General features: G+C 63.6%; 54 protein-coding genes and 1 pseudogene (1 of these 55 running past the window's edge). 22 read left to right on the top strand and 33 right to left on the bottom strand.

The window, feature by feature from the left end; genetic code table 11:
• Positions 1–184: 184 nt before the first annotated feature.
• Positions 185–1,012, top strand: coding sequence for an alpha/beta fold hydrolase (locus tag NCT32_RS22750; RefSeq protein ID WP_061117157.1), 828 nt, complete (start codon positions 185–187; stop codon positions 1,010–1,012).
• Between the two features lies 1 nt (position 1,013).
• On the opposite strand, the gene NCT32_RS22755 is transcribed toward NCT32_RS22750, so the two are convergent.
• Both NCT32_RS22755 and NCT32_RS22760 read right to left on the bottom strand, forming a co-directional pair.
• Positions 1,014–1,868, bottom strand: coding sequence for a polysaccharide deacetylase family protein (locus NCT32_RS22755; RefSeq protein ID WP_061117158.1), 855 nt, complete (start codon positions 1,866–1,868; stop codon positions 1,014–1,016).
• Complete coding sequence (locus NCT32_RS22760) at positions 1,865–2,950, bottom strand: glycosyltransferase (RefSeq protein ID WP_061117159.1); 1,086 nt, start codon at positions 2,948–2,950, stop codon at positions 1,865–1,867. The genes NCT32_RS22755 and NCT32_RS22760 overlap by 4 nt, the downstream gene beginning before the upstream one ends.
• Here NCT32_RS22760 and NCT32_RS22765 point away from each other — a divergent pair, their 5' ends adjacent.
• Positions 2,951–3,208 (top strand): hypothetical protein, encoded by a 258-nt coding sequence (locus NCT32_RS22765; protein WP_143756297.1) that lies wholly within the window; start codon positions 2,951–2,953, stop codon positions 3,206–3,208. It abuts the gene before it with no gap.
• Positions 3,209–3,590: 382 nt separating this feature from the next.
• Here the strand turns inward: NCT32_RS22765 and NCT32_RS22770 are convergent, their stop codons facing one another.
• Positions 3,591–4,346, bottom strand: a complete 756-nt coding sequence (locus NCT32_RS22770; RefSeq protein ID WP_061117160.1) for a FadR/GntR family transcriptional regulator — start codon at positions 4,344–4,346, stop codon at positions 3,591–3,593.
• Positions 4,347–4,924: 578 nt separating this feature from the next.
• Here NCT32_RS22770 and NCT32_RS22775 point away from each other — a divergent pair.
• Entirely contained in the window at positions 4,925–5,347 is a 423-nt protein-coding gene (locus NCT32_RS22775) for a hypothetical protein (protein WP_061117278.1), read from the top strand.
• A gap of 30 nt (positions 5,348–5,377) precedes the next feature.
• On the opposite strand, the gene NCT32_RS22780 is transcribed toward NCT32_RS22775, so the two are convergent.
• Positions 5,378–5,629 carry a hypothetical protein gene (locus NCT32_RS22780; RefSeq protein WP_061117279.1) on the bottom strand — a complete coding sequence of 84 codons (252 nt, stop codon included), beginning with the start codon at positions 5,627–5,629 and terminating at the stop codon, positions 5,378–5,380.
• 146 nt (positions 5,630–5,775) lie between these two features.
• Here NCT32_RS22780 and NCT32_RS22785 point away from each other — a divergent pair, with 146 nt between their 5' ends.
• Positions 5,776–8,460: an excinuclease ABC subunit UvrA gene (locus NCT32_RS22785; RefSeq protein WP_061117161.1), complete on the top strand. Its 2,685-nt coding sequence runs from the start codon at positions 5,776–5,778 to the stop codon at positions 8,458–8,460.
• Here the strand turns inward: NCT32_RS22785 and NCT32_RS22790 are convergent.
• Both NCT32_RS22790 and NCT32_RS22795 read right to left on the bottom strand, forming a co-directional pair.
• Positions 8,440–8,979, bottom strand: a complete 540-nt coding sequence (locus NCT32_RS22790; protein WP_061117162.1) for an HD domain-containing protein — start codon at positions 8,977–8,979, stop codon at positions 8,440–8,442. The genes NCT32_RS22785 and NCT32_RS22790 overlap by 21 nt on opposite strands.
• 59 nt (positions 8,980–9,038) lie before the next feature.
• Positions 9,039–9,740 (bottom strand): YdcF family protein, encoded by a 702-nt coding sequence (locus NCT32_RS22795; protein WP_250477692.1) that lies wholly within the window; start codon positions 9,738–9,740, stop codon positions 9,039–9,041.
• Between the two features lie 420 nt (positions 9,741–10,160).
• Between NCT32_RS22795 and NCT32_RS22800 the strand changes: the two genes are divergently transcribed.
• The 5 genes from NCT32_RS22800 to NCT32_RS22820 all read left to right on the top strand — a co-directional run bounded on the left by NCT32_RS22800 (position 10,161) and on the right by NCT32_RS22820 (position 16,283).
• Positions 10,161–10,412 (top strand): acyl carrier protein, encoded by a 252-nt coding sequence (locus NCT32_RS22800; RefSeq protein ID WP_061117164.1) that lies wholly within the window; start codon positions 10,161–10,163, stop codon positions 10,410–10,412.
• Positions 10,409–11,662, top strand: coding sequence for an acyl-CoA dehydrogenase family protein (locus NCT32_RS22805; RefSeq protein WP_061117165.1), 1,254 nt, complete (start codon positions 10,409–10,411; stop codon positions 11,660–11,662). The genes NCT32_RS22800 and NCT32_RS22805 overlap by 4 nt, the downstream gene beginning before the upstream one ends.
• Before the next feature lie 4 nt (positions 11,663–11,666).
• Complete coding sequence (locus tag NCT32_RS22810; protein ID WP_061117166.1) at positions 11,667–12,734, top strand: amino acid--[acyl-carrier-protein] ligase; 1,068 nt, start codon at positions 11,667–11,669, stop codon at positions 12,732–12,734.
• Positions 12,731–13,735, top strand: coding sequence for a DUF1839 family protein (locus tag NCT32_RS22815; RefSeq protein WP_061117167.1), 1,005 nt, complete (start codon positions 12,731–12,733; stop codon positions 13,733–13,735). Before NCT32_RS22810 ends, NCT32_RS22815 begins: the two co-directional genes overlap by 4 nt.
• A 67-nt stretch (positions 13,736–13,802) precedes the next feature.
• On the top strand, positions 13,803–16,283 hold the full coding sequence (locus NCT32_RS22820; protein WP_061117168.1) for a glycosyl hydrolase 2 galactose-binding domain-containing protein: 2,481 nt from the start codon (positions 13,803–13,805) through the stop codon (positions 16,281–16,283).
• Here the strand turns inward: NCT32_RS22820 and NCT32_RS22825 are convergent.
• Both NCT32_RS22825 and NCT32_RS22830 read right to left on the bottom strand, forming a co-directional pair.
• Positions 16,280–17,215, bottom strand: coding sequence for a Gfo/Idh/MocA family protein (locus NCT32_RS22825; protein WP_061117169.1), 936 nt, complete (start codon positions 17,213–17,215; stop codon positions 16,280–16,282). The genes NCT32_RS22820 and NCT32_RS22825 overlap by 4 nt on opposite strands.
• Before the next feature lie 57 nt (positions 17,216–17,272).
• Complete coding sequence (locus NCT32_RS22830; RefSeq protein ID WP_250477693.1) at positions 17,273–20,809, bottom strand: indolepyruvate ferredoxin oxidoreductase family protein; 3,537 nt, start codon at positions 20,807–20,809, stop codon at positions 17,273–17,275.
• 104 nt (positions 20,810–20,913) lie between these two features.
• On the opposite strand from NCT32_RS22830, the gene NCT32_RS22835 reads away from it, so the two are divergent.
• The gene (locus tag NCT32_RS22835; RefSeq protein WP_061117171.1) at positions 20,914–21,819 is read left to right on the top strand and encodes a LysR family transcriptional regulator; all 906 of its coding nucleotides are present in this window, start codon (positions 20,914–20,916) and stop codon (positions 21,817–21,819) included.
• 20 nt (positions 21,820–21,839) lie between these two features.
• Here NCT32_RS22835 and ampC read toward each other — a convergent pair whose 3' ends face one another.
• Positions 21,840–23,009, bottom strand: coding sequence for a class C beta-lactamase (gene ampC, locus NCT32_RS22840; protein ID WP_061117172.1), 1,170 nt, complete (start codon positions 23,007–23,009; stop codon positions 21,840–21,842).
• Positions 23,010–23,117: 108 nt separating this feature from the next.
• Here ampC and NCT32_RS22845 point away from each other — a divergent pair, with 108 nt between their 5' ends.
• Complete coding sequence (locus NCT32_RS22845) at positions 23,118–23,999, top strand: LysR family transcriptional regulator (protein ID WP_061117173.1); 882 nt, start codon at positions 23,118–23,120, stop codon at positions 23,997–23,999.
• A 16-nt stretch (positions 24,000–24,015) separates the two neighbouring features.
• On the opposite strand, the gene NCT32_RS22850 is transcribed toward NCT32_RS22845, so the two are convergent.
• Positions 24,016–24,777 (bottom strand): YoaK family protein, encoded by a 762-nt coding sequence (locus NCT32_RS22850; protein WP_061117174.1) that lies wholly within the window; start codon positions 24,775–24,777, stop codon positions 24,016–24,018.
• A gap of 142 nt (positions 24,778–24,919) precedes the next feature.
• On the opposite strand from NCT32_RS22850, the gene NCT32_RS22855 reads away from it, so the two are divergent.
• The 6 genes from NCT32_RS22855 to NCT32_RS22880 are packed head-to-tail and all read left to right on the top strand — an operon-like array spanning position 24,920 to position 30,689.
• Positions 24,920–25,429 carry a MarR family winged helix-turn-helix transcriptional regulator gene (locus tag NCT32_RS22855; RefSeq protein ID WP_061117175.1) on the top strand — a complete coding sequence of 170 codons (510 nt, stop codon included), beginning with the start codon at positions 24,920–24,922 and terminating at the stop codon, positions 25,427–25,429.
• A gap of 4 nt (positions 25,430–25,433) precedes the next feature.
• Positions 25,434–27,536, top strand: a complete 2,103-nt coding sequence (locus tag NCT32_RS22860) for an FUSC family protein (RefSeq protein WP_061117176.1) — start codon at positions 25,434–25,436, stop codon at positions 27,534–27,536.
• Positions 27,537–27,570: 34 nt separating this feature from the next.
• Positions 27,571–27,780: a DUF1656 domain-containing protein gene (locus NCT32_RS22865; RefSeq protein WP_061117177.1), complete on the top strand. Its 210-nt coding sequence runs from the start codon at positions 27,571–27,573 to the stop codon at positions 27,778–27,780.
• Positions 27,777–28,742: an HlyD family secretion protein gene (locus NCT32_RS22870; protein ID WP_061117178.1), complete on the top strand. Its 966-nt coding sequence runs from the start codon at positions 27,777–27,779 to the stop codon at positions 28,740–28,742. Before NCT32_RS22865 ends, NCT32_RS22870 begins: the two co-directional genes overlap by 4 nt.
• Positions 28,739–30,184 carry an efflux transporter outer membrane subunit gene (locus tag NCT32_RS22875; protein ID WP_061117179.1) on the top strand — a complete coding sequence of 482 codons (1,446 nt, stop codon included), beginning with the start codon at positions 28,739–28,741 and terminating at the stop codon, positions 30,182–30,184. The genes NCT32_RS22870 and NCT32_RS22875 overlap by 4 nt, the downstream gene beginning before the upstream one ends.
• 7 nt (positions 30,185–30,191) lie before the next feature.
• The gene (locus tag NCT32_RS22880) at positions 30,192–30,689 is read left to right on the top strand and encodes an SRPBCC family protein (RefSeq protein WP_250490559.1); all 498 of its coding nucleotides are present in this window, start codon (positions 30,192–30,194) and stop codon (positions 30,687–30,689) included.
• Positions 30,690–31,014: 325 nt separating this feature from the next.
• Here NCT32_RS22880 and NCT32_RS22885 read toward each other — a convergent pair whose 3' ends face one another.
• Positions 31,015–31,392, bottom strand: coding sequence for a DUF3331 domain-containing protein (locus NCT32_RS22885; protein WP_061117182.1), 378 nt, complete (start codon positions 31,390–31,392; stop codon positions 31,015–31,017).
• A 559-nt stretch (positions 31,393–31,951) separates the two neighbouring features.
• On the opposite strand from NCT32_RS22885, the gene NCT32_RS22890 reads away from it, so the two are divergent.
• The 3 genes from NCT32_RS22890 (at position 31,952) to NCT32_RS22900 (ending at position 34,710) form a co-directional block, all read left to right on the top strand.
• Positions 31,952–32,293 carry a DUF4148 domain-containing protein gene (locus NCT32_RS22890; RefSeq protein ID WP_061117183.1) on the top strand — a complete coding sequence of 114 codons (342 nt, stop codon included), beginning with the start codon at positions 31,952–31,954 and terminating at the stop codon, positions 32,291–32,293.
• Positions 32,294–32,342: 49 nt separating this feature from the next.
• Positions 32,343–33,146 carry an alpha/beta hydrolase gene (locus tag NCT32_RS22895; RefSeq protein ID WP_250490560.1) on the top strand — a complete coding sequence of 268 codons (804 nt, stop codon included), beginning with the start codon at positions 32,343–32,345 and terminating at the stop codon, positions 33,144–33,146.
• Between the two features lie 154 nt (positions 33,147–33,300).
• Positions 33,301–34,710, top strand: coding sequence for an HdeD family acid-resistance protein (locus NCT32_RS22900; RefSeq protein ID WP_061117280.1), 1,410 nt, complete (start codon positions 33,301–33,303; stop codon positions 34,708–34,710).
• A gap of 23 nt (positions 34,711–34,733) precedes the next feature.
• On the opposite strand, the gene NCT32_RS22905 is transcribed toward NCT32_RS22900, so the two are convergent.
• The 5 genes from NCT32_RS22905 to NCT32_RS22925 all read right to left on the bottom strand — a co-directional run bounded on the left by NCT32_RS22905 (position 34,734) and on the right by NCT32_RS22925 (position 40,112).
• A complete protein-coding gene (locus NCT32_RS22905) occupies positions 34,734–36,071 on the bottom strand; it encodes an NYN domain-containing protein (RefSeq protein WP_061117185.1) in 1,338 nt (445 codons plus the stop codon).
• A 66-nt stretch (positions 36,072–36,137) separates the two neighbouring features.
• A complete protein-coding gene (locus NCT32_RS22910; protein ID WP_250490561.1) occupies positions 36,138–37,190 on the bottom strand; it encodes a nitronate monooxygenase family protein in 1,053 nt (350 codons plus the stop codon).
• Positions 37,191–37,337: 147 nt separating this feature from the next.
• Positions 37,338–37,733, bottom strand: coding sequence for a hypothetical protein (locus tag NCT32_RS22915; protein WP_061117187.1), 396 nt, complete (start codon positions 37,731–37,733; stop codon positions 37,338–37,340).
• A gap of 13 nt (positions 37,734–37,746) precedes the next feature.
• Positions 37,747–39,531, bottom strand: a complete 1,785-nt coding sequence (locus NCT32_RS22920; RefSeq protein ID WP_061117188.1) for a DNA-binding protein — start codon at positions 39,529–39,531, stop codon at positions 37,747–37,749.
• Between the two features lie 272 nt (positions 39,532–39,803).
• A complete protein-coding gene (locus NCT32_RS22925) occupies positions 39,804–40,112 on the bottom strand; it encodes a DUF4148 domain-containing protein (RefSeq protein WP_061117189.1) in 309 nt (102 codons plus the stop codon).
• Positions 40,113–40,364: 252 nt separating this feature from the next.
• Between NCT32_RS22925 and NCT32_RS22930 the strand changes: the two genes are divergently transcribed.
• Entirely contained in the window at positions 40,365–41,294 is a 930-nt protein-coding gene (locus NCT32_RS22930; protein WP_061117190.1) for a LysR substrate-binding domain-containing protein, read from the top strand.
• A 124-nt stretch (positions 41,295–41,418) separates the two neighbouring features.
• Here the strand turns inward: NCT32_RS22930 and oiaK are convergent, their stop codons facing one another.
• The 9 genes and pseudogenes from oiaK to NCT32_RS22980 form a co-directional block, all read right to left on the bottom strand.
• A complete protein-coding gene (oiaK, locus tag NCT32_RS22935; RefSeq protein WP_061117191.1) occupies positions 41,419–42,801 on the bottom strand; it encodes a 3-oxo-isoapionate kinase OiaK in 1,383 nt (460 codons plus the stop codon).
• Positions 42,798–44,042 (bottom strand): ribulose-bisphosphate carboxylase large subunit family protein, encoded by a 1,245-nt coding sequence (locus NCT32_RS22940; RefSeq protein ID WP_061117192.1) that lies wholly within the window; start codon positions 44,040–44,042, stop codon positions 42,798–42,800. Before NCT32_RS22940 ends, oiaK begins: the two co-directional genes overlap by 4 nt.
• A 55-nt stretch (positions 44,043–44,097) precedes the next feature.
• On the bottom strand, positions 44,098–44,928 hold the full coding sequence (locus NCT32_RS22945) for a phosphogluconate dehydrogenase C-terminal domain-containing protein (RefSeq protein WP_061117193.1): 831 nt from the start codon (positions 44,926–44,928) through the stop codon (positions 44,098–44,100).
• A gap of 28 nt (positions 44,929–44,956) precedes the next feature.
• On the bottom strand, positions 44,957–46,303 hold the full coding sequence (locus NCT32_RS22950) for an MFS transporter (RefSeq protein ID WP_061117194.1): 1,347 nt from the start codon (positions 46,301–46,303) through the stop codon (positions 44,957–44,959).
• A gap of 348 nt (positions 46,304–46,651) precedes the next feature.
• Positions 46,652–47,379: pseudogene (locus tag NCT32_RS22955) on the bottom strand (MFS transporter); the annotation flags it as partial.
• A gap of 207 nt (positions 47,380–47,586) precedes the next feature.
• Entirely contained in the window at positions 47,587–47,967 is a 381-nt protein-coding gene (locus NCT32_RS22965; protein WP_061117281.1) for a VOC family protein, read from the bottom strand.
• 57 nt (positions 47,968–48,024) lie between these two features.
• Positions 48,025–49,302: a patatin-like phospholipase family protein gene (locus tag NCT32_RS22970; protein WP_061117195.1), complete on the bottom strand. Its 1,278-nt coding sequence runs from the start codon at positions 49,300–49,302 to the stop codon at positions 48,025–48,027.
• A gap of 9 nt (positions 49,303–49,311) precedes the next feature.
• Positions 49,312–50,094: a 3-hydroxybutyrate dehydrogenase gene (locus NCT32_RS22975; RefSeq protein ID WP_061117196.1), complete on the bottom strand. Its 783-nt coding sequence runs from the start codon at positions 50,092–50,094 to the stop codon at positions 49,312–49,314.
• 25 nt (positions 50,095–50,119) lie between these two features.
• A complete protein-coding gene (locus tag NCT32_RS22980) occupies positions 50,120–50,899 on the bottom strand; it encodes an acetoacetate decarboxylase (protein WP_311394676.1) in 780 nt (259 codons plus the stop codon).
• A gap of 362 nt (positions 50,900–51,261) precedes the next feature.
• Here NCT32_RS22980 and NCT32_RS22985 point away from each other — a divergent pair, with 362 nt between their 5' ends.
• Entirely contained in the window at positions 51,262–51,438 is a 177-nt protein-coding gene (locus NCT32_RS22985) for a hypothetical protein (protein WP_250477697.1), read from the top strand.
• A 76-nt stretch (positions 51,439–51,514) separates the two neighbouring features.
• Here the strand turns inward: NCT32_RS22985 and NCT32_RS22990 are convergent, their stop codons facing one another.
• From NCT32_RS22990 to NCT32_RS23025, 8 genes are all read right to left on the bottom strand, one after another.
• Positions 51,515–52,015 (bottom strand): PAS domain-containing protein, encoded by a 501-nt coding sequence (locus NCT32_RS22990; protein WP_061117197.1) that lies wholly within the window; start codon positions 52,013–52,015, stop codon positions 51,515–51,517.
• A gap of 30 nt (positions 52,016–52,045) precedes the next feature.
• On the bottom strand, positions 52,046–52,609 hold the full coding sequence (locus NCT32_RS22995; RefSeq protein ID WP_250477698.1) for a M48 family metalloprotease: 564 nt from the start codon (positions 52,607–52,609) through the stop codon (positions 52,046–52,048).
• 2 nt (positions 52,610–52,611) lie between these two features.
• Positions 52,612–53,472: an oxidoreductase gene (locus tag NCT32_RS23000; protein ID WP_061117199.1), complete on the bottom strand. Its 861-nt coding sequence runs from the start codon at positions 53,470–53,472 to the stop codon at positions 52,612–52,614.
• Between the two features lie 91 nt (positions 53,473–53,563).
• Positions 53,564–53,815, bottom strand: a complete 252-nt coding sequence (locus NCT32_RS23005; protein WP_086960869.1) for a hypothetical protein — start codon at positions 53,813–53,815, stop codon at positions 53,564–53,566.
• A 97-nt stretch (positions 53,816–53,912) separates the two neighbouring features.
• A complete protein-coding gene (locus tag NCT32_RS23010; RefSeq protein ID WP_061117201.1) occupies positions 53,913–54,530 on the bottom strand; it encodes a hypothetical protein in 618 nt (205 codons plus the stop codon).
• Between the two features lie 283 nt (positions 54,531–54,813).
• A complete protein-coding gene (locus tag NCT32_RS23015; protein ID WP_061117202.1) occupies positions 54,814–55,326 on the bottom strand; it encodes a ProQ/FinO family protein in 513 nt (170 codons plus the stop codon).
• A gap of 125 nt (positions 55,327–55,451) precedes the next feature.
• Positions 55,452–55,787 (bottom strand): hypothetical protein, encoded by a 336-nt coding sequence (locus tag NCT32_RS23020; RefSeq protein WP_061117203.1) that lies wholly within the window; start codon positions 55,785–55,787, stop codon positions 55,452–55,454.
• A 112-nt stretch (positions 55,788–55,899) separates the two neighbouring features.
• Positions 55,900–55,967 carry the end of a CGNR zinc finger domain-containing protein gene (locus NCT32_RS23025; protein WP_061117204.1) on the bottom strand. It continues 577 nt past the right edge of the window, so 68 of the gene's 645 nt are visible here — the last part of the coding sequence; its start codon lies off the right edge, out of view; it ends in the stop codon at positions 55,900–55,902.

Genomic DNA, 55,967 nt, shown 5'->3' on the forward strand with positions numbered 1-55,967 from the left:
GCGACCCTTGCATCAGCAAGCCAGCCTCACGACTCTAAACACTAAACCCGCTGTTGCACTTCATCCTTGAAACCGCCGACGTTATGCACGCAAATGATGCATGCGGCGGTTGGGTTATCTGCGCCATGGAGCGGCGCGGTTGTCTGATAACCTTGAGCCCTCCAGGTTCAGCTATCGCAAACACATGACCGACCCAGCAGCAAGCATCGACACGACGCGTTTCATCGAATTGAACGGCGGCGCTCATCCGGTGCGCATCGAATATCAGTGGTTGAACCCAGAACGCGCGGATACGCCCATCGCGTTGTTCCTGCACGAAGGCCTGGGCTCCGTCTCGTTATGGAAGGGCTGGCCGCAGATGCTTTGCGATCGTCTGAATTGCCGGGGCCTCGTTTATTCGAGGCCAGGTTATGGGCGCTCGACGCCACGCCAGCCCGGCGAGCGATGGCCGGTCGAGTTTCTTCATCTGCAGGCGCACGAGGTACTGCCTGCATTGCTCGATGCACTCGGCATTGGCGCTGAAGAACGCTCGCGCATGTGGCTGATCGGGCATAGCGACGGCGCCACGATCGCCCTGCTTTATGCGGGCGCGTTTCCCGAAGCCCTTGCCGGCCTTGCCGTCATGGCGCCGCATGTGTTCGTGGAACCAATGACGGCTGATGGCATCGAAAAGGCGCGCATAACCTATGAAACGACGTCGTTCAGAGACAAGCTGCAGGCTTATCACGAAGATGTGGATTCAGCCTTTTACGGCTGGAACGATGCGTGGCTGAATCCGGCGTTTCTGCATTGGGACATCACTGAAGAGATATCGTCGATCAGGCGGCCCTTGCTCGCCATTCAAGGCTATGACGACGAATATGCATCGATGCTGCAGCTCGACAAGATCAAGGCGGCTGTCGATCACGCGCAACTCGTCAAGCTGACGCAATGCCGGCATTCGCCACATCGCGATGCGACCGATGAAGTGAACGATGCGATCGCCGCTTTCGTGCGCGCGCACCGAACTTGAATCAGCGCTTGATCTTCAGATAGGCGCGGCTGATCGCGGGCCGCGTATGCACCCACAAGCGCGACGCGAGCCACGAGGCGGGACGGTCGCGCACTTCCAGCCGTTTGATCGTACGTTCCGCATCGCTGAATGCGTTGCGATCCAGCGGGTTTGCTCCGACATTCGTTCCGGTGTGGCACGTATAGAAGTGCCTGAAGCCCGCGCTCAGCGCCACTTCGCGGTAGTCGTCATCGTAATAGCCCTGCGGCCAGCAGAGATGATCCGACACTTCGCCGAGACGCGCGCGCAACGCGGCACGTGCAGCGCTCAGATCGTTTTGAAGGCGCTCGCGTTTCTCGTCGGGCGATGTCGTAACCCGATCCCAGCGCACATGCGTATGCGTGTGGCTATGAAACTCGAACGTGCCCGCTCCTAGCATCGCTTCGATTTCGGACCAGCGCAAAATCACATCGTCGATGTTTCCGCTCTCGATTGCGCGTTCACCTGCGTGATGATCGAGCAAGCGCGGCAAGGCCGCGGCAGCATTCGATGCATTCGGACGCACGCCGCCTTCGCCGGGCCAACTGCTCACGAGAAAGCATAGTGCTGTGAAGCCGTGGCGTTTCAATACCGGATGCGCATGCACCCAGTTGTCGAGATAGCCATCGTCGAAGGTGATGACAATGGATTTCGCAGGCACGTCGTCGCCATTCAGGAAAGCGGCGAGTTGCGCCGAGCCGATTGTGCGATAACCCGCGCTCGCAAGGTAGTCCATTTGCGCGGCGAAGTTTTCGGGCGCCACGGTGATCATGCCGGGCGACGTGCTGACGTGGTGGTACATCAGCACGGGAACCGCCCGTGCCTGCTTTGCGCTCATCTGCGATGGCCTCGCTCGTGCAATGCGCGTCGATAGAAGTGCGCTGTTTCGTCCGCCATGTGGCCCACCGTGAAGCCGTGTTCGGTGATGCGCGCACCCTCGTCCCTGAGGCGCTGGCGTAAGGCGGGATCGTCGATCATGCGTGCGATCGCACCGCGCAATGCAACCGGATCATGCGGCGGCACCAGCAGTCCATTCACGTTGTCTTCGATGAGTTCGGGCACGCCGTCTACATGTGTGCCGATGACGGGCAAGCCCGCCGCCATCGCCTCGATGAAAGCCTGGCCGAGCGCTTCCTGATGCGTGGGCAGCACGAAGAGATCGGAACCGCGAAAGATGTTCGGTATGTCCGTGCGAAAGCCCAGCAGGTGAATACGATTTGCGAGACCGAGGCTATCGACGATGCTCTTGATGCTGTCGAAGAGTGGACCATCGCCCGCCATTACGACATGCAGGTTCGGACGCGTGTCGATCAGCGGGCGTACCGCGGCGATCAGGTCTTCATGTCCTTTCTTGTCGCGCATGATCGCCACCATGCATGCGACAAACGCGTCCGGTGCGAGACCGAGCTCCTCACGCAAGGTCGAATGTGCGACGGCCTGCGGCTTCACGATGCCGTCGTAGATCGTCTGGACGCGCTTCTCCGCCACACCCGCTGAAATCAGATAGCGGCGCACGTAATGGCTCACCGCGATGACACGATGCGGGATCCAGTTATAAGTCGCGAGCGAGGATATGGGCAGTGCGAGATGCCGCGTGCGCACGATGAGCGGCGTGCCTGCCAGCCTCCCGGCCGTGCCGGCGACGAGACTGTCGTGACCGCTATGCGTGTTGAGCACGTCGAATGCACGGCGGCGCAAGAGCGCCTTGATACGCAGCATCGATTGCATGTCGCCGCCGCTGCGCATGCGTGCGTGATGAACCGCGAACCCGAGTTCAGCGCAGTGCTGCCCGAGACGCGCATCGCCCGGGCAAATCAGTTCGACGGTATGACCGCTTTCCCGTAACGCGACCATTTCCTTCAAAGTGCGAATCTCCTGACCGCCCCATCCCTTTGAGGACTCGCTATGTAAGATCTTCAAATGCTGGTCTCCACAACCCTCGGCTGCCAAGCCGGAATATTTGGTAATAATTGGAATAGCTTTCTGCTTTCGGTAATTCGTAAAGAAAAAGCAAGGGAATTTAAACAAGCCTCGAACGAGGCTTGTCGTAAAGAGATGCATGGCTTGCAAGCCAGATGTAAGCGCGGCGCTGACAGCGCTCTACATGACCAATCGATGCCCCGCCTCAAGGTCGATTGGCATGGCTCGACATGGCGACCTGATGACCTGATGAGCTAACGGATGAGGCAGGCACCTGGTTGACGCGTACCTGGCAGTTCTGTCAGCTTGGGATCCCTGATCTTAGCGTGACTTTGCGGGAAATGACACTTATCCGTTTGCGCTTCGGGCACTTAAGGAAGCCATAAGAAATGCGTTGCGAGGCGCAAACGTTTGTCGGTCTTTCGGGGGAGGATGTTGCTATGGACAGCCTTTCGACAGAGGCAAATTCGGGTACGCGCCATCACCTGTTTGGTCAACGACCGCGTACTGCGGTCGCTGCCTCATGCGCTGAATCTGTTCGTCAGTTGCTTTGAGCGGAGCACGCAACTTATACCGATTGATGACGTTGGCGGATGGGATTTTGCAAGTGAAGTCCCCGCCTGAGAACCAACGACCGCAATCAAGCCCCGTCCTGCGCCTTAGACGACGCTTCCTGCGCCCGCCGCAGCCTTTCGCGGCTGTTCGAAAGATGCATGCGCATGGCCGCGCGCGCTGCCTCGGGATCGCGTCGCTCGATCGCATCGTAGATATCTTCGTGCTCGCGATTCACGCGATCCAGATAGCCGGCGGGATCGTTGTGTGCGAGCGCGGCTGAATTGACACGCGTGCGCGGGATGATGGTGTTGCCGAGCTGGCTCAGGATGCTGTGAAAGTAGCGGTTACCCGTAGCTTTCGCGAGTTCGAGATGAAATGCGACGTCGGCGGCGACCGCGTTGCCCTCGCCGGCTTCGATGAGCCGTTCGAATTCGTCGAGCGCGCGACGCATATGCGCGAGGTTTTCATCGGTGCGGCGCACGGCGGCGAGACCGGCCGCCTCCGCTTCGAGACTGATGCGGAGCTCGAGAATCGCCATCACGTCGCGCACCGTGAGGTCGCCCGCGGCCTCGATCTGAAAACGGTCCTGATCGCCCGCTTCGAGTACGAATGTGCCGATGCCATGCCGCGTCTGCACGAGGCGCGCCGCCTGCAGCCGCGAGATGGACTCGCGAACCACCGTGCGGCTCACGCCGAGCTGCGCCATGATCTCCGATTCCGTCGGCAGTTTGTCGCCAGGTCGGAGCGCGCCGCTGCGAATCCGCTCTGACAACTCGGCGACGACTTCCTCGGTGAGATTGCGGGAGCGGCGAAGCGCGCCGGACGCGAGGGCTTGGGACATTGAAAGACCGATCTTTGTATGCTCGATTGGCCATTATAGGGCGCACCATAGCTTGTACGATGACTATTGACTGCAGTCGGTACTGTCCGCCTTCGCCTCGTGCACATTTAGACGCAATACTCGCTTTAATAGCGCCCAGTGCCATGTCGAACGGCGCGTGCCGGCAGCCGCTAATCGCCATGATGGAAAACCCCATCAAAATCATGCGATTAGGGACAAAACAAAGCGTTGATAAACCGATTGTTGCGGCGTAAAGTTCAAGTACCGCATGAAGTGCAATCGTGCCAGCCCGGTGGCAGCAAACGCACGCCGGGCGGCGTCGTTCATAAAAGAAGGCTCGCGAATCGATTGCCGCATCCGTTGGATTCGCCATCATCTTGCGCAGTCGCGAGCCCGATCACAGCGGTTCACCGGCTCGTCGCCGCGCGTGTCTATGCGATACGCCACGCGCTTTGCGCCTCTCGCGCGTCTCGCTCATCGATCAGGCGAAAAGCCGGTGCCCGCCCTTATTCACATCCGCGAATTTCGCAGCGATACTGAGGCGCGGCATCGAGTTTGGCAGGCAAGGAGACGAGCAAATGATGCGTGAAGTAATCGGAGCGTTCCATGGCTCCCGTAAGCTGGATGAAGCGCTTGAAGATTTGCGCGCGGAGGGCATCGCGGCCGATCGCGTCCGCGTGGCGAGCATGAGCGGCTTCGCCGATTTCCACACATCGCAGATACAGAGCAACAACGCGCAGACGCAATGGATCGCGGCCGAATACGCGGGCCACGGCGAACATCTGGGTGTGGTCGATACGCACGACTACCCGTACGGGCTGGACGCTTCGAACGACGACATCCTCCCTTCGTTCGGCGCTGACGGCGGCGATGCGGACCTGGCGTGCGGCGTCACGCGCGTAATCGTGAGCATTCGCGACGAAGCGGAGATGCGCGCGGTGTGCGACATCTTCTCTCGCCTCGGCACCGACGACATCGACGTGGAAGGCGCCGCGGCCTGACCCGCACCGTCCGCGGCTCACATCGTCGCATTACTGCGTCGTCGTCGCGGGCTTCGCCTTCTTCTTGTGCTTGAAGTGAGAGCCGCCCTGGTGCGCGCTGCCGGGTGTGGACGTGTTGTCACCGCCGACGGTCGGCCCGGCCGTTGCCGCGCCATGTGCGTTGCCGCCGCCCGAGCCGCCATTGCCGTTACCACCGCCGGACTGCGCCATTGCGGCGCCCGTCACGCCCATCGTCGCGCCCGCCAGCAGCGCGACCAGAAACCTCAATCCAGCTTTTCTCATTTCTTCCTCTTCGATCAGGTTGTTTGCCGGTCGGCGTGCACTTCGCATGCAAGATGCGTTACGCAAAATGCCGTTTGGTATCTGGCATGCTGCGTGCTCGCTCTATTAATTCCGTCGTCGCGTTCAGCAGGAAACCGTACCTATTCATGGATGTCCGCAAATCCACCCGCAAGTCGGCCGATCGCGACGATGCCGCGACTGCATCGAGAGCAGGTTTCGTGCGCGTTCGTGGCGCACGCGAGCACAACCTGAAAAACGTCGATGTGGACGTGCCGCGCGATGCGCTCGTCGTCTTCACCGGCGTGTCCGGTTCCGGCAAATCGTCCCTGGCTTTCGGCACGCTTTACGCCGAGGCGCAGCGGCGCTATTTCGAATCGGTGGCGCCGTATGCGCGGCGGCTCATCGAACAGGTTGGCGTGCCGCAGGTGGACTCGATCGAAGGCTTGCCGCCCGCGGTCGCGCTGCAGCAGCAGCGCGGGGCACCGAACGCCCGATCATCGGTGGGAAGTGTGACGACGCTGTCGAGCCTCGTGCGAATGCTGTATTCGCGCACCGGCAGCTATCCGCCCAAACAGCCGATGCTCTACGCGGAAGACTTCTCGCCGAACACGGTCCAGGGCGCGTGCCCCGTTTGTCACGGCCTTGGGCGCGTCTACGAAGTCACGGAAAAGTCGATGGTGCCCGACGACTCGCTCACGATCCGCGAGCGCGCCGTCGCAGCCTGGCCGCCCGCGTGGCACGGCCAGAATCTGCGGGACATTCTCGTCACGCTCGGCTACGACGTCGATACACCGTGGCGCGACTTGCCGAAGAGCGACCGCGACTGGATTCTCTTCACAGAAGAGCAGCCGACCGTCCCGGTGTATGCCGGCCTCACGCCGAAAGAAACGCAAGCCGCATTGAAGCGCGGCGCCGAGCCGAGCTATCAGGGCACCTTCACCGGCGCGCGCCGCTACGTGCTGCATACCTTCGCGCATACGCAAAGCGCGCTCATGAAAAAGCGCGTGTCGCGCTTCATGATCGGCAGCGATTGCCACGCATGCCACGGGAAGCGGCTCAAGAAGGAAGCGCTGTCCGTGACGTTCGCGGGGCTCGACATCGCCGAGTTCGCGCGTCTTCCAATGAGCCGTCTCGCCGATCTGCTTGCGCCCATCGCACGCGGAGAGTGGCCTTCTCACGACGAAGCGCCGGGTCTCGCGCTCGCAAAAAAAGACCGCATCGCGGCAACGGCCAAGCGCGTGGCCGCCGGCGGGTCGGCACACAAGGCCGCGACCGACGTGCGCCGCACGGCCAATCTCTCCGACGAGAAGCGCGCCGCCGCCGAACGCATCGCGGCCGACTTGCTGGAGCGGCTCGCCACGCTGATCGATCTCGGGCTGGGCTACCTGTCGCTCGATCGCGCGACGCCGACGCTTTCCTCCGGCGAGCTGCAACGCCTGCGGCTCGCGACACAACTCGCATCGCAACTCTTCGGCGTCGTGTACGTGCTCGACGAGCCGTCCGCGGGCCTGCATCCCGCCGACAACGAAGCGCTCTTCGCCGCGTTGCAGCGTCTCAAGGCCGCGGGCAATTCGCTCTTCGTCATCGAGCACGATCTGAATACGATGCGGCGCGCGGACTGGCTCGTCGATGTCGGTCCGGCTGCGGGCGAACAAGGCGGACATGTGCTCTATAGCGGACCGCCGGAAGGCCTTGCATCGATCGAGGCATCGCAGACGCGCAAGCATCTCTTCGCGCCGGAACAGACCATCGAACGCATTGCGCGCGAGCCGCGCGGATGGCTGCGGCTCGAGGGCGTCACGCGCAATAACCTGCATGGCATCGACGCCGCGTTCCCGCTCGGCGCCTTCACGACCGTCACCGGTATTTCAGGTTCCGGCAAGTCGAGCCTCGTGAGTCAGGCGCTGCCGGAGCTCATCGCTCAGCGGCTCGGACGCGCACTCGACGACGCGGACGAAGACGAACAGGATCCGCTCTTCGCGCCAGCAGACGCATCGGCTGGCGGACGCATCGCCGAAGGTATGGAGACGATCCGCCGCCTCGTGCGCGTCGATCAGAAACCGATCGGCCGCACGCCGCGCTCGAACCTCGCGACTTACACGGGCCTCTTCGACTACGTGCGCAAGCTGTTCGCGGATACGCCCGCCGCGCGCAAGCGCCGCTATGGCGCGGGGCGCTTCTCGTTCAACGTCGCGCAGGGACGCTGCCCGACATGCGAAGGCGAAGGCTTCGTCAGCGTCGAACTGCTATTTTTGCCGAGCGTCTACACCTCTTGCGCCACGTGCCACGGCTCGCGTTACAACCCGCAGACGCTGGAGATCACTTGGCGCGACAAGAACATCGCGGACGTGCTCGGCATGACTGTCGATACCGCATGCGAGTTCTTCGCCGATGAACCGAACGTAATGCGCGCACTCGCCGTGCTGCGCGACATCGGCCTCGGTTATCTGCGGCTCGGGCAACCCGCGACGGAGCTTTCGGGCGGCGAAGCGCAGCGCATCAAGCTCGCGACCGAATTGCAGCGCGCGCATCGCGGCGACACGCTCTATATCCTCGATGAACCGACGACAGGCCTGCACCCCACCGATGTCGACCGGCTGATGGCGCAACTGCAAGGACTCGTCGATGCGGGCAACACGGTCGTCGTCGTGGAGCACGACATGCGCGTTGCCGCGCTCTCCGACTGGGTCATCGATATCGGTCCCGGCGCAGGCGAAGATGGCGGCCGCGTCGTCGTGACAGGCACGCCGCAACGCATCGCGAAGCATGCCGCGAGCCGCACGGCGCCTTATCTGGCGGAGGCGCTGGGCTCAGGACAGCGCACGCCCTGAAGGCACGCCTTTGCGATACGCCTCGTCGAACGCGGCTTCGAGTCCGGCGTGCGCCCCGCGCAAACCATCGACGACGCGCCTTGCCCACTCGAAGTATTCCCGCTTTCTTTCCTCGCCCCAGTTCGACGGCGGCATGGCGATAATGTCGCGCAAATTGCAGATCTTGTCCGCGAGCTTCACGAGTTGCGCGCCATGACTGATATGCGCCGCGTGTTCGATCTGCAGGCGCTTTCTTTCGGCCTTCGGCAAGGACTTGTCGTCCGTCACTTCAGCGACGATGTCCGCGACTCCCGCGCCGAACCATCGCACGAGCTCGTCGTGCGACGTGGCCGTATCCTCGATCGTGTCGTGCAAAACGGCCGCAAGCAGCACGCGCTCGTCGTCTATGCCGCCTTCGTTGGCGAGCACGTTCGCAAGCGCGATCGGATGATTGATATACGGCGACGCCTCCGCGTCCTTGCGGCGCTGATTGCGATGTTTGTCCGCGGCGAACGCGATGGCCCGGATCAGTTGATTCACTGGATGGTCTCCCTGCGGCGAATAACGAAAGTATATTCGCCGCGCAAGCGCCGCCGGTCTCAATACAGGCCGAGCCATCGCCACACATAAAAACGTGCGATGCCGACCAGCTCATGCAATGCGCTGTTCGAATCGAACCATCCTCGGCGATGCGGCAGCCACCATGTCAACGAAGGACGGATGTAGGCAACCGCGGGCTGCGGATGCAGTTCGAACGCATCGAACGCGAGCATTGCACGACGCATATGCAGCGACGACGTGATCAGCACCGACGTGTCGTATTGCCGCGAACGCAATATTTTTTCGGTGTTGCGCGCGTTCTCGTATGTGTCGAGGCTCTCGTCTTCGAGGATCAGATCCTTGCGCGCTACGCCAGCGTCGAGAAGCAGGCTGCCGTACAACTGCGCTTCGCTTTGCTCGTGATGCTGCGGATTGCCTCCGCTCACGATCACGAAGCACGCCTTTTCCATCTCGATGCAGCGCTTGTAGAGCGAAGCCGCGAGATCGATGCGCGTCATCGCATCGCCCTTGGGCACCAGACGTCCATGGCGATCGTACGACGTCCCGCCACCGAGCACGACGATCGCCATGCGTGAGCCGAAGCTCGGGTCCTTCATCGAGGCATACGTGTCGTTCGCAAGACGCACGAGCGGCCCGGGCAGACAACTGCCGAGCAACCAGAAGGCCGCGCCCGCCGCGAGCAGGATCGTGCCGCGCCGTTTCTTCCAAACGACGAACAGCGCAATGAATATCAATAGCAAAGAGACCAGTATCAATTAGCTTACCCCGATGGTTGTTTTTCAAAAGCCTTTCGAGTGCGGATACTTTTTACAAGGACTTATGGAAACAGGTGCAGGAGTTACCTACCCCCTCGCAGCAATGGCGTCAGTTTGAATGATCGCAACGGATCGAGACATGCTCGATATCGCACATAACAACGATCTGTCATCGAGGCCGACCGTGCGGCATCGCACGGACGCACTGGCCCGCAAATTCGTTAAATACGATCAAACAAAATTCACAAGAAGACAGCGCGTGCGAGGACGCTCGTGGAATGGTCTTCACGAGACAACACAACACCGCTGCCGATTCGCCCCGGAGCTAGCGACACCCGATAACAACTCATCGTCGCGATCCGGTATTACTGCACCGCTGGCCGGGTACAAGGGAAAACACAGACAATGAAAACTGAATTGCGCCGCATCCTCGCCGAGTCCGCTCGTCTCGACGTGCCCATCGACACGCTTGCCGACGGCGACGATCTCTACGCCGCCGGTCTCTCCTCGCTCGCCACGGTTCACGTGATGCTTGCGATCGAAGACGAATTCGGCATCGAGATTCCCGATCACATGCTCACGCGCCGGCTCTTTTCGAGCGTCGATTCGCTCGCATCGGCCGTCAACGAACTGCGCCGTTCGCAGGCGGCAGCATGAACGCGCCCGCTCAAGAGCTTGAAATGGCCGAGCTCGCGCAGAGTGCGACAGCGCGCTGCGAAAGCGAGTTGATCGAGGCCGCGAAGCGGGTGGCCGCCGTCGCGGCAAAGCACGCCGATGCGGTCGATCGCGAAGCGCGCTTTCCCGCCGAAGCGGTCGCGGCGATGCGCGAGGAGCGCCTCTTCTCCGCGATGATCCCGACGATGCATGGCGGCGACGGCCTGTCGCTCACCGGCGTCGCGCGCTTGTGCGAGGCCCTGGCGCAAGGCTGCGCATCCTCCGCGATGATCTACGCGATGCATCAGAGTCAGGTCGTATGCATCGTCGATCATGGCGCAAACGTGCCCTGGCAGCGCGACTTCCTTGCGCGCATGGTCAACGAGCAGTTGCTGCTCGCATCGGCGACCTCGGAAGAGAACATCGGCGGCAACATGCGTACGAGCGCATGCGCGGTCGATCTCGTCGACAATGCGTTTCGCATCGAGAAGCTCGCACCGACGATCTCTTACGGCAAGTATGCCGATTGCATTCTGGTGACGGCCCGCCGCCATCCCGATGCGCCGCCCTCCGACCAGGTGCTGATCGTGGCGCCGCGCGATACGTTCACGCTCGAGCAGCGCGGCACGTGGGACACGCTCGGCATGCGCGGAACCTGCAGCGAAGGACATCGTCTCGTCGCGAGCGGCTTCGCGGAACAGATCCTGCCTGCGCCGTTCTCGCGAATCGCCGACGAAAGCATGCTGCCCGTATCGCACACCTTGTGGTCGTCGGTATGGTGCGGCATCGCAAGCGACGCGGCGAATCGCGCACATCAGTTCTTCCGCAATCAGGCTCGCGGCAAGCCCGCATTGCCGCCTTCGGCCGCGCGGCTTTCACAAGTGCTCACGCTCATCAAGATGATGCAGGCGCGTCTGCGCGAATCGCTCGCCAATGTCGAAGCGGCTCAGGCCGATCGCACCGCGCGCAAGGCGAGCCAGAGCAATGACGACGACGCGCCGCTCACGGCGTCGATCGGCATCAATGCGGACCTGAACATGCTCAAGCTGGCGATTTCGCAATCGGCTGTGCATGTCGTGCAGGAAACACTGATGATCTGCGGCATGGCGGGCTACAAGAACGACACGCCGTTCAGCGTGGGGCGCCATCTGCGCGATCTGCATTCGGCGCCGCTCATGATCAGCAACGATCGCATCGAATTGAACACGGCGAATCTGCTGCTTGCGCAGCGCGCCGCAACGGGGACCCTTTGACGATATGAACATGCCGACGGAACAGGCCGCCATGATGCAGGCCGAAGCACAAGCACAATCACAAGAGACTCAGGCACCGTACGACAAATCGGACTTGACCTTGCGCGATCGCCTGATCGAAGCGGGCATTCTGCTCGATACGGGCGAAGATGGTCTTTACGGCCGCAGCGAAGTATTCGAGGACGTCGTCGAGCGCCTCAATCAGGCGATCACGATGCTCGGCGCGGATCAGCACGCGGAAGTGCTGCGTTTTCCGCCCGCGATGCGCCGCCGCGATTTCGAGGACAGCGAGTATCTGAAGAGCTTCCCGAATCTCGCGGGCACGATTCACTCGTTCCAGGGCAACGACCGCGGGCATCATCGCCTGCTCGAAGCGCTCGACAAGATCGTGCATATCGGCGAGGAAGAAGAACGCTCCGATGAATGGATGGATCAGCAGAAGCCCACGCGCCTCGTGCTCACGCCGGCCGCATGCTATCCGATCTATCCGCTCGTCGCGAAGCGCGGCAAGCTCGCTGAAGACGGCGCGACCTTCGATGCGTTCTCGTACTGCTTCCGTCACGAGCCGTCCATCGATCCCGGCCGCATGCAGATGTTCCGCATGCGCGAGTACATTCGCGTCGGCAGCCCCGAACAGGTGATGGCATTCCGTCAGAAGTGGATCGAGCGCGGTTCGCTGCTCGTGAATCTGCTCGCACTGCCGTTCGAAATCGACCTCGCCAACGACCCGTTCTTCGGGCGCGGCGGCATGATCGTCGCGGATAGCCAGCGCGCGCAGCAACTGAAGTTCGAATTGCTCGTGCCCGTCGCGACACCCGACCGCCCGACCGCGTGCCTGTCGTTCAACTATCACCAGGACCATTTCGGCGAGCTCTGGCACATCAGCCAGGCGGACGATCAGGTCGCGCATACCGCATGCGTCGGTTTCGGCATGGAGCGCACGACGCTCGCGCTCTTCCGTCACCACGGACTCGATGTCAAGGCGTGGCCCGAGAAAGTGCGTCAACTGCTGTGGGGCGACAAGGGGCCGCTCATCGAAGAAGGCCTCGCGAATCTGGGAAGCCAGACATGAACGCACGCTCGCCGGCAGAAGCCGTGATCGACACGTCCACGTCCGCGAACGGCGAGTACCGTCAACACGCGCTGCATCGTGAAGAGCGCGTATGGCTGGAGACGAACTGTTATGTCGACTTGTGGATCGAGCTGCTGCATCACTACGGCTGCGATCCGCATGCGGCGCTCAGCTTCACGGTGACGCAGGCGTTCGAGGGCGATCAGTTCACGTTCCCGAAGTTCTCGCTCGACGATATCTCGCGGCTCTACGGCCTGCAGGCCCAGGAGCTCGCGATCTACGACACGCTGGAAGCGCACGTGCGCGAGCAGACGCGGCGCGGGCACATGGTCGTGGTGGAGATGGACTCGTACTATCTGCCCGATACGCGCGCGACCGCGTATCGGCAGACGCATACGAAGACGACTATCGCCATCGATGCAATCGACACCGACGCGAAGCGCATCACGTACTTCCATAACGCGGGTTATTTCGCGTTGTCGGGCGAGGACTACGATGGCGTGTTCCGGCTCATGCCCGGCCTCGCAAGCGATGTGCACGCGCTCTTTCCGTACGTCGAGTTCGTGAAGCGCGCGCGTGCGCCGCTCGAAGGCGATGCGATGGTGCAACGCTCGGTCGAGCTGCTCGCCTTGCGGCTCGCGGATCGTCCCGCGACGAATCCGGTCGCGCAATGGCGTGCCGCATTCCCCGAGCACTTGCGCGCGTTGCTCGAACGTGATCCCGCGTACTATCACCTCTACACGTTCAACGTGATGCGTCAGCTCGGCTCGAACTTCGAGTTGCTGTCGAAGTATCTCGGCTGGCTGAACCGGCACGGCGTGAAAGTGTCGTGCGACATCCAGACGAGCGCGCAGGCGATTGCCAGCGAAGCGATGGTCATGCAGTTCCGTCTCGCGCGCGCCCGCATGCGCTCGCGCATCGACCCTTGCGAAGATTGCCTCGATTCGATGCAGGCTTCGTACGACAAGGTCATCGAGCCGCTCGCCGCGCGCTTTCTCTGAACGCCAAAGCCGCGCACATCGCGCGGCTTTGGCGTCGTTCTCCGAATCCCGTCAACGAGGTAGGCACATGCACGTCCTGTCCGCGCACGCGCCGCGGCGTCTCTCCGAAGGCTGGCAATGCGTGAGCACGCCTGCGGGTGCGTGCGCGACGCCCGCATCGCTCGATGCGCTCACCACGCAGTGGATCGAAGCGCCCGTACCTGGCACGATCGCGTCCGCCCTGCGCGCGAGCGGCGCCAGCGATGAAGCGCTTGCGCAGCCGTTCGCGTATTCGGATCACTGGTATCGCGTGACCTTGCGCGGGCACGGCAAGCGGCGCCTGCGCTTCAACGGGCTTGCGACCTTCGCCGAGATATGGCTCGATGGTCGCAAGCTGCTCGAATCGGATTCGATGTTCGTCGCGCATGATCTCGATGTCGATCTCGATGGCGAGCACACGCTTCATCTGTGCTTTCGCTCGATCGCGCCCGCGCTGGCCGCAAAACGAGGACGCGCGCGCTGGCGTCCGAAGCTCGCGCAACCCGCCACGTTGCGCAATGTGCGCACGACGCTCTTCGGGCATATGTCCGGCTGGTGCCCGGCCATTCAACCGGCGGGACCGTGGCGGGCGATCGAACTGATCGGCGAGTCGCGTGCGTGCATAGACAACGTGGACATGCGCACGCGTGTCGATGAAAGCACTGGCATTCTCGATGTCACGGTGCGCTACTTTCATGCGCAGGAACAAGCACCGGTTCATATCGAATGCGGCGAAGCGCAAGCCATGATGCAATGGCAGGACCCGTACACGGTCACGGGCCGCGTGCGCGTGCCGGACGTGCGCTTGTGGTATCCGCATACGCACGGCGAGCCGGCGCGCTATGCCGTGAAGCTCGGCGAAATCGAGCTCGGCGAAGTCGGCTTTCGCACCATCGAAGTCGATCGCGGCGTGGACGACAAGGGCTTTCAGCTCGTCGTGAACGGCGTGCCCGTGTTCGCGCGCGGTGCGTGCTGGACATCGGCGGATATCGTCGCGCTCGATGCGTCGCGCGAGAAGCTGGATCACATCTTCGGGTTGATGCGCGACGCGGGACTCAACATCGTTCGCGTGAGCGGCATCACGCTCTACGAATCCGACACGTTCTACGAACTCGCCGACAAGCACGGCGTGCTCGTGTGGCAGGACTTCGCGTTCGCGAACTTCGACTATCCCGACGACGAAGCCTTTCGCGCCAGCGTGCAACGCGAAGCCGAACAGTTCTTGACCCGCACGCGCCGCTTCGCTTCGCTCGCGGTGTTGTGCGGGGGAAGCGAAGTGCATCAGCAGGCGGCGATGCTCGGCCTTCCGTTCGAGGCGTATCAGCAACGCCTCTTCAATGAGCTCTTGCCGAATGCAGTTGCGATGCAACGGCCCGATGTTGCGTATGTCGTGAACTCGCCGAGCGCTGCGCCCGGCGATACCGTGTCGATGCCGTTCGGCACGCACGGCGGCATCACGCATTACTACGGCGTGCCCGCGTATCAGCGTTCTTTCGATGACGTGCGCCGCTCGCAGGTGCGTTTCGCGTCGGAATGCCTCGCGTTCGCCAACGTGCCCGACGATGTCGCGCTGCGCGCCATGCCGAACCCGCGCGCCCATGAGCCGCGCTGGAAAACAGGCGTGCCGCGCGACCCCGGCTCGGCATGGGACTTCGACGACGTGCGCGAGTACTATATGCAAACGCTTTATCGCATGGACGTGCCGCGTTTGCGCTATGAAAACCCCGAGCGCTATCTGGAGCTATCGCGCGCCGTCGTCGCCGATGTGATCGGTGCGGTGTTCTCGGAGTGGCGTCGCGAAGGATCGACCTGTGCGGGCGGCATCGTATGGAATCTGCTCGACGTGCGCCCGGGTGCGGGCTGGGGCGTCATCGACGTGCTCGGTGCGCCGAAGAGTGCGTTGCACGGACTCGCGCGCGTGCTGCGACCGGTGCAGGCGCTGATTATCGATGAAGGACTCGACGGCCTCGACGTGCATCTCGTCAACGAGACCGCGCGCGAGATTCGTGCGCGCGTCGAACTGACTTGCCTGCGTGAAGGCGCGGTCAAGGTCGCGGGCGGTTCATGCGATGTCGTGTTGCAGGCGCGCAGCGTGCAGCGCGTGTCGTCGAATGCGCTGATCGGTGCGTTCTTCGACATCACATATGCATACCGCTTCGGCCCGCGTGCACACGACGCAACGCATGTCGTCTTGCGTGATGCCGATACGGGCGATGTGATGTCGGAAGCGTTCCATTTCCCCGATCCGTCGATTGGCGAGCGCCGCGATATCGGCTTGAATGCGACTGTCGAAAAAGACGACGAGGGCTTTTGTCTCGTCGTCGAAACGGCGCAGCTTGCGCGCTGGGTGCACGTGGTCGATCCGAACTACTTCGCGCGCATCGACTGGTTCCACCTCGCGCCAGGCAGCACGCGGCGCGTTCCGCTCATTGCGCGGCACGCGAACGTGAGCGCCGCGCCCGAGGGCGATGTATGCGCGATCAATGCGATACGGAGCGCCGCCTATCGCGCCGTCTATCGCGCCGTCTAACGCCCGAATGCGTCCGTTTCAACGCGCCGTCCGTTGAGAAACGCATCGGCCACGAGACGCAGCGGGCGCACGTCGACATCGCTCGTCTTCGTTTCGATGAGCGCGTGAAAGTGCTCGTATAGCGCGGGATATTCGCGCTCGCGTCCGATGTCGATGTCCTTGCCCGCGATGGACAAGCGCTTGCCGCCCTCGCGCATCGACAGACGGCCCGCGTCCGTTTCCACGTCGATATCCCATTCCTCGACCGGCCCGTGACGCCAGTCGAACACAGCGCGCACCGGCGCGCCGTTCGTTGCGATGCAATCGAGTTGCGCCGCGATCGGCGTGGACGTATCGCTCGGCATGGTCAGCGTGGCTCCGCGCAACGCGACTTCATGCGGCAAGATGCGCGTGACGATCGACAGCGCGTTGATGCCCGGATCGAACACGCCGAGCCCGCCCGGTTCCCAGATCCATTGCTGTCCCGGATGCCAGCGGCGCACGTCTTCCTTCCAGCGCACTTCGACAGAACGAATCGCGCCTGCGTTCTTCGCAAGCCACTCGCGCGACGGTTCTACGGCGCTCGCCGCGCGCGAGTGCCACGATGCGAACAGCGTGCAGCCATGCGCCCGCGCGACCTCGTCCAGGGCCGCGACTTCGCTCACGCTCGCGCCCGGCGGCTTTTCCAGCATCACGTGCTTGCCCGCTTCGAGCGCGGCCAGCGCCTGCGCGTAGCGAACTTGCGGCGGCGCGCAAAGCGACACGGCATCGATTGCGGGCTCGGCGGCGAGCAGCGCGTCGATATCCGGATAGTTGCGCACGCCATCGACGCTCGCATTGCGGCTCGCGCACGCGACGAGTTCGAATCCTGGCTGCGCCGCGATCGCGGGCAAGTGCTGATCCCGCGCGATCTTGCCGATGCCCACGACGGCGAGCTTATAAACGCCTTTCATGCGATGTCTCCTTTCGCTCCGAGTGTGTTCGAGCGTAAAGATACCCTATCGCATCCATCACGCTGACACAGCCATCTCCACCCGCGCGCGATATCGTTCGATCAAACGCTCGCGCTTCTTCGCGACCGCCGCCATGTTGCGCTCCTTCACATGGCCAAAGCCGCGGATTTCATCAGGCAGCTTCGCGAGTTGCAGCGCCGTGTCGAAGCGGTCTTCATCGAGCGTCGAACAGAATTCGTCGACGAGCGCGAGATAATCCGCGATCATCCGGCGCTCCGTGCGGCGCTCGGCCGTCTTGCCGAATACATCGAGCGACGTGCCGCGCAAGCGTTTCATCTTCGCGAGGACGCGGAATGCGGGCAGCATCCACGCGCCGAAGGTCTGCTTCACGAGATGACCGTGTTCGTCACGCTTTGCGAACAGCGGCGGCGCGAGATGGAACATCAGCTTGTAATCGCGGCCCGGTTCGCCTTCGAACTGCTCGCGCAACTTGTCGAGATACGCGGGATCGGCATAAAGACGCGCGACTTCGTACTCGTCCTTATAGGCCATGAGCTTCGCGAGATTCACCGCGACCGCGCGCGTGAGCGGCAGCTTCGCGTTCAACGCCTTTTCCTTCTCGCGGAGGCGCTCGACCACCGTGCGATACGAGCGCGCATACGCTTCGCTTTGATACGCCGTCAGCAAAGCCTCACGCGTCGCGATCACGTTGTCGAGCGACTCGGGCATCTTCATGACGATCGCATGCTGCGCGGTTTTGAGCAAATCGCCCGCGCCATGTTGCGCGACGTATCGGCCCCAGTCGAATGCGAGCCAGTTCTTCTCGACCGCAACGCCATTCAGTTCGATTGCGCGCTTGAGGCTTTCGAGTTCGAGCGGCAACCAGCCCTTCTGCCATGCGAAGCCGAGCAAGAGCGGATTCGAATAAATGGTATCGCCGAGCAGCTTCAGCGCGAGCGCGTTGGCATCGACGAATGCGCAGCCCGCGCCGATGCTGTCCGATAGCGCCTGCTCCGTTTGCGCGGCGGGAAACGTCCATTGCGCATCGGTGACGAAGGCGGCGGTCGGCGTCGCGCCGCTGTTGATGGCGGCCTGCGTGATGCCATGCCGCGTGCGCGAGAGCACATCGTTCGATGCCGACACGATCGCATCGCAACCGATCACGAGCCGCGCCTCGCCCGTCGCGATGCGCGTCGCATGCAGCGCCTGCGGCTCCGGTGCGATCTGTACGTGGCTCAGCACCGCGCCACCCTTCTGCGCGAGACCGGCCATGTCGAGCACCGTGACGCCCTTGCGCTCGATATGCGCCGCCATGCCGATCAATCCGCCGATCGTCACGACACCCGTTCCGCCGACGCCGGTCACGAGAATGCCGTAAGGCTTCGACAATGCGGGCAATGCCGGCAACGGCAAGGCATCGAAATCGGGCTGCGCGCCCCCGGCCGCTTTCGGCTTGCGAACCTGTGCGCCTTCGGCCGTGACGAAGCTCGGGCAAAAGCCCTTCACGCACGAAAAATCCTTGTTGCACGACGACTGATTGATCTTGCGCTTGGTGCCGAGCGGCGTGTCCATCGGTTCGACGGACAGGCAATTCGATTGCACCGAGCAGTCGCCGCAGCCTTCGCACACGGCGTCGTTGATGAACGCGCGGCGTGCGGGGTCAGGATACGTGCCGCGCTTGCGGCGACGGCGCTTTTCCGTCGCACATGTCTGGTCGTAGATCAAAATGGTCGTGCCTTGCGTATCGCGCAACTCGCGCTGAATGCGATCGAGTTCATCACGATGATGCACGCTCACGCCTTCAGGCAATGCGACTTTCGCATCGTATTTCTGCGGCTCGTCCGTCACGATGACGATGCGCTTCGCGCCTTCCGCGAAGACCTGATGCGCGATCTGCGGCACCGTCAATACGCCGTCGACGGGCTGTCCGCCGGTCATCGCGACCGCGTCGTTATAAAGAATCTTATAGGTGATGTTCGCATTCGCAGCGATCGCCGCGCGCACCGCGAGCAAGCCCGAATGGAAATACGTGCCGTCGCCGAGATTGACGAACACATGCTTGTCGCCCGAGAAATGCATCTGACCGATCCATGCGACGCCCTCGCCGCCCATCTGGCTGAAGGTCTCGGTCTTGCGATCCATCCACATCGACATGTAGTGGCAGCCGATGCCGGCGAGCGCGCGCGAACCCTCGGGCACGCGCGTCGACGTGTTATGCGGACAGCCCGAGCAGAACCACGGCTTTCGTTCGACCTCGACGCGCGGCTTGATCGCCTCGCGCTCTTTTGCTTCGATGGTCTCGACGCGCGCGAGCATGCGCGCGCGCACATCGGCGGGAAGATCGGCGCGCGCAAGACGCCGCGCGATGGCCTTCGCGATCAGCGCGGGCGATAGCTCGTAGTGCGCGGGCAACAGCCAGTCGCCGCGCGGCACGGACCATTCGCCGCCTTCGTTGTCGCGCTCATCGAACTTGCCGTAGATGCGGGGACGCACATCCTCGCGCCAGTTATATAGCTCTTCTTTCAGCGCATATTCCAGGATCTGCCGCTTCTCTTCGACGACGAGAATCTCTTCGAGACCGGTTGCGAATGCGCGTGCGTCCTGCGCATCGAGCGGCCACACGCAGCCCACTTTCAGCACTCGAAGGCCGATCTGCGCGCAGGTTACATCGTCGAGGCCGAGGTCGACGAGCGCCTGACGCACGTCGAGATAGGCCTTGCCCGCGGTGATGATGCCGAAGCGCGGCTTGTCTGAATCGATTACTACGCGATTGAGCTTATTGGCGCGCACATACGCCAGGGCCGCGTACCACTTCTCGTCGAGCAGACGCGCTTCCTGCGCGAGCGGCGAATCGGGCCAGCGGATGTTGAGGCCGCCATCGGGCATTGCGTAGTCGGTCGGCGTGACGATCTCCACGCGGTCCGGATCGAGATCGATCGATGCGGTGGATTCGACCACATCGGTCACGCATTTCATCGCGACCCATAGACCCGAGTAACGGCTCATCGCCCAGCCGTGCAGACCGTAGTCGAGATATTCCTGCACGTTCGACGGATACAGCACCGGAATGCCCGCCGCAATGAACGCATGATCCGATTGATGCGCGACCGACGACGACTTGGCCGCGTGATCGTCGCCCGCGAGCACGAGCACGCCGCCGTGCCTGTCGGTGCCCGCGGAATTCGCGTGCTTGAAGACATCGCCCGTGCGGTCCACGCCCGGGCCCTTGCCGTACCACATGCCGAACACGCCGTCGCGCGTCGCGCCGGGCCACAGGTTGATCTGCTGCGTGCCCCAGATCGAGGTCGCCGCGAGATCCTCGTTCACGCCCGGCTGGAACACGATGTCGTTGTCTTTCAGATGCTGCTTCGCCTTCCACAGCGACTGATCGAGCGCGCCGAGCGGCGAGCCGCGATAGCCTGAAACGAAGCCCGCCGTATTCAGCCCGGCCTTGCGATCGCGCGCCTTTTGCAGCATCGGCAGACGCACGAGCGCCTGTGTGCCGCTGATATAGACGCGGCCTTTCTCCAGCGTGTATTTGTCGTCGAGGGAAATGGTTGCGGCTTCCAGCGCGGCGCGGTCGGGTGCATTCATCGGGGCTCGTCTCCGGGTTCGGGAATTTTGTTTTTTGCCGAGTATAGGAAGCCGATTCGACATCGTAAAATCACGAATAAACAACTCTGGTATCTGAAAATCAGATGGCCTTCGACCTCACGCTCCGGCAATTGCGCTACTTCGTGGCCGCCGCACAAACCGGCCAGTTCTCGATGGCGGCGGCGAACGAGCATGTATCGCAATCGGCGATCACCAATGCGGTGCTCGCGCTCGAGAGCGCGTTGGGCACGAAGCTCTTCGAGCGCCTGCCGCAAGGCGTGGCGCTGACGCCCGATGGTCAGGACTTTCATAATCACGCGCGCCGCGTGCTCGATGCCGCCCGCGACGCCATGCACATGCCGCCGTTCCGTGCGCACGACATGCGCGGCGTCGCGCGCATCGCGGCGTCGTACACGGTGCTCGGGTATTTTTTGCCGGAGTTGCTCGCGCGCTTCCGTGCGACGTATCCGTTCATCGATTTCGATCTGCGCGACATGGAACGGCCGCAGATCGAAGAAGCGGTGGCGAATGGCGATGTCGATATCGGCGTCGTGCTGCTATCGAATCTGCAGCGACCGGACCGCTTCGACAGTCAGGTGCTGATGCGCTCGCGCAGGCAGTTGTGGGTCGCGCCGATGCATCCGCTCGCGCAGCAGCAGGCGGTGTCGCTGAAGGACATCGCCGAGCATCCTTACATTCTCATCACCGTCGATGAAGGCGAGCAATCGACGATGCGTTATTGGCACAAGAAGCGCCTCGAACCGAATATCGCGTTTCGCACGAGTTCGATGGAGGCGTTGCGCGGACTGGTGGCACACGGCTTCGGCGTCACCGTGCTGTCGGACATGGTGTTTCGGCCGTGGTCCCTCGAAGGCAAACGTATCGAGGCGCGGCCCGTGAACGATGCCATTCCTCATATGGAAGCGGGCATGATCTGGCGCAAGGGCGCGACCTTGAGCGCGCCGTCGACGGCCGTGCAGCAGTTCCTGATACACGCGTGCGGGGCCTGACGCACGCGCGATGCGCTCGATTATTGCGCGCCGGCCAGCGACGTGATGATTGCATACGCGGCCTTCACGCGATCCTCGTTCGGTATGTTCCGGTTCGCCAGCATCACGATGCCGATACGCTCCTTCGGCACGAACGCGATATATGTGCCGAAGCCGTTGGTCGAGCCGGTCTTGTTGATCCATACATCATCGCGCGGGGCTTGCGGCGGATCGATCCGCGTGACGGGCGTCGCGTTCAGGATCATCGCCGATGCGTTCCCGTCTAGCAGCGACTGCAATGCGGCCGGATACGGATACTGCTCCCAGATAAGATCCTGCGTCATCGGGCCGGCCTGGAAATAGCCCGTGTGCGTCGCATCGACGGCACGCTGAAATGCAGGGTCGATGCGGACCATCTTCATGTTGATCTGCAAGAAGCGCGTCATGTCGGCGGCCGTCGATCTCACGCCGTAGGCCTCGGACGACAGCACGCCGCCTTTCATGCGGATCGGCGTCTCGTCCTTCGCATAGCCTTGCGCATAGTCGCGCTGCTTCGACGCGGGCACGTCGATATAGCTGTGCTTCAGGCCGAGCGCTGGAAACAGGCGCGTTTGCATCAGCGTATCGAAGTTTTCGTTCATGCTCTTCGCCGCGATCAGCCCGAGCGTGCCGATGCCCGGATTCGCATAGGTGCGGATCGTGCCGGGCGGCCCGGCGGGACGCCACGTCCTGAAGTACTGCATGAGTTGGGCGTCGTTGTGAACCTCGTCGGGCACTTGCAGCGGCAGACCGCCCGGCGTGTGCGTGCCGAGATTCAATAGCGTTACCTTGCCGAACGCCGTGCCGTCGAGCGACGGAAGGTGCCTGCTCACCGCATCGTTCAGGGAAAGATCGCCTTCGATCTGCGCATAGGACGCGAGTGTCGCAGTAAACGTCTTGCTGACCGAGCCGAGTTCGAAAAGCGTATCGTGCGTGACCGGCTGCTTCGTCGCTTTCGACGCGACACCGTAATCGAACACATACGGCCTGCCATCCACGACGACGCCCACCGCCATGCCCGCGATGCCATGCAGTGCCATCAGCGGCCTGATCGTTCGATCGACCGTCTGCCTGATCTTCGCAGTGTCGCGATCGGCGGCGAGCGCGGCGCCGGACATCGCGCCAAAAGAAAATATGGCAGTCGCCAAGAGACTCAGCGCACGAAACTTCATCGTCTTGATCCTTCGTTCTGGTTTGCATGATTGGAACGAAGCGAAATATCCGCTCTTTTTCGTGCTTCGACAATCGAGGATAATTTGCCGCACGCAATAGAAAATCTTATGCGACCCATGCGTCCTCATCTTCCCCTGAACGCACTGCGCGCGTTCGAAGCATCCGCGCGGCATCTGAGCTTCACGCGCGCCGCGCAGGAACTGAACGTGACGCAGGCGGCCGTCAGCCAGCAAGTGCGCGCGCTCGAGGAACGGCTCGGCACACCGCTCTTCCGACGCCTGCCGCGCGGCCTGAACGTCACCGACGAAGGCCGCGCGCTCCTGCCCGTACTGAGCGATGCGTTCGGCCGCATCGAAGCCGTGCTCAAGCAGTTCGAAGGCGGCCATTTTCATGAAGTGCTGACGGTGGGCGTCGTCGGCACATTCGCGGTCGGCTGGCTGATGCCGCGGCTGAAGGCGTTTCGCGAGACGCATCCGTTCGTCGAATTGCGGCTGCTCACGCATAACAATCTCGTCGATCCGGCGTCGGAAGGACTCGACTTCGCGATTCGCTTCGGCACAGGCATCTGGCCGGCGACGTACAACACGCCGCTGCTCGATGCGCCGCTCGCCGTGCTATGCGCGCCGGATATCGCGCGCCGCCTCGGCAAGCCGTCCGATCTCGCGAACGAAGTGCTGCTGCGCTCCTATCGCGCCGACGACTGGACCGACTGGTTCCACGCCGCCGGCCTCGACGCGTGGACGATGAACGGCCCCGTCTTCGATTCGTCGCGTCTGATGGTGGAAGCCGCGGTGCAAGGCGCGGGCGTCGCGCTCGCGCCGCCGCGCATGTTCGTGCGCGAGCTGCAGGCCGGGCTGCTCGTGCAGCCGTTCGACATCGAAGTGAAGACCGGCGGCTACTGGCTCACGTGGCTCAAGTCGCGAAAGCTGTCGCACGGCATGCGGCTCTTTCTCGACTGGATCCTCGCGCAGGCCGCGCAAGCGCCTTGATGGATTTCATGGCGCCTCAACGCCGCGCGCGACGCCTGCCCGCAGCCCAGTCGTCCGCAAGCGGCACTGACGAGAACAGCAAGAGCAACGCGGCGAGCGGCACGGTCGTGGCAAAGCCGAGATGCGCGAAGCCGATCGCGCCCGCGAAGCCGCCGAGAATGAACATCGCGAAGAGCGAGCTCAGCAGCACGAGGCGCGCGTGATTCGCGCGCACATAGCTGGCATCGTGCCGCGCAATGCCGCGGTTCCAGTACAGACTCTTGCCGATTTCTATACCGATGTCGGTGACGAGACCGGTCACGTGCGTCGTCCGGATCTCGGCCTTCGAGATCTTTGTGATCATTGCATTTTGCAGGCCCATCACGAAACACAGCAGCGCGACGGTCAACGGCACGTCCCACACGCGATGCGTCTCGAGATTCGCGCCAAGAATGCCGAAAACGAGCAGGAGCGCGGCTTCGAGCAGAAGCGGCAAGGCGAACACGCTGTGCGCGCGCCGCTGTCGTCCCCAGCTGATCAGCACCGCCGAGGTCGCGGCGCCGCAGAGAAACGCGCCGACTGCGCCGATCGCTGAAAACACGAACGCCACCTGGCCGAGCACGAGGTTATCGGCGATCGAAGACACGAGCCCCGACATGTGCGACGTGTATTGCCCCACCGCGAGAAAGCCGCCCGCGTTCGCCGCACCCGCGACGAATGCGAGCGCGCAGCCCAGGCGCCGGTTGGCGGAATCGGTGCGGCTGGGCGAAGTCAGGCCCCGGAGGTAGGCGATCGGCATGGCGGCGCGGGCATAAGAACTGAGTGGAAAAGATAGCACGACAATTTGCGTGCCCGACCATCCTTTCACCGAACGCGAAGTGAAAAAAAATCATAAGTCGATAGCATGCTAACGAATAGAGTTCTCGTTATAATCCGGCCGCATGACCCATCTCGACATCCTGCGCCGCTCCGTGAGCAGCACGCTCGTGCTTGCCGCGCGACGCTGGCGCCGCACGAGTCACGGCGTGCTCGCCTCGTACGGCGTGTCGGAAGCATGCGCGGTGCCGCTGCTCACGGCCAATCGGCTCGGCGAGGCGGTGCGTCAGGTGACGCTCGCGGAGCATGTCGGCATCGAAGGGCCATCGCTCGTGCGGCTGCTCGATCAGCTTTGCGCGGCAGGCCTCGTGCGACGCGACGAAGACCCGGAAGACAAGCGCGCGAAAACCATCACGCTCACCGATGAAGGCCGCGCGGTCACCGCGCGCATGGAAGAGCGCCTCGTGACGCTGCGCGCGCGGCTGCTGAAGGGCGTGAGCCGCGAGGATCTCGAAACCACGCTGCGCGTGCTCAATGCGTTCAGCGCATCGCCGGATGCAAAACTGCTCGCCGCGCTGGAAGCGCTCGACGACGCCGCAAAGCCCGTCCGCCCAGCCGGCAGGCGCGGAGCATAGCGCCATGTCCTTTCCTTCCGCGCGCGAGTGGCTCTTTTCCGCCAAGACCTTCGCCGCCGCGATGATCGCGCTTTACATCGGCCTCGCGCTCGAACTGCCGCGTCCGTACTGGGCGATGGCGACCGTCTATATCGTGTCGAATCCGTTCGTCGGCGCGACGCGCTCGAAGGCGCTCTATCGCGCGCTCGGCACGATGATCGGCGCGGCGGGCGCGGTGCTGATCGTGCCGCCTTTCGTCGAGTCGCCGTTTCTCTTCAGTGTGATCGTCGCGTTATGGACGGGCACGCTGCTCTATCTCTCCATGTTCGACCGCAGCGCGCGCAGCTATGTCTTTCTGCTCGCGGGCTATACGCTGCCGTTGATCGCCCTGCCCGCCGTCACCAACCCGATCACGGTCTTCGATCTCGCGATCACGCGCACCGAGGAGATTCTGCTCGGCATCGTGGTGGCGAGCATCGTCGGCAGCGCGGTGCTTCCTAGCCGGCTCGCGCCGACGCTCATCGAACGAACGGACGCATGGTTTCGCGATGCCGCGTTCTATGCGTGCGAGACGCTCTCGGGACATATCGCGGGGGCATCGATTTCAGCGGCACGCCAGCGGCTCGCGGCAACGGTCAACGGCCTCGAATTCCTGCTGAGCCAGCTGACTTACGATCACACGCGGCCCGATATCATCCGACGCGCGCGCGCGTTGCAGGGCCGCATGCAAATCTTCCTGCCGCTGATTTCGTCGATGGCCGATCCGCTCATCGAACTGATCGACAAGCACGGCGCGCATCCTCGAGGTCTTGAACAACTGTTGAAGGACGTGGCCGCATGGGTCGGCTCGCCGATGCCGCGCGCGGAGCAGGATGTGGAAGACGAGCGCGAGCCCGATGCGCTGCGCGAACGCATCCAGGCGATGCGTCCCTCCGTCGAAGCGCTGGCGAGCGCCGACGGCGCACTGCTGTCGAATGCGCTGTGGCGTCTCGGTCAGGTCGTCGATGTATGGCAGGACATTCGCGCGCTGCGTGCGGCGATTCTCAACGAGACGAGCGAATGGCGTCCGCACTTCCGTCACTGGCGGCTCGGCGGCACGGCGCGCTTCTTCGATCGCGGCATGATGCTCTTTTCGACGGGCGTCGCGGTCAGCGCGATCATCGTCGCGTGCGCACTCTGGATCGAATCGGGCTGGAACGATGGCGCTGGCGCCGTGACGCTCGCCGCCGTCGCGTGCTGCTTCTTCGCCGCGCTCGACGAGCCCGCGCCGCAAGTGTTCACCTTCTTTCTCGCGACCTGCATGAGCGTCGTGTTGGCCGGCCTCTATGTGTTCGCCGTGCTGCCCCACGTGCACGACTTCCCGATGCTCGTGCTGATCTTCTCCGTGCCCTTTCTCATCATCGGCACGCTCATTCCGCGGCCGCGCTTCACGCTCGTGACGATGCTCACGGCCGTAAACACCGCGACGTTTATCAGCATTCAGAGCGCCTACGAAGCGGACTTCTTCGTGTTCATCAACAGCAATCTCGCGGGCGTCGCGGGCCTGCTCTTCGCGTTCATCTGGACGCGCATGACGCGGCCCTTCGGCGCGGAACTCGCTGCCGCGCGGCTCACGCGTTCGGCCTGGGCGGATATCGTGTTGAGCGCGTCGGCAGCGGAAGTCATTCAGGACCAGCGCGAACTCTATGCACGCATGCTCGACAGGCTGATGCAACTCTTGCCGCGTCATGCCGCAACGGACTCGCATCGTCACCCATCGATCGAAAGCTTTCGCGATTTCCGCGTCGCGTTGAATGCGCTCGATCTGCGCCGCACGCGCCGCAAGCTGCCGATCGAATTGCAGACCTCGGTCGATACCGTGCTCGATGCATTGCGTCATTACTTCGAACTCTGCATCGCGCGCCGCACGCGTCAGCCGGTGCCTGTCGAACTCATTCGCAGCATCGATGCGACGAGCGCGCAGGTCACATCCCGCGCGATCACGCAGTCGCAAGACGTGGTCGCGGAGAAATGGCTGCGGGACACGCTGCACGCGCTCGTCGGCATGCGCCTGTCGCTGCATCCACCCGCGACGCAGACGCAGCCCGGCATCGCGAACGGCGCGCCGCCGCGCGAGGAGCCGGCATGATCTTTAAATTTGCTCTTTCATCGGAACGCCACACATGATCGGCGAAATCGACATTCTCGGCGTGTTCGTGCCTGCGGTGCTCGTGCTGATGTTCATCGCCTATCTCTTGAATCTCGCGATCCGCACCGTGCTCGCGCGCGTCGGCTTCTATCGCTTCGTGTGGCACCGTTCCATTTTCGATCTCGGCATCTATGTTCTGGTGCTGGGCGTTGTCGTCATCGTTTCGCAGCGGCTCATCTCGTGAAAAAAACCTGGTTCTCCCTCGGGCAGATTCTGCTTACGCTCATCGTCGTCGCGATTGCGTGCGTCGTGTTATGGAAGCTCGTCGATTACTACATGTTCGCGCCGTGGACGCGCGACGGTCACGTGCGCGCCGACGTGATCCAGGTCGCGCCCGACGTGTCCGGCCTCATCACCGACGTGAAGGTAATCGACAATCAGCAGGTCAGAAAGGGCGATGTCCTCTTCGTGATCGATCAGGCGCGCTACACGCTCGCGCTGCGCAATGCGCAGGCTACCGCGCAGCAACGCCGCGCGACGCTCGATCAGGCGCGGCGCGAAGATGCGCGCAATCGCGCGCTCGGCAATCTCGTCGCGCGTGAAGTCGTCGAGGAAACGCATTCGCGCGTCGAGCAGGCGACCGCCGCGCTCGCCGATGCCGAAGTCGCCATCGACACGGCGCGTCTCAATCTGCAACGCACCGAGATTCTCAGTCCCGTCGACGGTTATCTCAACGATCGCGCGCCGCGCGTCGGCGAATTCGTGTCGGCGGGACGCGCGGTACTCTCGGTCGTCGACATGCATTCGTTCCGCGTCGATGGCTACTTCGAGGAAACGAAGCTCGGCGGCATCGATATCGGCCAGCCTGTCGATATCAAGGTGATGGGCGAGCCGGGCCTCCTGCGCGGACATGTGCAGAGCATCGTCGCGGCAATCGAGGATCGCGACCGTCAGCAAAGCTCGAGTCTTCTGCCGAACGTGAATCCTGCCTTTAGCTGGGTGCGTCTCGCGCAGCGCATTCCGGTGCGTGTGACGCTCGATGAGATTCCGGCGGACTTTCGCATGATCGCGGGCCGCACCGCGACGGTCTCGGTGCGCGGCATCGGTCCGAAGATCGGCAAGCGCGCGGCGTCGGAGACCTCGCCGGCTTCTGCGCCTGCGCCGACTTCGAGCGTGTCGGCCCCCGCGTCGGGCGCATCGCAATGAAAGCGGTCGCCATCGCTGTTTCGTCTGCCATCGCGCTCTTCGGCTGCACCACGGTCGGCCCGAACTACACGCTGCCCGATCACGCGGCGATCAAAGCGCCCTACGCGAACGCGGCCATCGACGGCGCGGATCGCGCGCCCGTCACGCAAGGCGAAGTGCCCGCCAAATGGTGGCGCCTCTATGACGATCCCGTCGTCGATCAACTCGTGGCCGCGGCGCTCGCGTCGAACACCGACCTGCGCGTGGCCGCCGCGAATCTCGCACGCTCGCGCGCCGAAGTCGAATTTGCGAACCGGCAAGGCGGATTCTCGGGCAAGACATCGGCGGCGTTTCAGCGCGCGCAGGAATCGGCGGAGCAATATCTGTTGACGGAGAAGATTCCTGTCGTCAATGAAGGCGCGCTCGATCTTTCCATTTCATATGAGATCGATCTCTTCGGCAAGCTGAAGCGCGGCGTCGAAGCGGCGAATGCCGACGATGAAGCCGTCGAAGCCGCGCAGGACCTCGCGCGCATCACGGTCGTCGCGGATGTCGTGCGCGCGTATGTCGAAGCGTGCTCGGCGGGCGAAGAGCTGGAGATCGCACAGAAGTCGCTCGATTTGCAGAAGCAGCGCGTGAAGCTCACGCAACGTCTGCGCGACGCGGGCCGCGGCAATCAGTCGGAAGTCACGCGCGGGCAGACTCAGGCCGATACGCTCGCCGCCGACATTCCGCGCTTCATCGCGCGCCGCCGTGTCGCGCAGTATCGGCTTGCGATGCTGCTTGCGCGCGCGCCTTCGGACTTGCCCCGAGCCGCCCTCGCCTGCAAGCGGCTGCCGAAGCTGCGCGCGCCGATTCCTGTCGGCGATGGCGCAGCGCTCCTCAGACGCCGCCCCGACGTGCGTCAGGCGGAGCGGCAGCTCGCGTCATCGACGGCGCGCATCGGTGTGGCCACCGCCGCGTTGTATCCGTCGGTGAGCCTTGGTGCGTCGGTCGGGTCGGTGGGTGTCGTGGAAGATCTTTTCGGCGCGAACACGAACCGCTGGGCGTTCGGGCCGCTCATCAGCTGGAGCTTTCCGATCAACGGTCAACGCGCGCGCGTGCATCAGGCCGAAGCGGCGACGGGCGGCGCGCTTGCACAGTTCGACGGCGTCGTGCTGAAGGCGCTGCAGGAGACGCAGAGCAGCCTCGCCACATACGCATCCGATACCACGCGCGCCGATGCATTGCGCACCGCGTATAAATCGGCGATCGAATCGGCCGATGAAACGAACCGGCTGTATCGCGCGGGCCGCGAGTCGTTCCTCAACGACCTCGACGCGACGCGTACATTGACCGGCGTCGCGGCGCAGGTCGCGGCCGCCGAAGGCCAGGTCGCGATCGATCAGGTGAACCTCTTCCGCGCGCTCGGCGGCGGCTGGGAAACCGACGAAGCAGTCGCGAAGAACTCGAAGCAAAAATGAGGCGATCGTGCGTGCGAGCGAATATCGATTCATTACCGTCTGGAGGATCGCGGCGCCGCTTCAATCCGTGTGGGACGCGATCCACGATCCGTCGGCGTGGCCGCATTGGTGGGCGTGCGTCGAACGTGTGATCGAAGTGGAAACGGGCGCGCGCGATGGCGTCGGCGCGTTGCATCGTTATACATGGAAAGGACGTTTGCCGTATCGCGTGCGCTTCGACATGCGTGTTACGCGCGTCGAGCCGCTGATGTCGCTCGAAGGGGAAGCGAGTGGCGATGTCGAAGGCTCGGGGTGCTGGCACTTTTCATCGCAGAATGACGTGACGATCGTGCGATACGAATGGCGCGTGCGCACCGGACGCGGATGGATGAAGCTGCTTGCGCCGATCGCGCGGCCGCTCTTCAAATGGAAGCACGACTACGTGATGCAGCGCGGCGCCGAAGCGCTTGCAAGGCGGCTCGATGCGCGGCTCGTGGGCGTGGAGCATCGTGAAGCGCAGAGGTGAGGCGGGCTTGGCACCGGATCACCCCCGCACCGCAATCATGTCCTCGTCGCGGATATTCCACGTATTGATCCTCATCCGTTTTAGCCTTATCCCGCCGGCCTTAACGATTACACGGCAAGCGCCGCGCAATCACGCCGCGCCGCGACGATGCGCCCGCCATTGCGCACAGAAACCTCGTGAGGTCCGCGGCGGGCATCGGCCGGCACAGTCCGTCTGCATCCCATTGCGCGATATTGCGGCACACATTGCGCAACACCCAGTCGCCGATCTGAACGATGAGGCACGAGCGCATCGCGAAAGGGCGAGCTCGCGCAACGGGATCGATTCATAGCGACGTCGCCTGATCCAGCACCGATGCCAGAATCATCGCGCCCGCGTTGCCCGGAACCGGCCGCGGATTCGGCCCGTACACACGGTCGCCCGGACGGATCTCGACGCCGCTCATCGCGCACACGCCGGCGGTGCGCGCGCGCATCGCGCGCCACACCTGATCGCCATAGCAGCAGCGCGTCGGATCGCGCCATTCGATCGTCGCCGTGGTGCTCGACGGACGCTCGATCAGCTTCACGGTGACGCGGCGCTCGCCCGTTTGACTGAAGGGACGCCTCGCCGAAGGCGCCTCGAAACTCACGCCATCATTCAGCGACGTCAATCGAAAGATCGTCTGTGCCCACGGATCGAGCGCGATTGCAGCTTCGGCCATAGCCGGCTCCTTATTGAAGAATGGGGTGAACCGATCCGCTCACGCCGCCTCGAGCGGGTTTGTCTGCCAGTGCCTCGCCGTCGCGGCGACGAAGCGCCTGCGAAGGCCGCAGCGAAGCGCGATATCGAGAATGCGCATCGCGACCACTCCAAATTAATCAAACGAAAATCACGCGCCTAGCCGTACATACGGTTGACGAGACCGCCCATTGGTTGAGTCAACCTATATGAAGGTTTGATTCGCGCAGGGCTCGGCGAGGAGCTAACACCTTCGTATGAGCGCGTCAGACGCGCGCATGAGACGGCTCATCCGCACGTCGCATGCGATGCAGCCGGACGGTTCGATCCACGGCGCACGCGCCATGCGAACGTTTAGCCGATGCACCGATGGTTGGTGCGAGCACGCTCCTTCGTAGGTGTAGTCGAGGCGCGCGCCGGGCGATACATTGTCATCAAGGTCGCAACACGAACACAGACCGACGGCCTTGACCAAGGGAAACCGAAGAGAATATTTATTTCGGATACCCGAATACATACGCATCATCCACCAGGAATAGATCATGAAAAAATACCTCGTCAGCTTCACCCTCGTTGCCGCCACGCTCGCCGCGCCCGCTCTGGCATTCGCGCAGTCGAACGGTCCCGTCACACGCGCACAGGTCCGCGCCGATCTCGTCGCGGTCGAAAAGGCAGGTTATAACCCCGCGCTCGCGAGCGATCCGTACTACCCGTCCGACATTCAGGCGGCAGAAGCGAAGGTCGCCGCGCAACATGCCGACGCAGTGCGGACGTACGGGGGCGCGCAAACCGGCACGAGTGCATCGGGTGCACCGAAGCATGTCTCGATGAACAACACGTGCGTCGGCCCGATCGACTTCTGTCAGCCGTTCTTCGGTAGCTGATGCGCGCGTCCGGATCGATGATCTCTCATTCGCACAAGCGGAGTCCTTCATGAAGCGAATCTTGCAAGCAGCCTCGGTGCTGGCGCTGTCGGCCGGTGTGTTCGCATCGGCTGGCGCAATGGCTCAGAATGCCGCCCCGGCCGCCGATGCCCATGCGCCCGTCAGGAACATCGTCCTCGTTCACGGCGCGTGGGTCGATGGCTCGGGATGGAAGCCGGTCTACGACATCCTGACCCGGGACGGCTATCACGTCACGATGGTCCAGGAACCCCTGACCTCGCTCGAAGGCGATGTCGCCGCAACCAGGCGCGTGCTCGACCTGCAAAACGGTCCGACCATTCTCGTCGGCCATAGCTACGGCGGGTCGGTCATCACGGAAGCGGGCGTGCATACGAATGTCGCCGGGCTCGTCTACGTCGCGGCGCATGCGCCGAATGTGGGCGAGGACGAAGGCGCGCTCGGCAAGAAAACGCCCAGCTTCCTCGCGAAGCAGACGGACGCCGTCGAAAAGACAGCGGATGGCTACACGTACCTGAACCCCGCCGTCTTCTCGAAAGACTTCGCCGCGGATCTGCCGCTCAGGCAGGCCACGTTCGAATCGCGCTCGCAGATTCTGACATCGGCGCAAGTCTTCACGACGCCGCTGACGGCTGCAGCATGGACGTCGAAGCCGAGCTGGGGCATCGTCGCGGGCAGCGACAAGATCATCAATCCGGATCTCGAACGCTGGTACTACGAGCGCGCGCATAGTCACATCACGGTCATTCCCGGCGCGAGCCATTCCGTGTATGAATCGAAGCCGCAACAGGTCGCGGCGGTGATCGAAGATGCCGCGAAGCATGCGGTGCAATAGGTGACGCGATCGCGCGGCCGTCGTGCCCTTGCACGGCAGCCGCGCGTATTCGTCTGCGGTTTTCCCTTCTTGCCGCTTTCGCCGTCGATGCCTTATAACGTGTGTGGCCGCGCATGTGCCGCACGAGGTATCGAATGATGAGACGGAGGAAGCGATGGTTCGGCTGGTGATGATTCTTCTCGGCGTGGACTATCTGCGCACGCGATGGCGCTCGGTGATGACGCTCGGGCTGCTCAGCATCGCGCTCGGCGGCGTCATCTTCACCGACGCGCTCGACGGCTCGCTCTACTTTCCCATCATCCCCTTCGCGCTGATGATGCTGCTCGAAGGCCTCGCCACACTCGCCGTCGCGTGGACCGGCATGGGCGGTCAGCGCAAGCTGCGCTACGTGAAAGGCACGACGTTCTGCCTCTCGGCGCTGCTCGTGCTGTTCGGCGGCGAGCACGGCAACTTCGTGCTGTCGCTCATCTTCGGCACGCTCTTTCTCGTCGATGGCGCGTTGCAGATCGTCTCCGCGCGCGTGGTCCGCTATCGCAAATGGCGTCTCGCCACGGCAGGCGGCGTGCTCGAAATCGCAATCGCAATCTTTTTCTATCAGCCTTATCCCGATCACTATGCGGGCACGGTCGCCTATTGCGTCGCGTTCGGCCTCTTCTTCGGCGGCTGGAACATGATCCTGCTCGCGGCGCGCGTGCGGCGCATGGCGGCGAATCCCGCCGTCGAAGGCGAATCGGCTACGGCGGCGCAGGCAGAACCCGCGCGCGCCGCGCCGTCGTTCGCCGGCGCGGTCTTCGACGGCCCGCCCGCACCCGATGAAGCCGCGCTGACCGTGCACGTATGGACGCCGGTCGGCACGGCGAAGTCGCAGCCGAAGCGGCAGTTGCTGGTCGATCGCTATATCGCCGCTGTCGACAGGAACGGCACCATCTCGACGGGCCACGCGGCGCTGGAAACGCCCGAAGGCGTCTACATCAGCCTGTATCCCGCGGTCGAGATCGACCGCTCGCCGAACGAATTCACGCGCACGCTGCGCGCGACACGCGAGAACGACGTGCCCGGCCTCTTTCAGCCCGACTATGAAACCGAGTCGAAGGCGTGGTGTCCGTCGACGCAACAGGTGCGCATCCGCAACTACGATCCGGTGAGGCTCGCGCGCTTTTGGCAGGCGTATCGGCGTGACACGACCTATAACCTCACTTACCGCAATTGCTCGAGTTCCGTGGCGCGGGCGCTGGAAGCGGCGATCGAGGGTGCGTCGGCGCGCGTATGGGGCAAGGGCGGCGGATGGAAGCCGCTCGTGCGCATCATGACGACACCGGAGCTATGGGTCGCGGCGCAAGTGCGAAAGCGTGCCGCGACGATGGCCTGGACGCCGGGCCTCACGCTCGATTACGCGCGCGCGCTCAGCATGCTCGCCGACCCGCGTCACTCCGGCTGGGTGAAGATGGCGCGCATCGCGGTCGCGACGATGTATCGCTCGCGGCAGCGCTGGCGCGCCGAAGAGCATGCGGCGGCGCGCGCGCAAGGAGAAGCGTCGGTGGAAGCGGAACGGCGCACCGGATGAAGCGATGATTCGATGCGCGCGATTTACTGATCGCTCGCCTTGTCGATGGCCTTGCGCGAGCGGCTGCCGCGCGATGACGATTTGCGCGATGGCTTTTCCGCCTTCGATTCGGCAACCGGTCCGGCGGCGATCACCGCGCTTTCGTTCGATACATCGGCGACGCTCTGCTTCGTCGCAGTCTTGCGCGCACGGCTCCGCGCGGCCGGCTTTTTCGGCGCGGATGCGGGCGCGGGTGTAGCTTCCGCTTGCGGTTCGAACGTCTCGCGTTCGACCGGCATCGGTGCCTCTTCCACGAACGCGACCGGTTCGTGCGCGGCTTTCCTTGCGTCTCGTCGCTCTCTGCGGCTGCTTTTCCCCGCGCCTTCGTGTTCTGTCGGAGCGACCGGCGTCGATGCTTCTTCCTCGAACACGACGGGCTCGGGCGCGGCCGCGTGCGCACTCTTCCTTGCGCCGCGGCGCTCTCGGCGTCGGTTGTTCCCAGCGCCTTCGTTTTCTTTCTGGACGACCGGCGCCTCGGGTTGCCTCACATCGACCGCCGCGGCCTGAGCGGACTGAGCGGAGCGAAACACGAATGCGCCGGATTTGTCGTCGCGGCCCACTTCGAGCAGACCGCGCGACTGCGCTTCATCGAGCAGATTGCCGAACGCACGAAAGCCATATTGCGTTTCGCTGAAGCCCGGCTTGCGGCGCTTGATCGCGCTCTTCAACACCGACGCCCAGATCTTGCCGCTCTCGCCGCGCTCCGATGCGAGCGCCTCGAACGTCTCGACGGTGATCGCGATGGCCTGCGACTTGCGCGAGTCCGTCTCCTGCCTGGGATGCCGTTCTTCATCGGGCGCGCGTTTCGATTCGCGCTGTTCGCGCTTGGCGATGGCGCGTTGCTGCTCGCGCACGAGGTCGTCGTAGAAGATGAACTCGTCGCAGTTCGCGACGAGCAGGTCGGACGTCGATTGCTTCACACCTACGCCGATGACCTTCTTCGCGTTCTCGCGCAGCTTCGACACGAGCGGCGAGAAGTCGGAGTCGCCGCTGATGATGACGAACGTATCGACGTGTGATTTCGTGTAGCAAAGATCGAGCGCATCGACGACGAGGCGAATGTCGGCCGAGTTCTTGCCCGACTGGCGCACGTGCGGAATCTCGATCATCTCGAAGCTCGCCTCATGCATCGCCGATTTGAAGCCTTTGTAGCGATCCCAGTCGCAATAGGCTTTCTTGACGACGATGCTTCCCTTCAGCAGCAGGCGTTCGAGCACCGGCCGGATATCGAATTTCTCGTACTTCGCATCGCGAACGCCGAGCGCGACGTTTTCGAAGTCGCAGAACAACGCCATGCTGACGCTTTCCTGAGGTCCAGCCATATGATTCTCCAGCCCGTGCGGCTTGTTTGGAATGCGCACATGATAGCTTGTCGGCCCGATGGCCGTTCATGACTCGCCGCCCCCGACGTTCAAGGTCTTCTCGCGTCGCGCCAGCAGATCGTCGAGCGTCTCGTTCGCCTCGCGCATCAGACGTTCGACGACTTCGCCCGCGGATGTCCGCTCGCTCACCAGCGCCGACGATTCCCCCGCGAAAAGCGCCATTTTTTCGAGATCGCCGGTCGTCGATCGCAGCGGAGAGATCGTGCTGTATTTTTCGACGGCACCCCATTCGTCATGCGCGATGACTTCGCGCGGCAGCGCATAGGGATCGTTGCCGAAGAGATGATCGCGCGCCGCATCCGTCAGGCTGTTCGCGAGCACGCGCACCGGTGAGCCGGCGGGCCAGTTGATCGCGTAGAGGTCGGTGTGGACGGTGTCGCCCGCGCGCGCATCGATCACGCGTTGCTTGTGATAATCGTGCGCATAGGATTCGTGCGTCGGCAGGAAGACAGTGCCGCAATGCACGCCGCTCGCGCCCAGCGCCAGCGCCGCAACGAGCCCCGCGCCCGTCGCGATGCCGCCCGACGCGACCACCGGCACACGGATATGCGCGGCGATTTCGGGTAGCAGCGTCATGATGCCGGTCGAGCCGCGCACATGGCCGCCCGCCTCGACGCCTTGCGCCACGATCACATCGGCGCCGGCCTTTTCCGCGCGAAGCGCATCTTCGAGCGAGCCGACCTGATACAGCACGAGCGCGCCGCCGTCTTTCGCGCGCGCGACGATATCGGGGTACACGTCCCAGAAAAAGCAGTTCGCCGGCACCGCCAGTTCGAGGCAGGCGTCGAGCTCGGCGGCCAGCAAGCCGGGTTTCGTGCCCGTCGGAATGAGGTTGACGCCGAATGGCCGATCCGTCGCGGCGCGCACGGCGGCGACTTCGTCGGCGATCGTCTCGGGCGATTCGCGCACCATGCCGAGCAATCCGAAGCCTCCCGCACTCGACACCGCCGACGCGAGTTCCGCACGCGCGGGGCCTCCCATGCCGGCGGAGATGATCGGATAAAGGCAGCCGAGCACGCGGGTCAACTCGGTATCGAAAGGCGCAGCGTTCGCGGTCATGTCGTCCTCGCGCGATGAACGGCCCGAAAGCAAGTGCCGGACCCTCGCCAAAGCCTAGTCCCGACCGGACTGGCTTTCAAGCTGACTCATGACGGATGGCGCTTCGTCGGCGAGAGCGCTTCGCGGACTGTGGCCTGAGAAGCGCAGTCAGGGCTTCGCATGACGCGCGGCGAGCGCGGCAAGGTCGCGGCGGACCCAGTCGGCGTCGGCGGCGAATTTTTCGTCGGACATGCCGGGCTGGCGGAACAGCGTGAGCGCCACTTCGGCGCCCGCGCCGTTCTGATAAACGCGCAATGGTACGTAGACCTCTTCACCGTTCGGCAGACCGACGTAATGATCCATCACGCCGAGCGCGTTGTGACCGGTGAAGCGGATCGTCACATCGCCTTCGGGACCGCGGGCGCGCCAGTGGTCGCCCAGGTCTTCGAGCGTGGACTGCGCGAGTCCGGACGCCCATGTCGGAAAGACCTCCGGATGCCAGATCGCTTCATAGAGCTCGCGCCAATCGCGATCGATCGTGACGGTGAGGGTCTGCGTTTGCATCGTCACATGAAGATCACGTTTCGATCTTCGACATCACCGCGGTCGCCGGATCGTAGCGATAACCCTTTTGCGCGAGCTGCTGCGCCATCTTGTCGCCGATCATCTTCTGCTGCGACTCGCGGAACACGAGTTCGTGATCCGGCTTCAGGCGCTCCAGCTCGACCGCGAGCCTGCGCATCAGCGCGACTTCGCCGGTGCTGCGAGCATCGATAAAGAGGATCTTCTCGTTGGCCACATCGAGACGCTGGCGCAAGTCCTTCGCGTAGGTGACCCATTGCTCGGCGTTGGCGCGGAGATCGTCATAGGCCTTCGAATGCGCCTTCGCCTGCGCCGAGATCTGACGCTGCAGCGACGCGAGCTCCGACTCGTCGCCCTGCTCCTTCTCGACGAGGCGCTTCGCGAGATCGGTCGCGTTCTTCTCGGCGGCCTCGGCGCGCTCGCGCAACGCGTTGACATCGTTCGACACGCGCGCGAGTTCGGCGCCCTGCTCGGCCTTCTCTTCCATGAACGCGCTGATCTGCTTGCGGGCTTCATCCAGCTCGGCGCTGACACGGCCAGCGTGATCGCGGTACGCGGTAATTTCGGCGTTTCGCGCAGCTGCGTTCTCACGCTCCGCCGCGAGCGCGACGCGCACTTCGTTCAACTCCACCTCCAGTGCGGCGACGTGCGCGAGGCTTTCGCTCGCCTGCGCCTCGGCGGCCTGCGCGCGCCCGTGCGCGGCGATCGCATCCTGCGACCAGCGTTCGACTTCAGCCGATTTCTCCTGCGATGCGAGGCTCAACGCTTCATGCTGTTGCCGCGCCTGATCGCGCTCTTGTGCGATGCGCGCGAGCTCGTCGTCCTTGCCCGCCATCAATGCATGCAGTTGCGCGTGATCCTGAAGCACGCGGTCGCGCTCTTGCGCAATGCGCGCAAGCTCTTCGTCCTTGCCCGCGAGCGATGCGCTCAACTGCTCGTGCTGCTCCCGCGCCTGATTGCGCTCGTCGGCGATGCGCGCGAGTTCCTCGTCCTTGCCAGTCAGCGACGCGTGCAAATTGCCGTGCTGCTCGCGTGCCTGATCGAGCTCATCGGCGAGACGCGCGAGCGCTTCGTCCTTGCCCGACATCGACGCATGCAATTCCGAATGGTCCTGCCGCGCCTGATCGCGCTCTTGTGCGATGCGCGCGATGTCTTCGTCCTTCGCCGACAACGCCGCGTTCAGCGCATCCTTCGCGCGCCGCTCTTCTTCGAGCGACGCCTTCACGGCTTCCAGTTGCGCCTCGCCCGCCGATACGCGCTGCAACGCTTCCTCGACGCGCGTCTCTGCGGTCTGCGCGCGCGCCGTGACGGCTTCGAACTCCTGGCGCAAGCGCGCGACCGACTCTTCCGATGCCCGCAACGCGCTCACCATCTCCGTCATTTGCTGGCGGCTCTTCGCGGCCTCGTCGCCGGTCTTCTGGAACTCGGCGAGCGCCTCGTCACGCTCCGCGAGCGCGGTCGAAAGCCGCTGGCTCACCGCAGACAGACGCTGGCCGGACATCCGTTCGGTTTCGTCGCGAGAAACGGTCCAGAGCCGCCGCGCGACGTTCACGAGCGTCTCGGCGAGGTCGTCGGGGAGTCCGGTCGGCGCCTGCTGCTGCGGCACGTCCGGGGAACGCGCCTCGCGCCAGCGTTGCAGGCCTGCCGCGATGGCGACGACCGAGCCGCTGCCGGCCTCCGTCCAAACGGTCACGGGGGAAACCTTGCGGCCTTCTTGCGTCAGGCGGTCGGCGATCGACGCGATTTGCTCGTCGGTAATGATGTCTACGTCTGTGGGCATAAGCGCCTCGAAAATCAGTGGCGTCGCACTCAAAAAACTGCGATACGTTGTTACATTCGGCTGAATCCGCGCCAGGGCGGAACGGGATGATACCCATTTTCCACGCCTCGCCATTGCGCAGCGCGTCACGTGCCCTCGAAAACGGGATTTTGCAGCGAGAGTGTATCGCTTGAGAGGCGATAATTTCGAGACGTAATACGTTATTCACAGAAACGCATCGAGCCCGGACGGGCCATCCGTCCGGGCTTCATTGAATCGAGCAAACCGCGCGCTTACGGCCTTGCGAAAACCGGACCGAGCCCGATGACGTTCGCATCTGTCGAACGCGCGCCCGATGCAAAGGCGCCGTTCACCGGCGCACCGTAGGCGGTCAGGCCCTTCGCGGCATCGACGCGCGCCTGCGCGGCCTGGATGTTTTGCGGATACTGCGTCTGGTCGCTCGCCGGATCGTAACCGGCCTTTTGCAGCTCGACGAGCTGCGCGCGTACTTCCGCACGGGTGATCGGCTGGTTCGACTGCGCGAACGAGAAAGCCGGAAGCGCGACAGCGGCAGCGACGATAAGCGATTGGATGACTTTCATGATTGACCTCCAGAGAATGGGATGGAAACCCGTCTTGTCGATCCGCGCCGTGTTGCGAATCGTTCGGGCATGGAGGTATTAGAACCGGCGCACGTATCTGGCTTGTTTCGCGGCACGCAGGTTATGAAACGCCGTGTGTCGGGCTTCACTGCGGATACAGTGCGATACAAAGAGGACGGCCCGCCGCGCCGTCTACAATCGGCTTGCCGTATCGAAACAGGACACGATCGGGACCACACAGGGAGGAGACCCATGCAGACCCCGCGCCCTTCGCTGAACGCCCTGCGCGCGTTCGAGGCCGTGGCGCGCCTGCGCAGCATGACGCTCGCCGCGCAGGAGCTGTGCGTCACGCACGGCGCGATCAGCCGGCAGGTGAAGGCGCTCGAGGACACGCTCGGCCTCACGCTGCTCGTGCGCTCCGCGCAGTCGTCGGACCCGACGCCCGAAGGCAGGCGCCTCGCCGAGGGACTTACTACCGCGTTCAATCTCATCGACGCGAGTATCGAGCAGTTGAAGCCCGAGCCGCTCACGCTGTCGTGCTCCGCGACCATCATGATGAACTGGCTGATTCCGAGGATCGCGGGGTTTCATCGGCGCTATCCGCAGACCGAGCTCAAGTTCAACATGAACTACGACCAGATCGATTTCGTGCGCGACAAGATCAGCGTCGCCATTCGCGCGAACACGATCGAGCCGCCGAAGGACGCGGTCACGCGCACGCTCATCGACGAATGGATCGGGCCGGTGTGCTCGCCGGAGTATGCACAGTCGATCGGACTCGCAACGCCTGCCGATCTCGCGCGCGCAAAGCTGCTGTCCACCCGCACGCGCCCGGAGGCGTGGACGGACTGGTATCACGCGACGAACCTCGCGCCGATCGCCGGCGCGAGCGCGGATGCCTACGATCACTTCTATCTGCTGATTCAGGCGGCCGTGTGCGGTCTCGGCGTGGCGCTCGTACCGCAGTTGCTCGTGATGAACGATCTCATGTCCGGCAAGCTCGTTGCGCCGTTCGGCTTCGCGCCGGGTCCGCGTCAGCTCGTGCTGTGGGTCGCGCCGCATCTGCGCGCGCATGCCGACGTCGCGCAGCTGGAGCGCTGGCTGATCGAAGAGATGAACGAAAGTCTGGAGCAGATGACCGCGTTCCTGCGCGCGCGGGACGACGAAGCGCTCAGGACGTGAAGAACATGCCGTAGAGCGCGCTCGCACGCGAGAGGCGCGCGTGCATCGCGATCGCCGCGGCGATGCTCTCGTTGATCCGCCGTGCCTCGCAGAGCCATCGAAATCGCCCGTCTTCGATGAAACCTCACGAAGCCCCGGTCCATGAAGCGCCGTCGCGCACGTCGCCGAAGAAAGACGCGCGGCCGATCTGTCCGCCTTTCAGCACGATTTCGATCCCGTCGCGCGCCGGATCGTCGGACCACGCGCGGCACAGCGGCGCGCCCGGCGCCATGGCCGCCGCGACGCTCAATGCCGTGATGCCGAGCCTGCTCGCCACTTCGCCGGAACTGTCGCCGCCCGCGACGACGACGCGGCGCAACGGCGTGCGATCGAGCAGCCGGCGCATCACCTCGGCAAGCGCTTCGCCAACCCGGCGCGCGGCGTCCGCGCGGCTCAGTCCGGCGTGCGACGCCATGTCGTCGAATGCGAGCACGGCGGGGTCGTCCGGGCCTTCGGCGCTGAAGACGATCGGGCTTTCGCCAGCGCACACCGCACGAACCGCGGCGCCGGTCACGCGTTCGATTTCGGCTTCGCGAGATTGCGCATTATCGAGTGCGCGGCGCAAGTCCAGGCGCTCGACGCAAAAGCCGTGCTCGCGCGCCCAGCGAATCTGCCCCGCCGTCACGGGCGAACAGCTTCCGCTGACGGCCGCGATCACAGCGGCGGGCGATGCGTCGGGCAAGCCCGGCGTCTGCGGCACGAGCCCGTTCGCGCGCCAGTGCGCCGCGAGCGCGTACTGCAGTCCCGACGACGACGCCGTGAACACGCCCTCGCCGCGCGCCTCCCACACGAGCTTGCCCGCGGCGGCGAGCGTCTCCTCGTCGAGCACGTCGATCATGACGACGGGCGTGCCGTCGTTCGCGAGCGCGCTCAGGCGTTCGCGAACATCCGGCGAACGCAACTGCACGAAATCGATCAGGCGGATGCGCCGCTCCGTCTGCCGGCCCAGATGCACGCGCAGGTCCGCTTCGTCCATCGGCGTGACGGGATGACGCGACATCGTAGGATGACGGTCGAGCCGATGGCCCTCGCCGTCCACTGCCGCGAACAGATTGCCGAAGGCCTGATAGCGCTTGAGGCGCGGCGCGCCGACGATCATCGGCGACCACCTGCCGCGCATCTGCGCGACGCCGATGTCGATCGCGCGGCCTATCGAACCCGTGTGCGGCGATGAATCGAAAGTCGAGCAGACCTTGTATTGCAGGATGGGCGCGCCCAGCGCGGCGAGGCTCGCAAAGGCGTGCGGCAACTCGTCGTCCATCCATTGCGGACTGCGCCCGCGCGATGATCCCGCCAGCCCGACGCAACGCACATCGGGAAAGCGCGCGAGCAGTTCGGGCGCGGGCGCTTGCAGGCACAGAAGCGTCGGCACGCCGGCGGCGGTCATCGCTTCCATCGCGTCGGTGGAACCGGTGAAGTCGTCGCCGTAGTACGCGAGCAGCAGGCCGTCCGGCCATTGCGTGCTCATTTCCAGAACTCCAATGCGCTCTTCAGCGCAGGGCTGCGTTGCGCATGACGGGCGAGCGGCACGCCTTCGATCGCAGCGACCCAGGACTCGCGCAATGCCTCGACGCCCGCCGCGACGCCGCCCGGATGCCCGAAAATGCCGCCGCCCGCCGTGTGAATGAGATCCGCGCAGCCGATTGCGGCATACGTGTCCGCCGCCTGCAAGCCCGTCTGGCCCGAGCTGAACACGGGCATCGCGGTCAATGGCGCTTCGTCCATCACCGGCGACAGGACCGCGCGGGCCGCCGCGATCACGCTTTCGTCGGATTCGCTGAACTTGTTGCGCAGGCCGTTTACGTGCAGATGATCCGCGCCCGCGAGCCGCCACAGCATCTGCCACGGCGCATAGTCCCAGCCGAGCGCTTCGGCGCGCGTCAGATAACCCCAGCCCGCGCGATGCGCGTGGATCGGCAACTGACTGTGCTTGCGCAACTCGGTCATGCCGACGAGACCGATCGAATTGAGCACCGCCATCACGCACGTGCCGCCCTGTTCGAGCACGAGATCGTGACGACGCTTCATCTGATCGAGATCGCCTGTCACGTTGAACGCGACCATCACCTTCTTGCCGGTGCGCTCGGCGTGATCGTTCACGACGCGCATCACCGCGCGCACGCGTTCGTCGAACGGGCAATGCGAGCCGTCGCCTTGCAATTCGTCATCCTTGATGAAGTCGATGCCGCCCGCCACCAGTTCCTTCACCTGCGCGGCGGTTTCCTGCGGCGAAAGCCCGACGCTCGGCTTGATGATCGTGCCGATGAGCGGACCGTGCGACACGCCCGACAGCTTGCGCGTACCCTCGATGCCGAACGCGGGCCCCGGATACGCCGCCGCGAATGACGCGGGCAGGCGCAGCCCGGTCAGACGCAAGCCCGACACCTGCCGCAATTCGAAGAGATTGCCCGCGATCGTCGACATCAGATTCGGCAGCGACGGCCCGAAGTTACCGATCGGCCACGAAAGTTCGAGCACGCATTGCGTATAACGCTTCGATGCGGCGCCTCCCGGGAGACTCGGCGTCTCGGCATGGCCCAGCACTTCGAGCCGTTCGATGCGCGCGCCCGAGCGAGCCTTGAGTTCGGGCGTCTCGTTGGGCAGCGCGATGAAGGTGCCGCTCGACTGCTCGCCCGCGATGGTCTCGGCGGCAAGGCCCGGATCGACGCCGGTTTCGAGCCAGTAAGTGGCGTGGATGCGTTCGGTCACAGTCAGTTCCTCGATGGCGATTCGGTTGCGATCTTGCTCGTGCAGCGCGCAATTTTCAGGTGATACGGCGAATGCTCTCCGCGATTTCCTCGCGGTCGAACACCTTCTTCCAGTCATCGCGCATCAGGCGCGGCTTGCCGAATTCGATCGCCTTGTTGCACGCATCGGAGAATGCGCCGGGAATCTCGTTGAAGATCACTGCGCCGAGAATGTTCATGTGGCCGAGCAGGAAGTCGCGCGCCGCCTGTTCGGGCACGCCGCGCCTGATCGTCTCATCCATCGCTTCGCGCATCACGTAGAGCAGCGTCGCGCAGATGGTTTCCGACAGGCCCGGCTCCAGGATCGCCATCTGATCGACGGTCAGCCGATACGAACGCAGGATCGGCGCGTAGATCACCTTCGCGACGGCCTCGCCCAGATCGAACGCTTCCTCCGGCCCTTGCATCAGCGCGCTGACGATCGACTGCTTCGCGTGCGCGCCGCCGAAGTGGTCATGCAACGACTTCTCGTCGAGGTCGTAGTTGAAGATGATCGGATGGCACGGATGCGCGACGAAATACGTCAGATCCTTGCGGTCCGGAAGATGGCCGGCGAAAGGCGCGGCGGCATCGAGCGTCATGACCATCGTGCCCGGCGACAGCTTGGGCGCGATGTCGTGCGAGAGCTTGCCGATCAGCGTATCGGGCACGGCGAGGATCACGACCTGCGCACCGTCGAGCGCGGCATCGGCGCTGACGCATTCGATACCGAGTTCATCCTTCAGCCGCTTCTGTCCGGCCGCGCCCGGCTCGACATGCGCGACGCGATAGTCCGACTTCAGCAGGTTGCTCGAGAGGCGCACGCCCATCTTTCCGCCTGCTCCGAATAACGCGATCTTTTCCTTCATTTCGATGACTCCGGTGTGAGGTGAGTGTTCAATGTGCGTTGGCCGCGACGGCATCCGGCGCGCGTTCCTGACTCGTGCGTCCGATGGCGAAGGCGAGCGCGGCGGACATCAGCATCATTGCGCCGACGATCAGCATCGGCAGTTGATACGAGCCCGTCGCGTCCTTCGCCATGCCGGTGATGTACGGCGCGACAAAACCCGCGAGATTTCCGACCGTGTTGATGAGCGCGATGCCCGCTGCCGCCGCCGCACCCGAAAGAAAGCGCACGGGCAGCGCCCAGAAGTTCGGCAGCGCGGAGAAGATCGCGCAGGCCGTCACGGTGATCACGGCGATGGTCGCGGCGGGCGAGCCCATCTGCATCGCGAGCGGCACGCTCAACGCGCCGATCAGCGCCGGCACGCCGATATGCCACGAGCGCACGCCGCGCTTGGTTGCGTCGCGGCTCCACAGGAACAGGGCGATCGCGGCCGGCAGATACGGAATCGCGGTGATCAAACCCTTCTGGAACACGTTGAAGTGCGTGCCGAAGCGCGCCTCGAAGCCGCCGATGATGGTCGGCAGGAAGAACGCGAGCGCGTAAAGCCCGTAGATCAGGCCGAAGTACATCAGCGCGAAGAGCCAGACACGGCCACTCATCAGCGCGGCGACGGGGTTGCCGTGGACCTTGCTGGCCGATGCGCCTTTCGCGCGGTCTTCCTCGTCGAGGCGCGTCGTGAGCCAGTCGCGCTCGGCGGCCGTGAGCCAACGGGCGTCAGCGGGTTTGTCCGCGAGATAGAACCACGCGATCACGCCGACCAGAATGGCAGGAATCGCGACGCCGAAGAACATGATGCGCCAGCCGGCGAGATCGAAGAAGCCGTGCGCCTGGATCAGAAGCGCGGCGAACGGCGCGCCGATGACGATCGTGAGCGGTTGCGCGAGATAGAAGAGCGCGAGGATGTGGCTGCGATGCTTCGCGGGCACCCACGTGCTCAGGAAGAGAATCGCGCCGGGAAAGAAACCCGCTTCGGCAACGCCCAGCAGAAAGCGCAGCGTATAGAGCCCGTTTACGCTGCTCACCCAGGTAAAGAGCAATGCGACGATGCCCCACGTCACCATGATGCGCGCGAGCCAGCGGCGCGCGCCGAACTTGTGCAGCGCGAGATTGCTCGGAATCTCCAGCACGATATAGCCGATGAAGAACACGCCCGCCGCGAAACCGAACTGTGCGGCGGTGAGGCCGAGATCCTTGGTCATTCCGTTCGGGCCGGCGAACGAGATCGCGGTCCGGTCGAGAAAGTTGATGAAGAACATCAGCGCGACGAACGGCACGAGCCGCCACGACACTTTTCTGATCGCCGATCGCTCGACGGACTGCGTTTGCACAACGTTCATGTCTCCTCCAGGCGTGGCGCACGAGTGTGGTCAACTGGTGTGACGAGTAGACCATCGCCGGAGGGATGCGAGACATAGGTGCAAACGCCGAATCGGATCGATTTTTTCTCACAGCTTACGGCGATATATTCACGTCTTTATCCATAAACCGCCATAGTGGTGCTGCGAAAATCTCACAGCGTTCGGTCTCCGGGCCGAGCCGGTCGTCGAGCCGAAGTGTCGCCGGCTGCCGCTCACGAATTCAGCGGCGTCGCGGGTGACCCAAAGCCTCATCGACGCGTGCATACCGAACAGGCATCGACCTTCATCGGGATGACTCGCCGATGAAGGTCGTTCGCGTCAGCGCCTTCACGCCGCGACGCGCAATGCCCGCGTTCCGCCTTTCCCCCGGCTCACCGCTGCCAGCGCCGCGAGGCTGATCACCGCCGTGAACATCATGTAGAAGCTGGGCGCCGCCTTGCTGCCCGTCGCGCTCAGCAACCAGATGATGATCGCGGGCGTGAATCCGCCGAACACCGTCACGCCGATGTTGTAGCCGATCGACATGCCCGTCGCGCGCGTGGACACCGGAAAGATTTCCGACATCAGCGCAGGCAGCGCGCCGAAGTAGATCGCCTCGAGCAACGCGAGCCACGCGACGAGTGCGAACAGTGCAGGCACCGACACATGCGACACGACATACGCGAACGCCGGATAGCCCGTCGCGAAGAGCAGCAGCGCCGCCGTCGACATCTGCTGCTCGCCGCGAAACCCGTCGATGCGTCGAGATGCAGCTCGCGGATCGCGAACGTCGGCACATACTGCAACAGGTAGTTCACCGCCGTCGATACCGTCAGCGCGCCGATCGAGACGAGCAGCAACGCCTTCTGCTGCGTGAATACATCGCGCACGGGCGTGGCCGTGTGGTCGGCTTCGGTGTAATCGGCCGCGTCTCGCAGATAGCGTCGCAGGAACAGGCCCGCCGGTCCGATCAGCAAGCCGAAGAAGAACGGAATGCGCCAGCCCCACGCTGCGAGCTCCGTGGCGGGCATCATTTCGGCGCGCTCACCGGCGATCACGCTCGGCAGCGCGGTCGCGCTCGAAGGCGACCCCCGCCCGCCGACGCTCGTCGCCACACCCATCGACGAGCCTTTGCTCAACGAGCGCCTGTTGCAGGTCACCGTGATGCGCGAGCGCCGACTTGCGCCTGCGGTCGATCAGTTTCTGAGCACGCTGACGAACGCGTTGCGCGAAAGTCTGGGCGCGCCGCCCGCCACGCGCGAAGAGAAAAAAACGTTAGGCGGTCATTGCGTGGCGACCCACCACGTGGTGCCGGCGGCGTCGCAAAAGCCGCCTCTGAAGTCGTCATCGGCGCGTTTGCGCGTGGGCGCTTGCACGCTTTGCGCGCCGTTGTGGATGGCGCGGTCGTAGACGGCCTGTACGTCGCGCACGTAGACGTGGATATGCGGCCCCGGCGATTGCTGATCCGTTGCGCCACCGCCGATCATCACGATGCTGTCGTCGATGCGCACTTCGGCGTGCATCAGCGAGCCATCAGGACGATCGAAGCGGCGGACCAGTTCGGCTTCGAAGACTTTCTGCAGAAATGTGATGGTCGCTTCCGCGTTTTCGCAGATGAGGTACGGACTGATGGAGGGGTAGGTCGGGGGTTTCCAGGCGTTCATGGCCATGCCTCGTTTGATCGTCGCGGCTCATCAGGGTAATGGAATCCCGCGTGGGCTTCAAACCCCTTCCACCTCATCCACCTCATCCACATCGACCAACTTCTTCGACACTGCCTTAGGCACCTCGGCCGTCGCTTGCGGCGCGGGCTCATACCGATGCACATCGTGCGTCACGAAGCCCAGATCATGACTCGGCACTTCGAACCACTCCGGATGCCCGAACGATCGACGAATATCTTCCAGCCCGCTTGCCCAGTGCTCGTCCATCGTGTCGTTGCTGAACTCGTAGTCCTTGTAGTGCCCTTCGAAGAACTTGTTCTTGTAGATGAGATGCACGACGTTCACCGCGCCGCCATCCGCGATTTTCTGCGCCTCGCGCAACAGCGGATGCGAGCGCCGCGTCTTCTCGGGAACGTGCTCCAGCAGTTCCTTGATAAGCCGCGCATGCTTTTGATTATGCGAAACGAAATCGGTGATCGCGCGTGTTCGGCTCGAATACTGAATGTCCTTCGTGCGTTCGCTCACGTCGAGAAAATCGCCCGGCAGCGTGCCGCGCGCGCTCCACAGATCCACCTGGAACACGAGCGTGTCCTTGTGCTGGCTTTCGCGAATGATCTCCGTCAGCGGGGTGTTCGACACGAGACCGCCGTCCCAATAGAACTCGCCCTCGATCTCGACAGCAGGAAAGCCCGGCGGCAACGCGCCCGACGCCATGAAGTGCTCAGGCGCGAGACGCATCTTCGTATTGTCGAAGTAGACGAGGTTGCCCGTGCGCACATTGACCGCGCCCACCGACACACGCATGGCGCCATCGTTGATGCGGTCGAAATCGGCGAACTGCAGCAGCGTCGAGCGTAACGCGGACGTATCGTAGTAACTCACGTCGCTCGGGCGCTTGCTCTTCGTGACCGGTCCGAGATCGGGCACATGCACGCGCGGCGAAAAGAAGCCCCTCTGTCCTTCGGTCAGCGCGCGCGCCGCCGCCCACATGCTCGAAAACTTGCGGCCGATATTGCCGAAGCCGAACGCCGCAGGCAGGAACGCGCCGACATGTCCGATCAGATCCGCAGGCTGGCAGATCGTGTTCCAGAACCCGCGCAGCGCGGCCACGCGGTTTTCGGGCGCATTGCCCGCGATGATCGCAGTATTCAGCGCGCCGATGGAAATGCCCGATGTCCATGTCGGATCGACGCCGACTTCCGCGAGCCCTTCGAACACGCCGGCCTGATAGGAGCCCAGCGCGCCGCCGCCTTGCAGCACGAGGCAGACGTCATCGTAATCCGGCAGCGCGACGTGGTTCGCCTGCGTGAGTGTGTTGCGTTGACTGCGGCGCATGGATTCCCCTTATTGCATGAACCAGCCGTGGCTCACCACGACCGACTGCCCTGTCAGCGCATTCGATTCGAAGCCCGCGAGGAACGCGACCGTGTTCGCGACATCGGCGACGGTCGTGAATTCGCCATCGACCGTTTCCTTCAGCATCACGTTCTTCACGACTTCTTCTTGCGAAATGCCGAGCGCCTTCGCCTGCTCGGGAATCTGCTTCTCGACGAGCGGCGTGCGCACGAAACCGGGGCACACCACATTGGCGCGCACGCCGCGCGATCCGCCTTCCTTCGCGACGACACGCGCGAGTCCCAGCAAACCATGCTTCGCCGTGACATAAGCCGACTTCAGTTTCGATGCCTCATGCGAGTGCACCGATCCCATGTAAATGATCGAGCCGCCCTTGCCCGATGCGTACATGTGCTTGATCGCGGCTTTCGTCGTGAGGAACGCGCCGTCGAGATGGATCGCGAGCATCTTCTTCCAGTCGGCATACGCATACTCTTCGATCGGCGCGACGATCTGAATGCCCGCGTTCGACACCAGCACGTCGATGCCGCCCAGCTTGGCCACCGCCTCTTCGATGCCGGCGTTCACCGCGTCTTCGCTCGTCACGTCCATCGATAAGGCGATCGCCTTGCCGCCCGCCTCTACGATGCTGTCCGCAACTTTCTGCGCATTCGCGAGGTTCAGGTCGGCGATGACGACCGCCGCGCCGTCGGCCGCGAGCTTGCGCGCCGTCTGTTCGCCGATGCCGCTCGCTGCGCCCGTGACGAGCGCGACTTTTCCTTGCAGTGCCATGTGCTTGTTCCTTAACGATTCGAAGTTATTGATTGACGGCGAGCCTGAGCTCATCCGGCGGCGCGAGATAGTCATAGGCGACTTCGCCGATATCGAGCGTGAGATTCGCGATGACATGCCGCGCGCCGACCACCTTGCGCACCGGCAGATCCGCGACGGGCGCGAGCGCATGCGCATGCAGTTCCAGCGCGGCCGGGCCTTCCCATGCGCCGAGCACGCTCACGTCGCGCAGAAAGAAGCGAACCAGTTCGCACACGCGCGCGGTGCCATCGACATGCGGCAGCACCTTCAGCAAATAGTTCGGCGTATCGGCGAGCTTCTTGCGCTCGGCTTCGAGATCGAGCGGACGATACTTGTAGCCCATCGTGCCCGTCGCGATCCGCTGCGTGCCGTAGTCGAGCGTGCCGAGCAGCGTGTCCTTGCCGTCGACTGAAAGACGCGGCGATGCGAGCTTCTTCGGAAAGCCCCAGATCTCGCGGCCGCCCGCAATCGGCCCTTCGTCGTCGAGATACATCGCGTGCGTGTAGCTGCCCTTCCGGCCATCCGGATCGATGACGGAGATCACCTGGCCACTTTCGGTGTAATCGCCGAAGCCGGATGAATCCGGCATGCGAATGAACTCGTAGTGCACGAGACCGTTGTCGACTTCGAGCGGCTCGGGGACCACGGCGCGCAACGCATCGAGATCGGTCTCATAGGAGATGATGAAGTACTCGCGATTGAGAAAGCGGAACGGCGGGCGCGGATAAGCAGGATTGTGCACCGGCATGGCGAACGCATTCCTGCGGATGTCATCTTGTTTCACTGGGTCGCCCCTAAGTTGAGAACAGGCACGATAGTAGATGCAGTCAATGACATTTGTCGCAGACGGCAGGCAGCGAACGCACGCATGCCGGCGCACTGCAACCGGCAAATATCCCGCTGCGTCAAAGTCTTATGCACGCCCGCTGATGAATTGCAGTTTTTTGTGCAATATACTGTTGCCTCAGCGGCGCAGACACGGAACGAGCGTGACGTTGCCGCCCGGCTCACACACGCATGAGCGTGATCGGCCGGTGTACCCCAGGTTGAAGCGGAATATCGAGTCTTTTGTTTCTTGCGGTGCGAAGCAACGGCCCACGCGTTGCTTTGCCTTTTCGAAGGCCATCTCCTCCAAGCGAGTCTCCGATGAAAACGTCCTTGAAAAAATCCCTCGTGCTTTTGGTGCTGACGGCATTCGCGGCGCCGACGCTGTCATTCGCGGCCGCAGAGTACCCCGACAACAAGCCGCGGCCCGCGTATCACAAGAAAGGCCAGAAGCATCATCACAAGAAGTCGACGCCGCCCGCCTCGCAATCGCAATAAGCGGCACTGCTCACACACGCACGGGCGTCCGTTATGGACGCCCGTACATTTTCTTCTGGCGCCGTCCGGCGCGATATCAGCTTGCCTGGATACGGTGCGCCGCGAGACTCAGCACGCGTTCGGGCACATCGACATCGATGGGCTTCACGAGATGTTGCGCAAGCGATCCACCGCGATGTGATGCTCGCCATTCGGCGAGTTGCCCGTCGTTAGCGCAAATCGGCACGGCGCGCGACAAGATCCAGCCCAGCGAGCCATGCGCGCGCACCACGCGATGCTCCGGCTCGAACAGGCTCCGCGATGCGAGCGCCGCTTCGATCGCGCGCAGCACGGGCTGATGCTCGGGACGACCGTAAGTACCGAGCCATTCCGCGTTCTCGGACAAGGTGTCCGCGAGAAAGCCGCGACCGTCGAGCGCGCGCATGCGGGTCCAGTCGGCGCTCATGCGATACACCGCATACGACCCGGATGCGACCAGCGCCCTGAAGCGCGATTCGCTCACACGCAGCGCTTCCTCCCTCACGGCGCGTTCGACGAGATCCGCGGCCTGGCGCGGCACGAGCCCGACTTCAAACAATTGCGTCTGATGGACGCACGCGCGCGGAAACTATTGCCCGCTCGAGACGAGACGTGCGCGCATTGCATCGAGGCGCGCCGCGTCGATATGGCCGCGCGTTGCCATCGCTTCGAGCGCCGCCAGCACAGATGCCGTGCCACAAAGCGATGCCGCTTTCGCGTCCGCATCGAGCTCGAAGGCGGCGGAGCGTTTTGCGCCGCGCGCGCGCCAGATTTTCGCGCACGCGAAGAACGCCGCGACGAAGGCGAGTCCGGGGAGGCTCACGCGCCACACATCTTCATCGGATGAGATCGCGAAAACGATGCAGGGTATCGACAAGAGCGCCGTCACCGAAAGCACGGTCCATGCAAAATCGAGCAAGATCGTTTTGCGTTGCGTCGCGTGCCCGACTTCGTGCGCGACGATGATCTGAAGCAAGGGCTCCGGTAACGTCAGCGTGGCGCGATCCACATCAATGCGATTGAACAAGGCTTCGTAGCAGGGCCCGGCGCAGCCCGTGACGAAGCGCACATGCGGCGGCGTAACGTGCAGCGCGGCGGCATCGGCGGCAACGAGCGCGAGGATATGCTGTTCTTCCACGCGAAGCCGCTTCATGATCATTGCCCCGGATGATCGGTCCACTCGCTGCGCGCCTGCCACGCATCGATCTCGGCGGTCAGCTTCGCCAATTTGGCGCGCACGAGCTCGAGCCCGGGGCCGCCCAGCACGAGATGCCCCGGCGGCTCGGACGACGTGACCGCTTCGATGATGACCTGCGCGGCGCGCGCCGGATCGCCCGGCTGCTTGCCGCTGCGCTCCGCGATGGCCGCGCGCCGGCTACCCGAGGTCTGTGCGTAATCGTCGATCGGCCCGCGCGTCTGTTTCAGCGACCGGCCTGCCCAGTCCGTGCGGAACGGGCCGGGCTCGACCGCCGTGACCTTGATGCCGAGCCCTTCGGTCTCGCGGGCGAGCGCTTCGCCCAGGCCCTCGAGTGCGAACTTGGTCGCCGCGTAATAGCCGCTGCCCGGATTGCCGACGAGCCCGCCCACCGACGTGATGTTGACGACATGCCCGGAGCGTCGCTCGCGCATGCGCGGCAGCACGGCCTTGATCATCGCGGCGGCGCCGAAGAAATTCACTTCGAACATCGCGCGCACTTCTTCGTCTTCGCCCTCTTCGACTGCCGAGAGATAGCCGAAGCCCGCGTTGTTCACGAGCACGTCGATATGGCCGAATGCTGCGTAGGCATCGTCGATTGCAGACTTGATCTGGTCGGTGTGCGTGACGTCAAGCGGCACCGCGATTGCGCGGCCCTGGGCGCGTTCGACGATATCGGCGACGCTCGCCGGATCGCGGGCGGCGACGACGGCGCGCCAGCCCTTGTCGATCACGGCGCCGGCCAGTTCGCGGCCGAAGCCGGTCGAGCAGCCGGTGATGAACCAGACGGGGGTGTCGTTATTGCCGTTGGAAGCGGACATTGCGCTACTCCATGAAAAACGCGCGCACACCGCTCATTCTGACCGGAATGCGCGACGCGTGTGTCGCAGGGATCGAAACGAATATGCGGGCCTATCGCAGCGCGGGCATGCGAATCGCCCGATGATTGCGCGGCTCGAACAGAACCGTCTGCTCGATGCGGGCAGCGATCTGCTTCCAGCCGGCGAGCTCCTCGTCGAGCACGGCGAGCGTCAAAAGAATCCGCTCACGATCGTGTTTCGTGGGCGCGGCTTGTGCGTTTTCGCGCAGCGACGCAAGCGCCGCCTCACGCGCGGCAATCTGTTTCGCGATTCGTTCCCGAAGGCACTTCAGTGATTGGTCCATTTTCGTATGACAGGATGATGTCACCGATGACCTCAGCAAACCGCGCGCCTTGCAGTGCGCTTTCACGAGCGCGCCGCGTTGACGCGTTTCTGCAGCGTTATCCGGCATCGCCCGAACTGATCACGGATTGCATGCTCTTCAATAGCTTCGTCAGATAGCGAAGCAAGCCGACCGTATCGCCAAATTCGACGAAGCCGGGCCTGACACCATCGCTGAAGAGCAGCGTGCCGTCCAGCGTGTTATCGACAATCAGCCCGGCGTACGCGGCGTGTGGTCTGTATTCGTCGGCAGCGAGGCTGAACGTATTGCCGTTCACAGCGGCATCACGCAGACGCATGAGAAATTGCACTTCGGGCGCGCGCGACGCGGATAACCGGTGAAGATCGAAGTACTCGGCGACCGCAAGAATTGCATTCGTGCACGGGACGAGCAGCGCAAAAGCGATGCGCTTTTCAGCCGTGTCGAACGATGGCCACGACAGCGCGTCTTGCGGCTGCGGGCTTTTGGTCGGCGTGCCGTCTTCGCTATGCGTATGCGCTTCAGGATGCGAACGTTTGCGCGCAAGTAAGGGCTGTGCCTTCGCGAAGTCCGGCGGCGGCGCACCGCGCTCGATCCAGTCGGAAAAGAGGCTCGCGTAAGCGTAGAGCGTCGTCAGTTGCGCTTCGATGAAGGCGACGCCCACTCTGCAGGCGTCTGGATGGCGACTTTCGGACATGGCGTCTCCTTTGCGTTTCCTCCCTGTATGCAATCACCGGGCCTGATTCGAAGTCGGTTTGCGTCATTGACAGTTAGTTGCGAGAAGGGACAAAGCTGGCCAACGCGAATCGTTCTATATATTTTGGATACCGAATCAATTTCAGCCACGCCAAACCGCCTCCGACACAAGGCGGAGTCACGCGAATACAGAAGACATGCGATGCGTTCGATCTGAAATCGAAGCGTACGAAAGGAAAAGGGGCAATGACGCGCGCGGGTCGGACCGCGCGCGGCGCGTCGCGTTACTTGGCCGCTTCCTCGGTCTTCGGCGCAGGAGCCGATCGCGCGAGGCGATTCGTTTCCAGGTACACGGCGCGTTCCGCATCCGCCGCCGAAACTTCGCCGGCCGCGCCGCCCGTGAGATCGATTCGGGGCGCGCCCTGCACGAGGCAGGTCCAATAGCGATTGCCGCGGCACCAGACCTTGATCGCGCTACGCAGTTCCTTCTCGTTGAGCCCGAGCTCCTCCGCGTGCGTCATCAGATCCTCGAAAATGCCGACCTTCAGCGGAACCTTCGGCGCAGGATTCTTCGGAAACGCGAGCGGAAACCGCTTCTGCAGCTTTCCGATCGTATGCACGACAGGGTCCACCGGTTTCGATGGAGTCCCGGATTTCGCGGACTTAGCGGGATCGGCCGGCTTCGACGCAGCCGGCGGCGCGGGACGCCGCGCGCGCGGCGCCTTCTTCTTCGCTGCATTGCTTGCAGCCTGTTTTGCGAGTTGCTCTTTCAGTCCGGCGAGTTGTTCGAAGCCCATCACATCGTGCCTGTAGAAAACGTACCCGGATTTTAACAGCCTCCGGTGACGACCTCGTGGCCGCCGGCGGCGGCCTCATCGGACAAGCATCTGGCCCCGAAAAGACCGCCCTGCCGACATCGCGCTTACTGGCCGCCCGAATAGACGTTGCAGAATGGTCGCGGCGCGCAGTTGTTCGACATGGCGCCAGTCCAGTTCGATGTTCGCCCGCTCGCGCTCTGGCCCATCGCCACGCCGCCGTATGCGGTGTCGCCGGAAATTGGTGTGCTTTGGACGTCTTGCTGGCGGGGTGCGGGAATGGACTGCAATGTGTCGGTGGGTTCTTGTGCCTGAGTCAGAGTTCCGATTGAAAAGGCGGCCACGAGCGTGGTCGTAACGAGGAAGGTCTTCATGACTTTCTCCTTCAACGAAAGACTTGCCGCTGCCTGACGATACAGCCGCCAGGTGAACCAGGTGCGCATGAAACGCGCACCTATCAAACATATACCCAAGCCGCCGCGAAGTTAAATCTGAAAGTTCGTGCGACTGGTCTGGCGAGCCGAATCCCCGCATGAACGTTCGTCCGCGCATCGATCAATTGGATGCCCGCGACGGCCCTTCACTCTCCTTGAGCCGTGCCCGATGCGCGGCAACCTTTGCCC

Origin of the sequence: Caballeronia sp. INML2, assembly GCF_023631365.1 — a bacterium.
Taxonomy (GTDB): domain Bacteria; phylum Pseudomonadota; class Gammaproteobacteria; order Burkholderiales; family Burkholderiaceae; genus Caballeronia; species Caballeronia turbans.

Excerpts from the sequence above, each read along its gene's own strand:
- NCT32_RS23020 (WP_061117203.1), bottom strand. The coding sequence starts at position 55,787 with ATGCGCACCTGGTTCACCTGGCGGCTGTATCGTCAGGCAGCGGCAAGT.
- NCT32_RS22765 (WP_143756297.1), top strand. The coding sequence starts at position 2,951 with ATGCTGGTCTCCACAACCCTCGGCTGCCAAGCCGGAATATTTGGTAAT.
- NCT32_RS22815 (WP_061117167.1), top strand. The coding sequence starts at position 12,731 with ATGAACGCACGCTCGCCGGCAGAAGCCGTGATCGACACGTCCACGTCC.
- NCT32_RS22985 (WP_250477697.1), top strand. The coding sequence starts at position 51,262 with ATGAAAACGTCCTTGAAAAAATCCCTCGTGCTTTTGGTGCTGACGGCA.
- NCT32_RS22905 (WP_061117185.1), bottom strand. The coding sequence starts at position 36,071 with ATGGCTGGACCTCAGGAAAGCGTCAGCATGGCGTTGTTCTGCGACTTC.
- NCT32_RS22910 (WP_250490561.1), bottom strand. The coding sequence starts at position 37,190 with ATGACCGCGAACGCTGCGCCTTTCGATACCGAGTTGACCCGCGTGCTC.
- NCT32_RS22805 (WP_061117165.1), top strand. The coding sequence starts at position 10,409 with ATGAACGCGCCCGCTCAAGAGCTTGAAATGGCCGAGCTCGCGCAGAGT.
- NCT32_RS22890 (WP_061117183.1), top strand. The coding sequence starts at position 31,952 with ATGAAAAAATACCTCGTCAGCTTCACCCTCGTTGCCGCCACGCTCGCC.
- NCT32_RS22825 (WP_061117169.1), bottom strand. The coding sequence starts at position 17,215 with ATGAAAGGCGTTTATAAGCTCGCCGTCGTGGGCATCGGCAAGATCGCG.
- NCT32_RS22785 (WP_061117161.1), top strand. The coding sequence starts at position 5,776 with ATGGATGTCCGCAAATCCACCCGCAAGTCGGCCGATCGCGACGATGCC.
- NCT32_RS22855 (WP_061117175.1), top strand. The coding sequence starts at position 24,920 with ATGACCCATCTCGACATCCTGCGCCGCTCCGTGAGCAGCACGCTCGTG.
- NCT32_RS22950 (WP_061117194.1), bottom strand. The coding sequence starts at position 46,303 with ATGAACGTTGTGCAAACGCAGTCCGTCGAGCGATCGGCGATCAGAAAA.
- NCT32_RS22930 (WP_061117190.1), top strand. The coding sequence starts at position 40,365 with ATGCAGACCCCGCGCCCTTCGCTGAACGCCCTGCGCGCGTTCGAGGCC.
- NCT32_RS22775 (WP_061117278.1), top strand. The coding sequence starts at position 4,925 with ATGATGCGTGAAGTAATCGGAGCGTTCCATGGCTCCCGTAAGCTGGAT.
- NCT32_RS23005 (WP_086960869.1), bottom strand. The coding sequence starts at position 53,815 with ATGGACCAATCACTGAAGTGCCTTCGGGAACGAATCGCGAAACAGATT.
- NCT32_RS22845 (WP_061117173.1), top strand. The coding sequence starts at position 23,118 with ATGCGACCCATGCGTCCTCATCTTCCCCTGAACGCACTGCGCGCGTTC.
- NCT32_RS22885 (WP_061117182.1), bottom strand. The coding sequence starts at position 31,392 with ATGGCCGAAGCTGCAATCGCGCTCGATCCGTGGGCACAGACGATCTTT.
- NCT32_RS22860 (WP_061117176.1), top strand. The coding sequence starts at position 25,434 with ATGTCCTTTCCTTCCGCGCGCGAGTGGCTCTTTTCCGCCAAGACCTTC.
- NCT32_RS23010 (WP_061117201.1), bottom strand. The coding sequence starts at position 54,530 with ATGTCCGAAAGTCGCCATCCAGACGCCTGCAGAGTGGGCGTCGCCTTC.
- NCT32_RS22945 (WP_061117193.1), bottom strand. The coding sequence starts at position 44,928 with ATGAAGGAAAAGATCGCGTTATTCGGAGCAGGCGGAAAGATGGGCGTG.
- NCT32_RS22835 (WP_061117171.1), top strand. The coding sequence starts at position 20,914 with ATGGCCTTCGACCTCACGCTCCGGCAATTGCGCTACTTCGTGGCCGCC.
- NCT32_RS22915 (WP_061117187.1), bottom strand. The coding sequence starts at position 37,733 with ATGCAAACGCAGACCCTCACCGTCACGATCGATCGCGATTGGCGCGAG.
- NCT32_RS22865 (WP_061117177.1), top strand. The coding sequence starts at position 27,571 with ATGATCGGCGAAATCGACATTCTCGGCGTGTTCGTGCCTGCGGTGCTC.
- NCT32_RS22975 (WP_061117196.1), bottom strand. The coding sequence starts at position 50,094 with ATGGCACTGCAAGGAAAAGTCGCGCTCGTCACGGGCGCAGCGAGCGGC.
- ampC (WP_061117172.1), bottom strand. The coding sequence starts at position 23,009 with ATGAAGTTTCGTGCGCTGAGTCTCTTGGCGACTGCCATATTTTCTTTT.
- NCT32_RS22965 (WP_061117281.1), bottom strand. The coding sequence starts at position 47,967 with ATGAACGCCTGGAAACCCCCGACCTACCCCTCCATCAGTCCGTACCTC.
- NCT32_RS22750 (WP_061117157.1), top strand. The coding sequence starts at position 185 with ATGACCGACCCAGCAGCAAGCATCGACACGACGCGTTTCATCGAATTG.
- NCT32_RS22970 (WP_061117195.1), bottom strand. The coding sequence starts at position 49,302 with ATGCGCCGCAGTCAACGCAACACACTCACGCAGGCGAACCACGTCGCG.
- NCT32_RS22925 (WP_061117189.1), bottom strand. The coding sequence starts at position 40,112 with ATGAAAGTCATCCAATCGCTTATCGTCGCTGCCGCTGTCGCGCTTCCG.
- NCT32_RS23015 (WP_061117202.1), bottom strand. The coding sequence starts at position 55,326 with ATGGGCTTCGAACAACTCGCCGGACTGAAAGAGCAACTCGCAAAACAG.
- NCT32_RS22800 (WP_061117164.1), top strand. The coding sequence starts at position 10,161 with ATGAAAACTGAATTGCGCCGCATCCTCGCCGAGTCCGCTCGTCTCGAC.
- NCT32_RS22995 (WP_250477698.1), bottom strand. The coding sequence starts at position 52,609 with ATGAAGCGGCTTCGCGTGGAAGAACAGCATATCCTCGCGCTCGTTGCC.
- NCT32_RS22820 (WP_061117168.1), top strand. The coding sequence starts at position 13,803 with ATGCACGTCCTGTCCGCGCACGCGCCGCGGCGTCTCTCCGAAGGCTGG.
- NCT32_RS22780 (WP_061117279.1), bottom strand. The coding sequence starts at position 5,629 with ATGAGAAAAGCTGGATTGAGGTTTCTGGTCGCGCTGCTGGCGGGCGCG.
- NCT32_RS23000 (WP_061117199.1), bottom strand. The coding sequence starts at position 53,472 with ATGTCCGCTTCCAACGGCAATAACGACACCCCCGTCTGGTTCATCACC.
- NCT32_RS22895 (WP_250490560.1), top strand. The coding sequence starts at position 32,343 with ATGAAGCGAATCTTGCAAGCAGCCTCGGTGCTGGCGCTGTCGGCCGGT.
- NCT32_RS22900 (WP_061117280.1), top strand. The coding sequence starts at position 33,301 with ATGGTTCGGCTGGTGATGATTCTTCTCGGCGTGGACTATCTGCGCACG.
- NCT32_RS22755 (WP_061117158.1), bottom strand. The coding sequence starts at position 1,868 with ATGAGCGCAAAGCAGGCACGGGCGGTTCCCGTGCTGATGTACCACCAC.
- NCT32_RS22770 (WP_061117160.1), bottom strand. The coding sequence starts at position 4,346 with ATGTCCCAAGCCCTCGCGTCCGGCGCGCTTCGCCGCTCCCGCAATCTC.
- oiaK (WP_061117191.1), bottom strand. The coding sequence starts at position 42,801 with ATGAGCACGCAATGGCCGGACGGCCTGCTGCTCGCGTACTACGGCGAC.
- NCT32_RS22810 (WP_061117166.1), top strand. The coding sequence starts at position 11,667 with ATGAACATGCCGACGGAACAGGCCGCCATGATGCAGGCCGAAGCACAA.
- NCT32_RS22920 (WP_061117188.1), bottom strand. The coding sequence starts at position 39,531 with ATGCCCACAGACGTAGACATCATTACCGACGAGCAAATCGCGTCGATC.
- NCT32_RS22830 (WP_250477693.1), bottom strand. The coding sequence starts at position 20,809 with ATGAATGCACCCGACCGCGCCGCGCTGGAAGCCGCAACCATTTCCCTC.
- NCT32_RS22875 (WP_061117179.1), top strand. The coding sequence starts at position 28,739 with ATGAAAGCGGTCGCCATCGCTGTTTCGTCTGCCATCGCGCTCTTCGGC.
- NCT32_RS22850 (WP_061117174.1), bottom strand. The coding sequence starts at position 24,777 with ATGCCGATCGCCTACCTCCGGGGCCTGACTTCGCCCAGCCGCACCGAT.